This window comes from Shewanella scandinavica (genome assembly GCF_031932065.1).
Classification (GTDB): Bacteria; Pseudomonadota; Gammaproteobacteria; order Enterobacterales; family Shewanellaceae; genus Shewanella; species Shewanella baltica.
Window position 1 is genome coordinate 57,672 of record NZ_JAUOES010000006.1, and the last position, 57,671, is coordinate 115,342.

General features: G+C 47.0%; 52 protein-coding genes (2 of these 52 cut by a window edge). 22 read left to right on the forward strand and 30 right to left on the reverse strand.

What is annotated here, in order from left to right:
• Nucleotides 1-668 carry the 5' portion of an isoaspartyl peptidase/L-asparaginase family protein gene (locus Q4Q50_RS06530; protein WP_311898865.1) on the reverse strand. It extends 364 nt beyond the left edge of the window, so 668 of the gene's 1,032 nt are visible here — the first part of the coding sequence; it begins with the start codon at nt 666-668; its stop codon lies off the left edge, out of view.
• Nucleotides 669-788: 120 nt separating this feature from the next.
• Here Q4Q50_RS06530 and Q4Q50_RS06535 point away from each other — a divergent pair, with 120 nt between their 5' ends.
• Both Q4Q50_RS06535 and tamB read left to right on the forward strand, forming a co-directional pair.
• On the forward strand, nt 789-2,642 hold the full coding sequence (locus Q4Q50_RS06535; protein WP_311898866.1) for an autotransporter assembly complex protein TamA: 1,854 nt from the start codon (nt 789-791) through the stop codon (nt 2,640-2,642).
• Nucleotides 2,639-6,664 carry an autotransporter assembly complex protein TamB gene (gene tamB, locus Q4Q50_RS06540; RefSeq protein WP_311898867.1) on the forward strand — a complete coding sequence of 1,342 codons (4,026 nt, stop codon included), beginning with the start codon at nt 2,639-2,641 and terminating at the stop codon, nt 6,662-6,664. The genes Q4Q50_RS06535 and tamB overlap by 4 nt, the downstream gene beginning before the upstream one ends.
• Nucleotides 6,665-6,813: 149 nt before the next feature.
• Here the strand turns inward: tamB and rplY are convergent, their stop codons facing one another.
• Nucleotides 6,814-7,101, reverse strand: coding sequence for a 50S ribosomal protein L25 (rplY, locus tag Q4Q50_RS06545; protein ID WP_028760163.1), 288 nt, complete (start codon nt 7,099-7,101; stop codon nt 6,814-6,816).
• A gap of 303 nt (nt 7,102-7,404) precedes the next feature.
• Here rplY and Q4Q50_RS06550 point away from each other — a divergent pair, with 303 nt between their 5' ends.
• Complete coding sequence (locus tag Q4Q50_RS06550; RefSeq protein WP_311898868.1) at nt 7,405-7,839, forward strand: hypothetical protein; 435 nt, start codon at nt 7,405-7,407, stop codon at nt 7,837-7,839.
• On the opposite strand, the gene mepK is transcribed toward Q4Q50_RS06550, so the two are convergent.
• The 10 genes from mepK to Q4Q50_RS06600 all read right to left on the reverse strand — a co-directional run bounded on the left by mepK (nt 7,790) and on the right by Q4Q50_RS06600 (nt 19,939).
• Nucleotides 7,790-8,338 carry a peptidoglycan L,D-endopeptidase MepK gene (gene mepK, locus Q4Q50_RS06555; protein ID WP_311898869.1) on the reverse strand — a complete coding sequence of 183 codons (549 nt, stop codon included), beginning with the start codon at nt 8,336-8,338 and terminating at the stop codon, nt 7,790-7,792. The two genes, Q4Q50_RS06550 and mepK, sit on opposite strands and share 50 nt — an antisense overlap.
• A 153-nt stretch (nt 8,339-8,491) precedes the next feature.
• Nucleotides 8,492-10,057 (reverse strand): L,D-transpeptidase family protein, encoded by a 1,566-nt coding sequence (locus Q4Q50_RS06560; RefSeq protein ID WP_311898870.1) that lies wholly within the window; start codon nt 10,055-10,057, stop codon nt 8,492-8,494.
• 220 nt (nt 10,058-10,277) lie between these two features.
• The gene (mdoH, locus tag Q4Q50_RS06565) at nt 10,278-12,461 is read right to left on the reverse strand and encodes a glucans biosynthesis glucosyltransferase MdoH (protein ID WP_311898871.1); all 2,184 of its coding nucleotides are present in this window, start codon (nt 12,459-12,461) and stop codon (nt 10,278-10,280) included.
• A 23-nt stretch (nt 12,462-12,484) separates the two neighbouring features.
• Nucleotides 12,485-14,113 carry a glucan biosynthesis protein G gene (locus tag Q4Q50_RS06570; RefSeq protein WP_220592799.1) on the reverse strand — a complete coding sequence of 543 codons (1,629 nt, stop codon included), beginning with the start codon at nt 14,111-14,113 and terminating at the stop codon, nt 12,485-12,487.
• A 491-nt stretch (nt 14,114-14,604) separates the two neighbouring features.
• Nucleotides 14,605-16,002 carry an ATP-binding protein gene (locus Q4Q50_RS06575; RefSeq protein WP_311898872.1) on the reverse strand — a complete coding sequence of 466 codons (1,398 nt, stop codon included), beginning with the start codon at nt 16,000-16,002 and terminating at the stop codon, nt 14,605-14,607.
• Between the two features lie 83 nt (nt 16,003-16,085).
• A complete protein-coding gene (locus Q4Q50_RS06580) occupies nt 16,086-16,745 on the reverse strand; it encodes a response regulator transcription factor (protein WP_006081389.1) in 660 nt (219 codons plus the stop codon).
• A 34-nt stretch (nt 16,746-16,779) separates the two neighbouring features.
• The gene (locus tag Q4Q50_RS06585; RefSeq protein WP_311898873.1) at nt 16,780-17,688 is read right to left on the reverse strand and encodes an FAD:protein FMN transferase; all 909 of its coding nucleotides are present in this window, start codon (nt 17,686-17,688) and stop codon (nt 16,780-16,782) included.
• Nucleotides 17,689-17,818: 130 nt separating this feature from the next.
• Nucleotides 17,819-19,138, reverse strand: a complete 1,320-nt coding sequence (locus Q4Q50_RS06590) for a DUF3570 domain-containing protein (RefSeq protein WP_107947234.1) — start codon at nt 19,136-19,138, stop codon at nt 17,819-17,821.
• A gap of 111 nt (nt 19,139-19,249) precedes the next feature.
• The gene (locus Q4Q50_RS06595) at nt 19,250-19,468 is read right to left on the reverse strand and encodes a DUF4266 domain-containing protein (RefSeq protein ID WP_006081386.1); all 219 of its coding nucleotides are present in this window, start codon (nt 19,466-19,468) and stop codon (nt 19,250-19,252) included.
• A 3-nt stretch (nt 19,469-19,471) separates the two neighbouring features.
• Entirely contained in the window at nt 19,472-19,939 is a 468-nt protein-coding gene (locus Q4Q50_RS06600) for a TlpA disulfide reductase family protein (protein ID WP_006081385.1), read from the reverse strand.
• Nucleotides 19,940-20,325: 386 nt separating this feature from the next.
• Here Q4Q50_RS06600 and hyaA point away from each other — a divergent pair, with 386 nt between their 5' ends.
• From hyaA to hypA, 11 genes are all read left to right on the forward strand, one after another.
• On the forward strand, nt 20,326-21,462 hold the full coding sequence (hyaA, locus tag Q4Q50_RS06605; protein ID WP_311898874.1) for a nickel-dependent hydrogenase small subunit: 1,137 nt from the start codon (nt 20,326-20,328) through the stop codon (nt 21,460-21,462).
• Nucleotides 21,463-21,465: 3 nt separating this feature from the next.
• On the forward strand, nt 21,466-23,169 hold the full coding sequence (gene hyaB, locus Q4Q50_RS06610) for a nickel-dependent hydrogenase large subunit (RefSeq protein WP_311890789.1): 1,704 nt from the start codon (nt 21,466-21,468) through the stop codon (nt 23,167-23,169).
• 19 nt (nt 23,170-23,188) lie between these two features.
• Entirely contained in the window at nt 23,189-23,863 is a 675-nt protein-coding gene (cybH, locus tag Q4Q50_RS06615) for a Ni/Fe-hydrogenase, b-type cytochrome subunit (RefSeq protein ID WP_006081382.1), read from the forward strand.
• 7 nt (nt 23,864-23,870) lie between these two features.
• Complete coding sequence (locus tag Q4Q50_RS06620) at nt 23,871-24,428, forward strand: HyaD/HybD family hydrogenase maturation endopeptidase (RefSeq protein ID WP_006086407.1); 558 nt, start codon at nt 23,871-23,873, stop codon at nt 24,426-24,428.
• A 3-nt stretch (nt 24,429-24,431) separates the two neighbouring features.
• Nucleotides 24,432-26,342: a NiFe hydrogenase gene (locus Q4Q50_RS06625; RefSeq protein ID WP_311898875.1), complete on the forward strand. Its 1,911-nt coding sequence runs from the start codon at nt 24,432-24,434 to the stop codon at nt 26,340-26,342.
• Nucleotides 26,343-26,436: 94 nt separating this feature from the next.
• On the forward strand, nt 26,437-28,854 hold the full coding sequence (gene hypF / locus Q4Q50_RS06630; RefSeq protein WP_311898933.1) for a carbamoyltransferase HypF: 2,418 nt from the start codon (nt 26,437-26,439) through the stop codon (nt 28,852-28,854).
• A gap of 190 nt (nt 28,855-29,044) precedes the next feature.
• Nucleotides 29,045-29,836, forward strand: coding sequence for a hydrogenase nickel incorporation protein HypB (gene hypB / locus Q4Q50_RS06635; protein ID WP_311890791.1), 792 nt, complete (start codon nt 29,045-29,047; stop codon nt 29,834-29,836).
• Entirely contained in the window at nt 29,836-30,081 is a 246-nt protein-coding gene (locus Q4Q50_RS06640; RefSeq protein ID WP_263205419.1) for a HypC/HybG/HupF family hydrogenase formation chaperone, read from the forward strand. The genes hypB and Q4Q50_RS06640 overlap by 1 nt, the downstream gene beginning before the upstream one ends.
• Nucleotides 30,082-30,143: 62 nt before the next feature.
• Nucleotides 30,144-31,283, forward strand: coding sequence for a hydrogenase formation protein HypD (gene hypD, locus Q4Q50_RS06645; protein ID WP_311890793.1), 1,140 nt, complete (start codon nt 30,144-30,146; stop codon nt 31,281-31,283).
• Nucleotides 31,276-32,292 carry a hydrogenase expression/formation protein HypE gene (hypE, locus tag Q4Q50_RS06650; RefSeq protein WP_311890794.1) on the forward strand — a complete coding sequence of 339 codons (1,017 nt, stop codon included), beginning with the start codon at nt 31,276-31,278 and terminating at the stop codon, nt 32,290-32,292. The genes hypD and hypE overlap by 8 nt, the downstream gene beginning before the upstream one ends.
• A complete protein-coding gene (gene hypA, locus Q4Q50_RS06655; protein ID WP_311890795.1) occupies nt 32,292-32,645 on the forward strand; it encodes a hydrogenase maturation nickel metallochaperone HypA in 354 nt (117 codons plus the stop codon). Before hypE ends, hypA begins: the two co-directional genes overlap by 1 nt.
• Before the next feature lie 157 nt (nt 32,646-32,802).
• On the opposite strand, the gene lpxM is transcribed toward hypA, so the two are convergent.
• The 4 genes from lpxM to pheS all read right to left on the reverse strand — a co-directional run bounded on the left by lpxM (nt 32,803) and on the right by pheS (nt 37,532).
• The gene (lpxM, locus tag Q4Q50_RS06660; protein WP_311890796.1) at nt 32,803-33,741 is read right to left on the reverse strand and encodes a lauroyl-Kdo(2)-lipid IV(A) myristoyltransferase; all 939 of its coding nucleotides are present in this window, start codon (nt 33,739-33,741) and stop codon (nt 32,803-32,805) included.
• Between the two features lie 104 nt (nt 33,742-33,845).
• A complete protein-coding gene (gene ihfA, locus Q4Q50_RS06665; RefSeq protein WP_006081370.1) occupies nt 33,846-34,142 on the reverse strand; it encodes an integration host factor subunit alpha in 297 nt (98 codons plus the stop codon).
• 3 nt (nt 34,143-34,145) lie between these two features.
• Nucleotides 34,146-36,533 carry a phenylalanine--tRNA ligase subunit beta gene (pheT, locus tag Q4Q50_RS06670; RefSeq protein ID WP_311898876.1) on the reverse strand — a complete coding sequence of 796 codons (2,388 nt, stop codon included), beginning with the start codon at nt 36,531-36,533 and terminating at the stop codon, nt 34,146-34,148.
• A 15-nt stretch (nt 36,534-36,548) separates the two neighbouring features.
• Nucleotides 36,549-37,532, reverse strand: coding sequence for a phenylalanine--tRNA ligase subunit alpha (gene pheS / locus Q4Q50_RS06675; RefSeq protein ID WP_006081368.1), 984 nt, complete (start codon nt 37,530-37,532; stop codon nt 36,549-36,551).
• 469 nt (nt 37,533-38,001) lie between these two features.
• Here pheS and Q4Q50_RS06680 point away from each other — a divergent pair, with 469 nt between their 5' ends.
• Nucleotides 38,002-39,522: a methyl-accepting chemotaxis protein gene (locus Q4Q50_RS06680; protein ID WP_311898877.1), complete on the forward strand. Its 1,521-nt coding sequence runs from the start codon at nt 38,002-38,004 to the stop codon at nt 39,520-39,522.
• 213 nt (nt 39,523-39,735) lie between these two features.
• Here the strand turns inward: Q4Q50_RS06680 and Q4Q50_RS06685 are convergent, their stop codons facing one another.
• Genes Q4Q50_RS06685 through Q4Q50_RS06695 form a run of 3 tightly spaced genes read right to left on the reverse strand, consistent with a single transcriptional unit; the run spans nt 39,736 to nt 41,650 of the window.
• The gene (locus Q4Q50_RS06685; protein WP_006081366.1) at nt 39,736-40,176 is read right to left on the reverse strand and encodes a YcgN family cysteine cluster protein; all 441 of its coding nucleotides are present in this window, start codon (nt 40,174-40,176) and stop codon (nt 39,736-39,738) included.
• A gap of 52 nt (nt 40,177-40,228) precedes the next feature.
• A complete protein-coding gene (locus tag Q4Q50_RS06690; RefSeq protein WP_311898878.1) occupies nt 40,229-41,341 on the reverse strand; it encodes a lytic murein transglycosylase in 1,113 nt (370 codons plus the stop codon).
• A gap of 30 nt (nt 41,342-41,371) precedes the next feature.
• The gene (locus Q4Q50_RS06695) at nt 41,372-41,650 is read right to left on the reverse strand and encodes a YcgL domain-containing protein (protein WP_006081364.1); all 279 of its coding nucleotides are present in this window, start codon (nt 41,648-41,650) and stop codon (nt 41,372-41,374) included.
• 123 nt (nt 41,651-41,773) lie between these two features.
• Here Q4Q50_RS06695 and minC point away from each other — a divergent pair, with 123 nt between their 5' ends.
• The 3 genes from minC to minE are packed head-to-tail and all read left to right on the forward strand — an operon-like array spanning nt 41,774 to nt 43,536.
• Nucleotides 41,774-42,439: a septum site-determining protein MinC gene (gene minC, locus Q4Q50_RS06700; RefSeq protein WP_106650327.1), complete on the forward strand. Its 666-nt coding sequence runs from the start codon at nt 41,774-41,776 to the stop codon at nt 42,437-42,439.
• 27 nt (nt 42,440-42,466) lie between these two features.
• Nucleotides 42,467-43,276, forward strand: a complete 810-nt coding sequence (gene minD, locus Q4Q50_RS06705) for a septum site-determining protein MinD (RefSeq protein ID WP_006086391.1) — start codon at nt 42,467-42,469, stop codon at nt 43,274-43,276.
• 2 nt (nt 43,277-43,278) lie between these two features.
• Nucleotides 43,279-43,536: a cell division topological specificity factor MinE gene (minE, locus tag Q4Q50_RS06710; protein WP_028760193.1), complete on the forward strand. Its 258-nt coding sequence runs from the start codon at nt 43,279-43,281 to the stop codon at nt 43,534-43,536.
• A gap of 138 nt (nt 43,537-43,674) precedes the next feature.
• Here the strand turns inward: minE and rnd are convergent, their stop codons facing one another.
• The 7 genes from rnd to tsaB all read right to left on the reverse strand — a co-directional run bounded on the left by rnd (nt 43,675) and on the right by tsaB (nt 50,496).
• A complete protein-coding gene (gene rnd, locus Q4Q50_RS06715; RefSeq protein ID WP_311890800.1) occupies nt 43,675-44,784 on the reverse strand; it encodes a ribonuclease D in 1,110 nt (369 codons plus the stop codon).
• Nucleotides 44,785-44,854: 70 nt separating this feature from the next.
• Complete coding sequence (fadD, locus tag Q4Q50_RS06720) at nt 44,855-46,528, reverse strand: long-chain-fatty-acid--CoA ligase FadD (RefSeq protein ID WP_311898879.1); 1,674 nt, start codon at nt 46,526-46,528, stop codon at nt 44,855-44,857.
• Nucleotides 46,529-46,729: 201 nt separating this feature from the next.
• Nucleotides 46,730-47,596, reverse strand: a complete 867-nt coding sequence (locus Q4Q50_RS06725; protein WP_006086388.1) for an alpha/beta fold hydrolase — start codon at nt 47,594-47,596, stop codon at nt 46,730-46,732.
• Nucleotides 47,597-47,617: 21 nt separating this feature from the next.
• Complete coding sequence (locus Q4Q50_RS06730) at nt 47,618-48,430, reverse strand: class I SAM-dependent methyltransferase (RefSeq protein WP_311890801.1); 813 nt, start codon at nt 48,428-48,430, stop codon at nt 47,618-47,620.
• Nucleotides 48,431-48,640: 210 nt separating this feature from the next.
• A complete protein-coding gene (locus tag Q4Q50_RS06735; RefSeq protein ID WP_006086386.1) occupies nt 48,641-49,369 on the reverse strand; it encodes a M50 family metallopeptidase in 729 nt (242 codons plus the stop codon).
• A complete protein-coding gene (locus Q4Q50_RS06740; RefSeq protein ID WP_063882846.1) occupies nt 49,362-49,676 on the reverse strand; it encodes a hypothetical protein in 315 nt (104 codons plus the stop codon). Before Q4Q50_RS06740 ends, Q4Q50_RS06735 begins: the two co-directional genes overlap by 8 nt.
• A 106-nt stretch (nt 49,677-49,782) precedes the next feature.
• The gene (tsaB, locus tag Q4Q50_RS06745) at nt 49,783-50,496 is read right to left on the reverse strand and encodes a tRNA (adenosine(37)-N6)-threonylcarbamoyltransferase complex dimerization subunit type 1 TsaB (RefSeq protein WP_006081354.1); all 714 of its coding nucleotides are present in this window, start codon (nt 50,494-50,496) and stop codon (nt 49,783-49,785) included.
• 355 nt (nt 50,497-50,851) lie between these two features.
• On the opposite strand from tsaB, the gene hemB reads away from it, so the two are divergent.
• Nucleotides 50,852-51,835 (forward strand): porphobilinogen synthase, encoded by a 984-nt coding sequence (gene hemB / locus Q4Q50_RS06750; RefSeq protein WP_311898880.1) that lies wholly within the window; start codon nt 50,852-50,854, stop codon nt 51,833-51,835.
• 97 nt (nt 51,836-51,932) lie between these two features.
• On the opposite strand, the gene Q4Q50_RS06755 is transcribed toward hemB, so the two are convergent.
• Nucleotides 51,933-52,838, reverse strand: coding sequence for a bifunctional methionine sulfoxide reductase B/A protein (locus Q4Q50_RS06755; RefSeq protein ID WP_259528548.1), 906 nt, complete (start codon nt 52,836-52,838; stop codon nt 51,933-51,935).
• 377 nt (nt 52,839-53,215) lie between these two features.
• Here Q4Q50_RS06755 and Q4Q50_RS06760 point away from each other — a divergent pair, with 377 nt between their 5' ends.
• Both Q4Q50_RS06760 and ylqF read left to right on the forward strand, forming a co-directional pair.
• On the forward strand, nt 53,216-54,055 hold the full coding sequence (locus Q4Q50_RS06760; protein ID WP_113939512.1) for an isopenicillin N synthase family dioxygenase: 840 nt from the start codon (nt 53,216-53,218) through the stop codon (nt 54,053-54,055).
• 150 nt (nt 54,056-54,205) lie between these two features.
• Nucleotides 54,206-55,147, forward strand: coding sequence for a ribosome biogenesis GTPase YlqF (ylqF, locus tag Q4Q50_RS06765; protein WP_311898881.1), 942 nt, complete (start codon nt 54,206-54,208; stop codon nt 55,145-55,147).
• 230 nt (nt 55,148-55,377) lie between these two features.
• Here ylqF and Q4Q50_RS06770 read toward each other — a convergent pair whose 3' ends face one another.
• Nucleotides 55,378-55,860: a low molecular weight protein-tyrosine-phosphatase gene (locus tag Q4Q50_RS06770; protein WP_311898882.1), complete on the reverse strand. Its 483-nt coding sequence runs from the start codon at nt 55,858-55,860 to the stop codon at nt 55,378-55,380.
• Between the two features lie 156 nt (nt 55,861-56,016).
• Entirely contained in the window at nt 56,017-56,946 is a 930-nt protein-coding gene (locus Q4Q50_RS06775) for a DNA ligase (RefSeq protein WP_311898934.1), read from the reverse strand.
• A gap of 279 nt (nt 56,947-57,225) precedes the next feature.
• Here Q4Q50_RS06775 and Q4Q50_RS06780 point away from each other — a divergent pair, with 279 nt between their 5' ends.
• Nucleotides 57,226-57,597, forward strand: a complete 372-nt coding sequence (locus Q4Q50_RS06780) for a diacylglycerol kinase (RefSeq protein WP_006086380.1) — start codon at nt 57,226-57,228, stop codon at nt 57,595-57,597.
• A 10-nt stretch (nt 57,598-57,607) separates the two neighbouring features.
• Here Q4Q50_RS06780 and hdfR read toward each other — a convergent pair whose 3' ends face one another.
• A protein-coding gene (gene hdfR, locus Q4Q50_RS06785) for an HTH-type transcriptional regulator HdfR (RefSeq protein ID WP_311898883.1) crosses the window boundary here: on the reverse strand, nt 57,608-57,671 show its end. 806 nt of this gene lie beyond the right edge of the window; the window shows 64 of its 870 coding nt (coding positions 807-870); its start codon lies off the right edge, out of view; it ends in the stop codon at nt 57,608-57,610.

Here is a 57,671-nt window from a genome sequence, read left to right on the forward strand (position 1 = left end):
CCAGCAGCTAAGTTGCCATTTTTGTCTAAGGCGACGGCGCCTACGGTACCAAATTTGTAATCGAGATCTTTCATCTCAACACCCGCGACTTGCTCTGATTTAGCCGCAACTTGCAGTTTTTGCCGTGCATCGAGTAATTGCTGATAACGCTCGTCAGTATCAAAATGACTGTTTGGCACTAAGCTAAAGCCTTGAGTCAGGGCAAATTCTTCTGCACCTGCGCCCGAGAGCATCACATGCTCAGACTTATTCATCACAGCTAAAGCGAGATCAATGGGATTGGCGATATGGCGCACTCCAGCCACTGCACCAGCATTCATGGTTTTGCCATCCATAATGGACGCATCTAACTCATGCCCACCGTCGTAGGTGTACACCGCGCCTATACCAGCATTGAACAGTGGGCTATTTTCGAGAATATTAATGGCTGTTTGCACCGCGACTAAGCTGTCACCGCCCTCTTCTAACACTTTTGAGCCTTTATCAATCGCTTCCTTTAACTTATCTTTGTAGGTTTGGCGTTGTTCAGGGGTGAGATTAGCCTTAGAAATCGTGCCAGCGCCGCCGTGGATCGCAATCGCGAACGGTTTGTCATTGGCAAAGGTGTTGTGTGACATAAAAAGTAAACCCGAGATAATTAAACTAAAGGTGGCTAATTTTGTTTTCATTCTTTACATCCCCTTAAAAAGTAGCGTCCTTTGTAACCATTTCATCGTGTAATTTCAATCATCTCCTTGCCTGTTGGTTTTATTCTGGCGACAATGATGCCACATCACAGGGACTATAAAGTGCAGCCATTTTTGCAAATCACCTCACATTACTTTCGTTTTTGCTTATTTCTGAGTCTGATTTCAGTCACATCCGTCGCTGCGGCGGCAGATGAATTTATTAAATTATCTGTCACAGGCGTGAATGAAGCTCTGCAACGTAACATAGTTGCGCACTTAGGCACCTTACCCGAATCCGAGGTGCAGCGCCGTGCCTTTCTGTTTAATGTCGATGACAATGTCAGCACAGCCTTAGAATCCATGGGTTACTATCATGGCGAAGTGGAAGAAAAACTGACGGAACATGACAAGGGACCGTGGGAACTAAAACTGGTGATCACTGCCGGCGAGCCAACCATAGTCCAGTGGGTCGATATTAACTTCAGTGGTGAAATGCTCGATGATCGCGCCTTCGATCAATGGCTGGCAAAGGTCAACCTTAAGCCTGGCGATGTGCTCAACCACGGTGTGTATAGCGACGTAAAATCGCAACTGGTCACCTTAGCTCTGGCCAGAGGTTACTTCGATGGCGAATTTACGGAATCACAGATTAAAGTTAACCGCGACATCAATACCGCGCAGGTAAGTTTGCATTTTAACTCTGGCAAACGTTATAAATTTGGCCAAGTCAGCTTCGAAGGCCATACTTTAGAACCTGAAATTTTAGAAAAACTTATTCCCTTTAAAGAAGGCGCCTCCTACTCGACTCGCCGTGTGGGTGCGCTGAATCGCCAGTTATTAGACACGGGCTATTTCGCCAATATTAAAGTGATCCCGCAAATCGACGGTGTCGAAGACAGTCATATTCCGGTGCTGGTCGAATTAACCCCTAAGGCAAGCCACGCTATTGAGCTCGGTTTTGGTGGTGATATTGGTAAGACAGACCAAGCTTTCGACCCAAGGGTGCGCGTCACTTGGCGCACGCCACAAATCAATAAATACGGCCATTCACAGGAAACCAGCCTCGAATGGTCACCGGATAGACCTAAGTTATTAACCACTTATACTATCCCCTTGACACATCCCTTAGATGATCAATTAAAAATCCGCGTCGGTTTACTGCGGGATAAATACGGTGTGACCCAAGTGTATGACGCCGAGAATCGCGATTTTAGTAACACTGGTCAGCTTGAATCGACTAAATACCTTATTGGACTATTGCGCCAACAAAGACTCGAAAATCAGTGGCTAATGAATTATTCACTTGAGGCTATTCGCGAAGAATACACCCAGTCTGATGTCGATTATATGCCGTCGTTTTATCTGGCTGGCATAAACTTTTCGCGAACAACGCGGGGTGATAATTCACTCGATCCTAAGTCTGGTTTCAGGCAGATTTACAGCCTAGATTATGCCGATCCCAATTTAGGCTCAGAAACCCGCTTAGCACGCCTTCAAGCCAAATTTAAATGGATTGATACCTTCTTCGACAATCACAGGATTGTTGCGCGTATCGATTTAGCCGCCAACTTAGCCAACGAGAATGATCTGGCTTCTATCCCGCCTTCGCTGCGCTATTTTGCCGGTGGTGATCAAAGTGTACGGGGTTATGGTTATCAAGAATTGGGTCCCTATTTAGATTATGTCGCAGATGATGGCAAAACCAATCGCGAGGTCATAGGTGGCCGCTATTTAATGGTCGGCAGTTTAGAATATCAATATTATGTAACCCCCACTTGGCGGGTCGGTACCTTTATCGATGCGGGTAACGCCTTCGATAATAATCAATTTGAACCTGTTGTCTCTGTCGGTGGCGGTATCCATTGGATCTCCCCCATCGGCCCAATCAAACTGGATTTAGGGGTTGGATTGAAAGAAACCGATACCATTGAAAGATCATGGCGTATTCACCTGACCATGGGGACTGATCTATGAGCCAGCCCCCAGAGCATAATAAGCCAACAGAGCAAGACGTAATAGACAGCCCTATCACCGAAGTCACTGAAGCCATTGCGAATTCTGTCACCCAATCGGTGTCATTCATTCAAAAACTGTGGCGACAGTTCAAACTCTGGACTCGGATTATCATCTATGTGCCATTAGGGCTTTTAGTGTTAATCGCCCTATTACTCGGCACTGAGTTTGGTTCGCGCATCACAGTAGGCTTAGCCGATCAGTTTGTGCCCGATCTTGATCTCACTTACACCTCAGGCTCCATTAATAAAGACTTAGCCCTGTCCCATGCGTCTTGGTCTATGGCTGGCATCAAGGTGCAACTTGAGGATCTGCATTTACTCTGGCAACCCGCCTGTTTACTACAAAAACGTTTATGTGTGAATGGCTTATCTGCGGCCAAAGTCGATGTGACTATTGATACCTTAGCCCTGTCTGCCGACACAAACGAAACCCCGATAGTGCCGCTCGATGAAGAGCCCAACGAGCTGCAATTACCCTTTGATATTGAGTTAGACTCCGCGGAGCTCAAGGCTGTGAATATCCAAGTGGATGAGATGCAATTTACAGCCAATCGCCTTAACGCAGAGGCAAAGTGGTTTGCCGAAGGCTTGTCGGTTAAGCAGCTTTCCAGTGAAGGATTGTTCGTGCTGCTCCCCACAGCAACCGATGCCGCACAAACGAGCCAAGCAGCGACAACGACGGCTTCTAACGCCGACATAGCCGCGAGTACGACACCCAACGCAGCGGCCAGCACAACAGCCAATGCGACGCCAGATCCATCGGCCAACTCGCCGGCAAAAGACAAGCCAGCAAAAAACAGTAGTGCAGAGTGGGCTCTAGCGCATTTGCCACAAGTGTTTATGCCTTTTCCTGTGACGGTCAATGCCCTCACGCTTGATAACACCACGCTGCAAATCGGCGATCGTAAAGATGTCTTTAGCCATGCCGAGCTGCAAGGTCGTTTCCGCGAATATCAATTGACCTTAGATCATCTCGCCATCAGCCATACAGATGGCAGCGCGGATATCACAGGCAGTTTAACGCTCGATAAAGATTATCCACTCGATTTAGAAGCCAACCTCACCCTTAACCAATTAGCCGAATTACCTGAGCTGACTCACCAAGCACTAGATGTAAAGCTGAGCCAAAGCTTAGGGCAATTGCAGGTGAACGCTGTCGCCAAGGGCGATGCAGACTTCACGCTAGATGGGCAGATAACACTTCGCGAGCCTAACCTGCCCTACAAGGTAAAACTTGAACAGACACGACTGCAGTGGCCGCTAAAAAGCCCTGAATATTCGGTCAGTGATGTGGCACTGGAAAGTTATGGCGATCTCAATCGTCAAGAGGCGAGCCTTAAAGGTGAACTGACGACGCCGTTCCATAAAGTACTCGCCATAGACACTAGCCTTCAGCATCAAGATGCGAAGTTAACCATTAATAATCTTGATGCAACAGGCGCGATTGGTCAGGTCAAGCTCACGGGCGAACTCGATTATCAAAAAGCCATTCGCTGGAACGCCAATCTCTGGCTCAATGACGTCAAACTGCAGGAAGTACAACTTCCACAAACGGATACGGCACAAGCAGCAACCGGTCTACCGGACAGTTTGATTTCAGGAAAATTACGCACTCAAGGCTCATTTGCTGATCCTCGCTGGCAAGTCTCCCTGAACGACACTGAGCTCACGGGCACCCTGCAAGGTTATCCCTTCGATATCACAGGGGATATCAGTGTGAATGATTCCCTGTATGTCAGTTCTAAGGGGCTGAACGCCAAAGTACTGGGCTCGACTCTGGCACTCAAAGGCGAAGCCAACGCCAACTGGGATCTACAGGGTGAGCTACAAGTACCCGACTTCGGTCTTTGGTTGCCTAAGGCCAGCGGCCAATTGCAGGCGCAAATTAATGTCACAGGGGATGAAAAACACCCTCAAGTTGAACTCACCGCCCAACTCGCTGAACTGTTTTATCAAAACATTAAACTGCGAGAATCCAACTTAAAGGCCTATTACAAGCCGCTAGATCAACATGAATTTGCTATCTCGCTGAAATCGAAAGCCTTACAGATTGCGGATCAGAATGTAGATACAGTGACACTCGGGGTGAAAGGCACGATTGACGCTCAAAAGCTGACCCTGAATGCCACGGGCGATCTTGGCCTCGATACCACAGTGAGTAGCCAATACGATGTGAAAAAATCGCGACTACGGCTCGATGTCGAACGTCTAAATCTCAATACCCCCGTTGGCCTATGGCAGCTCGATAACGCCATTAATCTCGCTTGGGATCAAAACAAGAATCAGGGCAGCATCACGCCGTTTTGCCTCATGAACCCGAACAGCCGTATCTGCCTAAACAGCGAGACGACAATCGGCAAAAAAGGCAGCGCGCAGGTGAGCTACTCGGGGAATCCGGGGCAATTACTCGTGCCGATATTGCCAACGAATATGCGCTGGGATGGCCCCGCCTCATTGTTAGCCAATTTTGCTTGGGCAACGGGTCGTAAACCCACAGCCGATGTGAACTTTGATTTTGCCCCCGGCAGTATCATGCTCAAACGGGATAAGAATCGTGAAGTCACCATTAATTACCAACATCTGTCATTGCTGGCGACCTTAGATGCTAAACGGCTTGCAACAGTATTAAATTTTGAATCTGAAGGCGTGGCCAGTTGGCAGAGTGAGATCAACGTCAATGTCACCCCTGACCGCTCGCTCTCTGGTTATGCCAATATCAAGCAAATCAACTTACAACCGCTGGGAGAATTTTTCCCACAACTCAATACGGTACAAGGCTTACTCACCAGTCAGCTTAACTTTGCGGGCAGTCTAGAGGCGCCGGAAGTGTCGGGAAGCATGGCCTTAACGGAGGGCGCCTTAGCCCTGACGGCAAACCCAACACTCATAGACAAAATTGACCTGTCTATGTCGTTCGCGGGTCAACAAGCCCAGCTCAAAGGCCGCTGGATGATGGGTAATGGTTTGGGCAGGGTAAATGGTCAACTGCAATGGCCCCAAGGTCAATTTAGTGGCGAATTAGCCCTCGAAGGCGATAAGCTCGCCGTGATCCAACCGCCACTGGCTATCCTCGATGTTTCACCCGATATCAATTTAAGCTTCAATAGTAAGCAACTGGCAGTAAAAGGAAAAATTGCCGTCCCTTCTGGTAATATTAAAATTGTGCCATTAGCAGAAGGCGGTATCGCCACCTCAGAAGACGTGGTCTTTGACGATTCCATTGCCGCTATGCAACCTAAAACCAGCCCCTATGCCGTCGTGGCCGATCTGAATATCAGTGTAGGCAACGAGCTCAGGATTGATGGCATGGGCCTCAAGGGTAAGCTGCAAGGAACCTTAAAGCTGCAACAACAAGCGTTCCGCCCACCTTTGCTCTTCGGTAATATCAAGGTCAATCAGGGCAGTTACAAATTTATGGGCCAAACCCTGAAAATCCGTACCGGCGAAGTGCAGTTTGTGGGGCCAACGTCAGTGCCAAACTTAAATATTGAGGCAATACGCGAGATTAAGAGTGAAGACTTAGTCGCAGGTGTGCGCGTTACTGGCACTCCCGCCCGCCCTGTGGTGACCCTGTTCTCTAACCCCGCTAAAGAGCAGGCTGAAATCTTGTCTTACATTATTAAAGGCAGTGGTTTTAACAGTGCCAACAATGAGCAAAATAACTCGTTGATGATGGGCGCGGCCTTAGGTTTAGGCTCGCAGGTGGGCGGCGGCGCAATAAATAATATAGGTAATACCGCGACCGGATTAATAGAAGAGTTTGGTTTCTCTAACGTGCAACTCGACACCAACGATGAAGGCCGTGTGGCGATCAGTGGCTTTATCGGCGAGAACTTGATGGTGAAATACGGGGTAGGCGTGTTTAACCCTGGCTATGAGATGACGGTCAGATATTACCTGCTCTCACAGCTTTATCTCGAAACCGTATCGGGTACTTTAGGGCAATCTCTTGATATCTATTACAACTTTAATATCAAGTAGCAAGATTAAGACTCGGGTGGAGTGTCGATACACTCTGCCTATCTATGATAAGTCTTTGGCAACAATAAAATGAGTCACGCCGATCCATCAGATAAAAATCAGCCACAAAAAAAGCGCCCTTAGGCGCTTTTTTGCTTCAGTTACGACAATTAAGCGTAAACGAAGTCAACATGTTCAATGATTGGCTTGAACACGTGGCGTTGCATAGCTTGTGCGCGTACACCCACTTCTTTACCATCAACAACGATAGTCAGAGTTGAAGTGTAGAAATCAGCGTTAGCTTGAATGTTGATGATATCTTTGTGATCAAAAACAATAGAAACTGGCTCTTTGCCTTGGCCATAAATAACAGCAGGAACTTTACCAGCATGGCGTAGGCGGCGGCTCGAACCTTTCCCTATTTCAGTGCGGGTTTGTGCTTGGATAGTGTAAGACATGTGTTTCTCACTTAAATTTAGAGTAAAAAGTTGCCGACATTTTCGACCAATGACGGCTCATATAAAGCGCGCGAATACTAACATAGATACCCAAGGCACACAAGAATCCTACACCCCACCAATTTTTAAGCCGCGGCGTTAGTAAAAAAGGTAGCTATTTATCAAATTGAAGAACTTGTATCTTGACTGTTACAGCTGAGAAAAGGCTTTGATCTCAAACAAAAAACACGCGATCTAGATCACACTGGGAAATTAAGAAGCCTGATAAGCTCGGGCAAATTTCGATAACTGCTGTGTCAAAAAATGCGTCATGCACTATATCAGTTACAACAAGAAAACAGACTTTCATGCCAACTGGCCCGTGAACTTATCTCACTTATCGAAACCGTTCCTTACCAGCAAAATACCCTCGAATTAAAATTCTTAGAATTGCTCGCTTGTGCGCAACAGAAAAACCGCAGCTTAATATTACTCATGCAGGTCATTGAGTCGGTCGACATTGAGTTACAAAGGCAAAGGCAGTATCAATTCTCACAACATTTGAGTTTATTGATTTGTGATTGGCAACAACACAGAGAAATGAACAAACTTAACCAGCAATTTATCCCGCTGCTGAGGCATTACCTGACAGAGTCTCAAACCCTAGAGCAAAGATTCTATCAACGAGTCCAACAACAAATCATTCAAGCTACCAATGTCGTACTGGCCCACAATCGACATGCACAAAGCCAGAGCTAGGATAGTAACCCACGCCTCCCAGTTTTAAGGATAAAGCCGCGTCTCTGAGGGTTTTAAGCTTAACGTTTGGGATCGCAATATCCATAGCCATACCGCGCATGTGATAACTCTTTTTTGCCACGCCGCCACTGTTGCTCGCTAGCATGGCATTGGTTTTGGGTGAACGGTAACCAGAAATCACATGGATTTCATCGTCGACATTCAACGTCATTTTAAGTGAATAGAGTAAATCGAATAAACGTTTATCCATGGGCGCTGCCACATTCTGACGGTGATCGCGCAATAAATGGCTGAAATCGTCTAATACCTTACTTTGATAATGACCATCAACCCAGTAACTGCCATCGTCGCGTTCACCGGTATGGCGATTAAACAAACTTAACTCACGGCTCCCTTTGGTTGAACGACTGGCTACTGCTTTTGAGGGAATAAAAGAACATAATGCCACACCACTTAGGCCTAACAATAACTGCCTACGGGCAGGACATATCAAAGTCACATGATCACCTTTTGCATGCTTTTTGGTCACTAATCAAGCAAATTATACTGAATAGGCCCTAAGATCAAGTTTTGCCAACCCTATTCTGTCCACGATTTTAAAATGCTCTGCGAGTTCAATTTGTTATCTTACTCTGCTTTATCGTGCAAAATCTTAATTGAGATCTAAAACCGTGGCAGGCACGGCATTCGTCAACTCAGCTTCTAAATGGTAAATGTCATTACGGTATTGCTCTTGCCCACTGTCATCTAGCCACGCAGTCCAATACACCAGATGCACTGGCAGCTTTTGAGAAAGTGAAAACCACTGGGGCTGCGTTACATCTGGGGCTAATTTGTCCCATAAACGCTTATCTTTGACTAAATGTTCCTTAAACCATTGAGCTAATTCAGTGACTTTTTCAATCCGAATACAGCCTGATGATAGTGCCCTATCATCCTTATTAAAGAGACTTGGCTCAGAAGTGCCATGCAAATAAACACTAAAACTGTTATCAAAGTGGAACTTATATTTGCCTAATGCATTCTTCACCCCTGGGCGTTGCACTAGCTGATAGGGAAACGAAGTGCTAGCTAAAGCCTGCCATTCTTCTGGCATGTGTTGCACCAATTGACCGTTATAGTCATACACATCAAATTGGCGTTCATTAAGATAATGACCATTTCGCCGAATCTGCGGCAGGATATCTCGGCGTAAAATGCTGCTCGGCACTCGCCAACTGGGATTGAGGACCACGCTGGAAATCTGGCTATCCAGCAGCGGGGTTTGCCGAGAAGGTTTGCCCACAATCACTTTGGAATTGAGCACTGTGGTGCCATTATCGACTAAGAACATCTCAAAGGCGGGCACGTTAATCAGCAAGTAGCTTGGCTCCAACTTACGTTCAAACACTCGTTGCCGAATAGTATTTTTAGCCAATAAGACAGCCCTCGCCTTTGGCGATTGATTCAGCCAATACAAGCTCTGCTTACCAATCACCCCGTCCTGTTTTAACCCATGCCTTTGTTGGAAACGCTTAACACCAACCACCAATTCTTCGCTATAGACAAGGTTCGTCGTTGGCTCAATGGCTAAGTCACCCAAGCGCCACAAACGTTTAGCTATGGTATCAAGGAGTGGATGACTCATTCCGACCGTTAACTTTTCATCCAGCACTAAGGTTTCCCAGGGATCAGTCGCATCCAATTGCACTAAATGGGCGACTTGTTTTAGCACCCTTTGATATTGAGCATCCGTTGGAATAACGCTTAATACTGTGTCTACGGGTGCGCCGTTATTGCACTGTGCAAAGGTCTTGATATAACGCCAGTAGCCCGTCACATCAGCTTGAACCCGCGCCACATCGGCCGCTGATAAGGTATTTGGTGATAATGTTAATTCGCGATAATGCAGACCAAAAATAGGATTAACGCCCGCAAGATCCAGCAGCAACACCTGCGGCACTAATGCCGTCAGTGGCAAGACTGCATCGGGCTCATCGACTTTACTCTCTGTGCTTGGTTGCACACTGTTTAGCTGCAGCATGTCTTGCTGTGCCCCAATGCTGGGATTCGATGAAATGGCTTGAGTATCATCGGTAGCCATTGCCACTGACGTGATAGGAAAACAGACAATAACGCTCAGCACTAACAGTCCCAAACAGCGACTCATGGGCATACGTTTAATTTGCGATGCGCGTACAAACGGTGAGAAATACTGGATGATCTTGTGCAATACCATAAATACTCCCTTCGCTATTTAAGGTCAGCTGAAAACCAGCGATCATGTCAGTCATGTAATACGACTATTCCATGGGGATCAGTGAATTACTAGGGGAAAACTGCAGATTATGAAAAGAAAAAATGCCACTGAGGTCGTCAGTGGCATTTTCATTATCATAACCAACTTCATTTATGAGCAAATGCTGCGCTAATGATGGTTGGCTATGTGTTGATATTTGTTAGCAAAAAGACACCAGATCTTCTTCAACAAACTGCTCGGGTAATTTCTGCAAGCTACGTAACATCAAAGGATTCGCTAATACCATCGCCATTTCTTGGCGATTCAATACAGCTAATGCGCTCTGTTGGCAACGAGCCTCATGCACTTTCACATGCACTATCGCTTCCATCGCTTCAATCGGAGTCCCCGCAGCGCGCAAAGGCTGTTTATCTACAATAGCCAAATGCAATTCCATCAACTCAGGGTCTTTAAGCACCTGTGCTAATGTCCAAGGCTCAGCAATGTGTTCTTGGTAAGCGGCACGCGCTTCCTGTGCTTGCAAGCAAATCTTTGCAGGATTACGCTCTTCAGGTGTCGCAAGAATACCCGCACGCTTGAACACTTCGCCGATTTTAACAGAACCCGTCCAAGCTGAAATAGGCACGGCAATCCAGAGTCCAATCAACGCCGGACTCATCCAAGCTAACAAAGTCAAAGAATCCAAAATCGCCGCATAACCTAACATCACACCCGCCAGCATATGCCAGCGGTGACGATAGATTAGCGTCATCCAAGGCATACTGCCGTCATCACGACGTTGCGGCGACCAGCCACTGTCACGGCCCATCAGAATAGACATCACGGCACCACAATGGATAAACATCATGATAGGTGCAATCAGCGCTGAGAGTATGACCTCAAAAATAACACTGAATATTGCTTTAATCCGGCCACCCACACTGCGAGCAAACTCGCCATCTTTAAGCAGTAACAAGACGCCGAATATTTTAGGACCGAACAAGACACCCATAGTAATGTAGAACAATCTCAATGCCCTATCCGAGTCCATGATGGGCCAAGTGGGGAACAGTGAAAATTGATCGGTGAAATATTCAGGTCGAATAAAGTGCGCCTGCAGGGCTAACATCAAACCGGTCAAAATCAACATCAACCAGAAAGGTGATGATAAATAGGCCATGATACCCGTCAGTAAATGCAAACGGCTCACCCAGTGCAAACCTTTGGTCGGCAAAATACGCGAATGCTGCAAGTTACCTTGGCACCAGCGGCGATCACGCACGGCTAAGTCGATAATCGACGGTGGACATTCTTCGTATGAACCTGGTAAGTCATAGGCAATGACCACACTCCAGCCCGCACGGCGGATCAGCGCAGCTTCAACAAAGTCATGGCTCATGATATGGCCACCAAAAGGTGGCTTACCCTTAAGGTTGGGTAATCCGGCCGCGGTCATAAAGGCTTCGGTGCGGATAATGGCGTTGTGGCCCCAGAAGTTACCTTCTTTTTGTACCCACCAGCCTAACCCGGTACCAATTACCGGACCATAAATACGCGCCGCAAATTGCTGTAAACGGGCCATTAAAGTGGTGCCATTGATCAACGACGGAATCGTTTGGATCAAACCCGCATCAGGATCGGCCTGCATGCGCTGAGCTAAGCCAGTGATGGTTGAAGACTCCATCAAACTGTCGGCATCAAGCACTAACAAGTGATCATAGCGCGACCCCCAACGACGGCAAAAATCGGCTACGTTACCCGCTTTACGGGCGACGTTTTTACGACGGCGACGGTAATACACCCGCGAATGCTTATGGGTTTCTTGACGTAACACCAGAAACGCCTGCTCTTCAAGTAAGGCGATATCGGGATCTGTGGTATCACTTAAGATAAACCAATCAAAAGCATGACCATGACCCGTTTGCGACAAGGTTTCTGCCATCACAGAAACCGCAGAGAATACCCTATCAGGGGATTCGTTGTAGGTCGGCATTAAAATCGCGGTGCGCGTATGCAGCTCAGTCACTTGCAGATCTTTTGCCCGCGGTTTGCGCAGCAAAATTAAAAAACCCGCAATACCACTACAAAACGCTAAGGCGATCCAACAAAAGTTGACCGCAAATAACGCCAACACGAGATATTCTAGCGGCGTAATGCCACCGATACTAAATACCGCACCCATTTCATAAATAGCAAATAAAGACAGTAATAAAGCACCGCCAACCACTAAGAAGCGGCGTGAAGCACGCGAACGTACTCCATTCGCCACTGTACTACGGCGAGGGAATCCCTCTGGCATCTTACTTAAATTTTGGGGTTCCATAGCGCCAGGCCGTTCATTTGGCATAGCACTACCACCCACGAGGACTTCCGTCTCGAGTACCGAGTTTTCGGATACAGTCATATCATGTTGCTCCGTCATGAACCTTACAGCGTCCAGCGATAGAGCCAGGTTTCAACCTGACGAGGAGTTGGGAACTTGAGTTCAGCGCGCAGTTCGATAAGTTCTTTATCTTCTGGCTCTAATTCAAAAGCTAAGCGATAGCCATTATTGGCTGCATTACGGGCAATCACCACATTGGTAACCACACCACCAGACGCTTCTACTTTAGCGACTGGCATTTCATCTGTCATCGGACCTTCAATTTGATAGTCGACCACAAATAAACGTCTTGGTGTTGCTTTAGCAATATCGGCACGGCCACTGGCAGAGCGAGACACATGCACAGCACCGACTTTAGCCGCGGGTTCTTCACCCCAGCTCATGCGGTAGGCAAAGTGGAATTCACTGCCCGCAGGAATAGGCTGACGAGGTTTCCAGTAGCTGACGATGTTGTCATGAATTTCAGACTCTGTCGGAATTTCAGTCAACACCACAGAACCTTGGCCCCAGTTGCCCACAGGCTCAATCCACAGACTTGGGCGACGTTCATAATGTGCTTCTAAATCTTGGTAAGACGCATAATCACGCTCGCGTTGGATCAAACCAAAACCCTGTGGTGAGTTGTCAGAAAACGCACTGACCTGTAATTGACGTGGGTTAGCCAATGGACGCCATAAATGCTCACCACGACCGTTTAACATCAATAGACCGTCAGAATCATGCACTTCAGGTCTAAAGTCATCGGTATCATGACGACCATTGAGTGAATGCAGGAACATGCTTGTGCTTGGGGCTAAACCCACTTTGCTCAGCTCAACTCGCGGAAACAGCGTCGCTTCAACGTCAATCAAAGTGTTATCACCAGGACGGACAGAGAAAGTATAAGCACCCGCCACACTTGGGCTATCTAGCAAGGCATGCACAACAATCAAGTTGCTGTCATTGTATGGACGTTCAACCCAAAAAGCGCGAAATATTGGGAATTCTTCTCCTTCGGCATCGGCAGTTTTTAACGCTAAACCACGTGAAGATAAACCATAGGCGTTACCTTTACCTAAAGCACGGAAATAACTCGCACCTTGGAACACCATAAGTTCGTCAAACACACCGTTGGTATTCAGCTGGTTATGAATGCGAAAACCTGAATAACCAATGTCGTCATTGGGTAATGCTTGGGTAATCACTTCACCCGCAGTGAAATACTTAGGCTCATAGGCCAAGTGCGTTGCGTTCTGACCTTCCACAATCGCAATTTCGATCAAATCTTGGAAATAGAAGCCACGGTGGAACATTTGCATTTGAAAAGGCACGCCCTGATCACGCCAAATAGACGCAGTCGGGTTAAAACGAATGTCACGGTATTCATCATATGACAATTTAGCCAGGCCGGCCGGTAACGGGTCTTTAAGGGCCACATACGGTTTCGCTGCCAAACGTTTTGCAATCTTCACCACAGTATCGCTATCGAAAGCGCCTGTCTTAGTGAATCTCACTTGATTTTTTGTAGCGGGCTGAGAAATCACTTTCGGCGGAGTTACCACAGGAACTGTCTCGGCGGGTTTTGTCTCTTCAGCGTACGCGACACCAGACAGGGCGACAACAGCGCCTAGCGTCAGTGAACAAATGAGTGACGAATAAGGTTTGGACGATGGGCAACGCAACAAGCTAACCATAGATAGGTAACCTAAAAAATAAACTAAGAAATCAATGTTTTTTATGTATACAGTGAATTTTTTTCACCCTCGCTTAGGGGCGAAAAAAAACAGTTGCTTACATATCGCGAAAGATATCAGAAGGAGAAAAAAACTCATAAATAAAGATGCAGTTAACCCCTTCTACACAATACTATTTGAGAATAAGTTTATACCTAAAAGGAATATAAAAATAACATTATCATGCATATTTCTGCTTTCACAGTTACAAAAGCAGGTTAAGTGATCCAAATGCTACATTTTTGAAAGTAAAATGAGACTTTTTAAAGTCTCAACTTAGTGTGGATGATCTTAGATGAAAAAACACAATTAGCGAACCAATCTGTTGGTAAACCTAAGAATTTTTTCTAAAATAGCAGACAAACGCACAATTACACTCACCCAAATGTATCAAAACCACTGAGGTGATGTCACTTAAACTGCAGATCTATTTTAAGATGTTAACTTCTGAACTATTGCGGCAAAAAAAGAGTCACAGATAATCCGCCCTGCTCCCTTGGCGCTATCACTAAACGGCCTTGGTGCAATTCAATGATGTGATGGCAGATAGACAAACCTAAACCCGCACCTATGCCTTCATTTTCATTCACACGATAAAAACGCTCTGTGGCATTAGCAATCTGCTCTTCTGTCATGCCTTGGCCACGATCCGCAATACAGATACTAATCTCATCACCCAGTGAATGGGCCGACACTGAGATTTCTGATTCCTGCGGGCTGTATTTGCAGGCATTTTCGATAATATTTTTTAGCACCAGCAGCAGATAGAACCGATCGCAAGTCACGGTCAGCTGGGGCGCGATATCGATATTCCATTCATAATCGGTGATTTGTGGCATCAATTGATTAAGCGCATCTTCAACCATAGGCAAGATAGCGTGGGATGACACATTGAGCTCATTTATCGAATCCACTCTCGCTAACACGAGTAACTGTTCAACGGTATGACTCATGTGCACCACGCCGGCATCAATCGCGGCTAGATGAAATTTCTGCTGTGGATCATCGTCAATCAGGCTCTCTAAACCGTGTTGATGTAATTTAATCACAGATAATGGTGTTTTAAGTTCATGGGCGGCATCGGCGCTAAAACGGCGTTCACGGGCAATGAATCTAGCTATGCTATTGATATATAAGTTTAATGCACGGCGAACGGGTACGAGCTCTTTCGGTAGTGACATAGTCAGCGGCGTGAGATCGTTCGGCGCCCGCCCAATCAACTCCCTTTCGAAGGTTTTTAATGGCCGGAACAATAGATAAAACAATAGGCTAACGATAAGTAGTGTCAAAGGCAGCACAATCAAGGGCACGATAACCGCGTTGTGCATGATTTGCGATACGAGCTCTTGGCGCACTTCATCCTGCTGAGCGGTGACAATCCAAACATGATTTTTAACCGAGAAAAAACTGAACACATGCCAGAGTTCACCTTCGAACACTTTCTTGTGATAACCCTGCACGAATCGGGTGATAGGTTGATGGCCAATATTGTCCGACAGCACTAAGGCTTCGCCCGCCTCACTCCAAATTTGAAACGCCAATTTATGCTCATAGGCGAGTTTTAGGGCATCGGCTTTTTCGGCAAAGGAACTGATCTGGCTATCGGGAACGTGGAGCACTTGCGGTCTCGCGGTACTCTGGGGCGTCGCACCGGGCTCAGTGTGATAAAACAGCTCCAGCATTTTCGCGGTTTGCAGCATTTGCGCATCGAAGAGTTCTTCTATTTGATGCTTAGAATCCCGAGTACTCAACCAGCTAGAGACAGCAACGGACACTGAAATACCTGACAAAATCAATAATGTCAGTACCAAACGCAGTGAATACACATCCAGCCCCTTTAATCGAATCACTTTAGTTTCCTAACGTTTACCCTCAGCTAATCACTGAGGTATCAATACCCACAAACGTGAGTATTGTCACTTAATTCAGCGAATTAATTTATTTCAATCAAGGTATAGCCGATTCCACGCACGGTTTTAATCAGCTCATTGGCGAGCTTTTTACGCAAATGATGAATGTGTACTTCAATCGAGTTGCTGCCGACTTCATCCCAACCATAGGTTAACTGTTCCAGTTGGCTGCGCGTCAATACGCGCCCAGCTGATTGTGCGAGTTCAAGCAATAATTGGAATTCACGCCGTGAAAGCAGCACATTTTGATCGCGAAAGGTCACTTCACGGGTATTTAAATCAATACACAGCGCGCCAATAATCAAACTGTTGTGATCGAGCCCGTACTGGCGTCTGACAATGGCGCGAATGCGCGCGGCCAATTCACGCACATCAAAAGGTTTACCGAGATAATCATCGGCGCCCATGTCTAAGCATTCGAGCTTAGTGTCAAAATCAGTATTGGCGGTCAGGACTATTGTAGGAATTGACACTCCCTGCTGACGCCAAGCTTTAAGTAACTCTTTACCGTTACCGTCGGGTAAACCCAGATCGAGCACTATGGCACTGAAGCTTTCATTTTTAACACCCTGTAATGCTTGCTGATAACTATTAAGGTGATCAACCTGCATGCCCAGCTTTGCCAAACTCAAGCAAATCCCTTGGGCCAATAACTCATTGTCTTCAACCAACATAATACGCATTCAATGTCCTTAACAGAGCCTTTTAAAAGAACCCTTAACGGAAAATACTAAACTTAACATCTTGTTGCTGTAAAAATGCTTCCGCATCTTGGCCCTGTAGCATGGCCATAGTCGCCAGCATTCCCGCGGTCACGCAATTTGGCCCTAACACAGTCACGGAGCGCGGCGCATGGACGACAGGGTAGCCAGTGCGTGGATCGACAATATGGCCGTAACGCTTTCCATCGACTTCAAAAAATCGCCGTGTATCGCCGCTGGTCGCTAATGCGCCCTGGCTAATAGCCAGTACACTGGCCGCGTGATCGAGATGGCGAGGATCTTCAATGCCCACCTGCCATGGGTTCACTTTGGACACAGGACAGGCGATATCGCCGCCAAAATTCACTAACACAGGAATATCTGGATAACATTCAGCCAACTCATAGGCGACTCTATCAACCGCATATTCCTTAGCTACGCCACCAAAATCCAATTTCATGCCCGTTGGCATCTCAATATGGCGCGAATCAAACTCGATACGCTCAAACCCCACTAAGGCTTTCGCGGCAAGTATGCGGGCATGTTCGGGCAATTGGGCTTTGGGATCAAAGCGCCACAGTTCCATTAACGGCCCTGCAGAGATATCAAATAATCCATCACTAAGCTGAAAACATTGTTTGGCAAAAGCCAATAACTGCCAGGTTTCTTCATCAATAAGCTGCTTATGACCATAGGCATGGTTTAATTGCCACAGACAGTTCTGCGCAATAAAGCGACTGTACTTATGTTCAATACGCAGCGCCTCAGTGACGGCCATATCCAACATATCGTCGGCAATATCAAGTTGATCACATGCAATGAGTATTTCACAGGGACTCGCCATGGCCCTAAATTCGCCCACATAACCCCAATCACGGCGTTGCAGCGAATAAAGTGCGGTTTTTAGGGATGATGTCGACATCATAAATCACCTCTTTACATGGCACCCCACTGGAATTCAGCTTAAATAAGCTCAGGGGTAAATTGAGTATGGGTAGCTAAGCTACCCATACAGTTTAACGCCTTGCTATCTGAGTCAGTAGCATTATTTCGTATTAAAAAGAATAACTAAACTGTGCTGTTATTGCCTTCTGCGTCGGGAACAGATCAAAGTTTTGCAACTCTCCTGGGATAGTCGTACCGTTATTTTTCGGATCCTGTTGGTAATACTCTAAGCGATACGACATCTCATGACCGCCCGATAATCTATGACCAAATTTAATCCCTATCGTATAAGCCGACATATCACCGATACGATAGTCGGCACTGGCAAACTCGGGCAGTGGCGTATCTGCCATCAAGAAAGGTTGATAGAAGTTAGCCGCCGTTTGTTGGTAATAACGTAGATGCAATTGACCGTAAAAATTGCCCGTAAAGTAATAACGGTAATGGGTTTCTAAGGTGTGCGATGTGAGATCCCAATCATCAGTATTATAACGATAGGAAAAATCCACCACGCCCGCATCCAACGCGCCTTTAGTCATCACATAGAAGCTATGCTTCAAGCGAGCATCGGGGCGGCTTTCATACAAGAGATCCTGAGTAATGCCATTATTATCCACCACACTGAGCACTTTGTAGGGATCGGTTAAATAGCCATTGACACTCGATAAGCCGTAATTGGCCTGCAACAACCAGCGCTGACTGAGCACTTGGGTGATGCCTAACATCACATCGGCGGTTTGCTTGTTATCACTGCCACTTTGACGAGTCGCATCAAATGCGGTGCGGTAGGCGGCTTCACTGGCGAAGTTATCGCGAACCGCCATGGAGGATAAATCCACCGGACGTCCACCGACAGGATCGACCACATCGAAGCTGTAAGCTGTGCCTAAAAATAACGTAGTGTTGTCTTTGTTGAAACCGCGCTCAATACTGGCATTGAGCCCCATTGACATATAATCGAATTCTTTTGAACCATAGACCCCAGCGTTGACTTTCCAGTCTGAATTAAGCGCTTGGGCCCAATTAACGCTGCCTTGAACGCGGGTATCGTGGAACGTGTCATCGAGCGGTGTATCGCCCGCTGCCACACTGTATTGGCCATTGCCCGAAGGACGAGTAAAGGTTTGGCTGGTACTTTGAGCCACAGCGCCCGAAGCCGAGGCACCGGTTAAGCTATCGACCACCAGTTTGAGATCCAGCATGCTATCATCGCCAAAGGCTTTTTGTGCTGTACCTATGGCTTCAACGGCCTGTACTCTATCCTGCTCACCGTAATACATTAAAGCAGCATCGACCTTCCAGTCGTCTGCTTTTTTAGATAATTCAGTCGCGTGGCCACTGGTGGCAAACAATCCACAACTGGCTAAGGCTAACGCACCCGCAATCTGTTTCGATTGTCTTGCATTTATTTGATTCTTTTTTTGGGTCATAGCTGACAACACCTGTAGGTCACTTTCATCTATTCAATACCGCGGGATTTCGCCCCAGAGCTCATCACATCTATTCGTTACATCTAAGGGCAACTAACACCAACGGAGAGTTTAGTTACAGCCACATCCACCACCGGCAAAGGCACGACCGCCGCTACTGCCTTCTTTACTAAAATAAATATGGTCATCGAGCGCCAGATCGAGCTTTTCACTGTCGAGCGCCATATCAGCACGTGCCAACTGGCCTTTCTCCCACGGCTGCACCCCTAAATTTGAACAACCACTCAAACCTATAATGAGTGTGACTGCGACTAATGCGGGTTTAAGCATAAATTACTCCTTCAGTAAACTGACGAGCTCTTGCTCGTATTCAGCGGCTTTATCGGCATAAAAACCAACATGATGCTGCACTAACTGACCTTGGCGATTGAACATGAAACTGCTCGGCATACCCAGCAAATCGAAGCTGCGCGCGACATCACCTTCTGGATTGAAACGCACTGAAAAATTGGCGGGGACTTGTTTTAAGAATTCTTGGGCTAACTCGTTATCTGTATCTAGGTTGATTGCCACGACGGCCAAACCTTGATCTTGATACTTTTTTTGGATCTCATTCATCCACGGAAAGGATTTACGGCAAGGCCCACACCATGAGGCCCAAAAATCGACATAGACGACTTTGCCTTTAAACTCACTCAGGGAAACAGCTTGGTTCTGCGCGTTAAACACTTGATGATCCAACGACGGCGCGGCTTGTACGCCAGCAGCCATTAAACTGAGTAACAACAATATTTTCTTCATAGAATATTCCGCGTTAACGATTACCTTTGAATCTATTAACTGAATCTTAAGGTTTTCTTAAACAAGCTGATATTAGTCCAATTAAGCCGTATGCACAGACTCCCCCACTTAAGGTCGGCATTTTCAACAGCGCAACCTTAAATAACATGAGCGCCGATAAAGTGACCGATTTCATCCAAAATGGCAAATATGAGACATTTTGTCCCATTAGAAAAAGTGAAATTAGATCTGCGTCATGTTAATTAAATGTCAAATTCAGTTCTATCACATCTCTTGAAAATTCTTGATATACATCAAGAATCTTTACACTCCAACGGCCTAAACTGACCCTGTCAATTATGTAAACCCTTACCAATTTACATTTAAATAACAAAAAAGGTTGACCCATGGACACACATGCAGCCCTATATGAACAGGGAAAGGCGCGCTTAGATGCGTTACGCCAATTCGCTCCCCGTCAACAACAATCGCTGATTGAAAAAATGCAACAGCACGGCATTAGTCGCCGTGATTTTATGAAGTGGAGTGCCATGGTGACGAGCATGCTCGCATTGCCGCTCCCTTTTAGTAACTTAGTAGCCGAAGCTGCCGAATTAGCCGACCGTGTACCCTTAATCTGGTTACACATGGCCGAATGTACTGGCTGCTCAGAATCCTTAATTCGTACCGATACCCCCAATCTAGATTCGCTGATTTTTGATCATATATCCTTGGAATATCACGAAACCTTAATGGCTGCTGCGGGTTGGCAAGCCGAAGAAAACCTCGAAAATGCACTCGAAACCTACAAGGGCCGCTATTTACTGGCCGTTGAAGGGGCGATTCCGACCGCCAATAACGGCAGCTTCCTCACTGTGGGCTGTAAAGGTCACACAGGATTAGAAATCATCAAACATGCTGCAGAAGGCGCCGCCGCGATTATCTCTGTCGGCACCTGTGCGGCGTTTGGTGGCGTGCAAGCTGCCTATCCAAACCCAACGGGGGCGAAAGGCGTGCACGAAGTGGTCAGTAAACCCATCATTAACTTAGGCGGTTGCCCACCGAGCGAAAAGAACATAGTCGGCACTTTGATGTACTTCATCATGTTCGGAAAATTACCTGCGCTGGATATGTTTAATAGACCTAAATGGGCTTACGGCGCACGGGTACACGATAACTGTGAACGCCGCGGCCGCTTCGATGCTGGTGAATTCGTTGAAGAATTTGGCGATCACGGTGCGAAAGAAGGTTACTGCCTTTATAAAGTCGGTTGTAAAGGTCCTTACACCTACAACAACTGCCCAACCGAGCGCTTTAACCATCACACTAGCTGGCCAGTACTCGCTGGACACGGTTGTATGGGTTGCTCAGAACCTAACTTCTGGGACGATATGGCTGACTTTGAAAAACCCCTTGGCCGTCAACTCCTCCATGGATTGGATGCGACCGCAGATACTATTGGTGCGGTGATTTTAGGCGCGACAGTGGTGGGCATTGGAGCCCATGCCGTTGCCAGTATTTTTGCCAAACCGCTGGAGGAATAACCCATGAGCAAGCGCGTTGTTATTGACCCTATCACACGTATCGAGGGTCACTTACGTATCGAAGTCGAAGTTGATGAAAATAACGTCATCAACAAGGCTTGGTCATCCTCCACACTTTGGCGCGGTATTGAAGTCATTCTCAAAGGCCGCACGCCTATGGATGTTGGCCTTATTGTGCAACGTATCTGTGGCGTATGTACCTATTCCCACTACCGCTGCGGTACTGAAGCGGTTGAAAATGCGTTAGGAATTCAAATTCCATTGAACGCGAGATACTTACGTTCATTAATGCAAACCTCTTTATACATGCACGACCATATTGTGCATTTCTACCATCTACACGGTCTTGATTGGGTGGATGTGGTGTCTGCACTGAGCGCCGATCCTGCTAAAGCGGCACAAGTTGCCCTGAAATACACAGACCATCCCATAGCGGCGGGTGAAGGTGATTTAAGAGCCGTGCAAGAAAGAGTTAAAGGCTTTGTCGAAACAGGAAAATTAGGTCCATTTGCCAACGCTTATTGGGGCAATGGCACCTATAAGTTTACTCCAGAGCAAAACCTTATCGCACTTTCTCACTACCTTAAAGCGCTTGAAGTACAACGTGTTGCGGCGGAAATGCTGGCCATCTTTGGCGGTAAATCTCCACATCCACAATCCGTTGTTGTTGGTGGTGTGACGTCGGTGCGTGACATGTTAAGCCCTGCTCGCCTGCAGGAATGGAAGCAAAAACATGCGACCGTGACTGACTTTATCCTGCGTGCTTATCAAGCGGATATCGTGATGGCGGCCGAAGCCTTTGGTACTGAGCCAAGCGTGCTGGGTGGCGTGAATGTGAAAAACTTCATGGCGACCGATGACTTTGTGTTAGCCAATGGCGAATACATGTTCAATCAAGGCGTGATCATGAATGGCGACCTTGCCGGTGTCAGCGATGTAAACCCAGATCTGATTGCTGAAGACGTTAGCCATGCTTGGTATAGCGCCGATGCGCCGCAGCATCCCTATGACGGTACAACGATTCCTAATTACACTGGTTTTGTTGAACGCGATACCGTCTACGGCAAGCTGCCAACGCTGGATGGTGATGGCAAATACTCTTGGGTGAAATCACCCCGTTATCAAGGTGAACCCGTCGAAGTGGGCCCATTAGCCTGCCTATTGGTGAGCTATGCCCGTGGTAACAAGGTGGTTGTGGATTCGGTCAATGCCCTGCTTGCTCGCACTGGCTTACCCGTTGCCGCCCTATTTACCACTTTAGGTCGCACCGCAGCCCGTATGTTACAGACAGTTATCGTCGCCCAAGAAGGATTAAAAACCTTCGATGCGCTGCTGACGAATATCCAGTCTGATGAATCAACCTATGTGAAACCCAATATCGACCCGAGCAAAGAGTACATAGGTCACGCCATGATTGAGGCGCCACGCGGCATGTTAAGCCATTGGATCCGCATCAAAAATGGAGTGATAGAGAACTATCAAGCCGTAGTACCGACGACCTGGAACGCAGGACCTGTGGATGCCAACGGAAAAATGGGTCCCTATGAAGCCTCTTTAATTGGCTTGAAACTGGAAGATCCTACTAAGCCCCTTGAGGTGATACGTATTATTCACTCATTTGACCCTTGCATGGCGTGTTCTGTACACGTGATGGATTTTAAAGGTCAGGCATTGAGCGAGTTCCGTGTCAGCCCCAATGGTCAATAATCGAGGGAGGGAACGCAAAATGAACCATTCTGCAACCCGCATTCGGACACTGGTTTTTAGTCCGGCAATACGGATTTTCCACTGGCTCAGGGCACTGTCTATTTTAGTGTTGGTGATCACCGGATTCTATATTGCTTGGCCGTTTCTTGTGGCGCCTGAAAGTACGGATGTGCTCGTACAAGGCTGGATCCGCTTCGCTCATTTGATCTGCGGTTTTGTATTGACCGCGATCACCTTAGTCCGCTTCTACCTGTATTTTTTCAGTCGAAGCGACATTGAGCGGCGCTCATTTCGCGATGTCATGAGCGTAAAAAGCTGGATCACTCAGTTGAAATCTTACTTATGGATGGGGCACTTACATAAAGCGGGTGTCTATGGACCGCTGCAATTTGTGACTTATGTAGCAATCTCACTGGTCGCTCTTGTGATATGTATAACGGGTCTGGTGTTGTACGCCAATGTGTATCACCAAGGTTTAGGTGGGATGCTTTGGGGCAGCGCCGCTTGGATTACGGCACAAATGGGTGGGCTGGCACAGGTTAGGATTTTCCATCACTACTTAACTTGGGCATTTGTTATCTTTGTGGTTATCCACGTCTATATGGCGGTTTGGTCAGGGATACGCTTCAAACATAACTCAGTTGACTCGATTGTCTCTGGCTATGACTACCCAAAGCCAGACTCACACCACTAGGAGTCCAATGAAGATATTGCTACTCGGTATTGGCAATGTCCTGTACGCCGATGAAGGCATCGGCGTACATTTTGTCAATTATATAGCTGATAATTATCAGTTTACCCATGAGTCTCACCAGCTGAAGCTGCTCGATGGCGGCACCTTGGCTCAGGGACTCATTCCCATTATTTGCCAATATGATTATTTAATCGTGGTCGATACTGTCAATGCCAATGGCGTAGAAGCGGGCGAGGTCTACTTCTTCGATTTTGATAAGGCTCCGAAGGAAATCGACTGGCAAGGCAGCGCCCATGAAGTCGAAATGCTGCAAACCCTCAATATGATGGAAATGGTTGGCGACAGACCTAAGACCTTTGTGCTGGGCGTCACCCCAACCGTGCTCGAACCTATGGTGCTGGGTTTGACCCCTAAAGTCGCCGCCGCAGTGCCGTTAATGGAATCAAGCTTGTTATCCCACTTAGCCTCCCTTGGGTTCACTGCGACGCGTATTGCCGATCACAGTATCGACTCGCTGATCCCTGACTCTTATAAACGCGGCGTTACTACTGGTGAAAGTATATAGAAAATGAAAAACATCAGATTTGATTTTACCTGTTCACGTCAGGTGCCTTTGTACGCGCATTTATGTAATCAATACCTAAATTACGATGCGCTGAACATCAGCATAGGCTGTGATGGGCAACAGGACTTTGGTCAGCACAGTTACTTTATTGAAGCCCAGGGCGAGCAGACTCAACTCGAGCAACTGGCCGATGCCATTGCCGCGGACTTTTTGATTTCCGCTTGGTTGATTGACTCCGGCATTAAGGTCATCGACGAGCCCCAAGGCGGCAAAACCTTACTGCCCTACTCACAGTCTGGATCAAGTCCTGCCATCGCGCCTTTTTGCCAGCAATGTTATCCGCTGATTGGCGATAATCAGTCGGCGAAGTTTGGCGCGCTAGATTTAGCCTGCCCTTGCTGCAAGGGCGAAACACAATTAACACCAGCGCAAAAAGCCTTAACCTTGTCAGATATAAAAGCCATGGCACAGGGGCTGCTGACACAAGGCCCACTGACATTAGCGGCCGCCGATGATCTACAACTCAGCCTGACACCGTTTGCTCTGCCCTTAGGCGAGCGGCCACAACTGTTAATCTGTAATCCCAATACGCTAAACGCCCATTTCTGCCTGAATGATGCGCAGGTGCTCGCGCTTTCCAGTATTGAAAAGCCGCTTATCTGCGCCAGACCCACGCAAGAGCACGACAAACTCAGTGCGCCGCTGTACGACATTTGTTTTGCCTACAGCCGGGTGATTTTAGTACTCGCCGAAGTGTTGCGGCAAAAAGGGATCGATTGGGTTTATATCCAAGGTAAGCATAATAGGCCGAAACTCGCGTGGGTCGATGGCGCTTGGGCGCAACTTGCTAGCAAAGATTTAGGCTCAACGCAGGCTCAAACCAAGCACTTTATCGCCCCAGAACCCTTAAGGGAAAAAGTCAGCCTTCACGGTTATCAAGCCCAATGGCAAGCAGCGAAACGGTCACGTTCCCATCAAGGCGAACTGAGTGTGGCGGTATTAGCTCAATCGAGTGAAGCGACTCACACTGCTAACACCTTTGCCGCTAATACAGGTGCCGCTAATGGTGAAATTGAGCATGCTGGCACGTCACACGCTAGCGATACCGAAAATCATACCATCGCGGACGCAGCGTTATTCAGTGCCTTACTTAACGGTAAATTTACCAGCCACAGACAGGCAAAAAATGCCGCGGTCATTTACTTAAGCCATACCCACGCCAGTCAAATTGTCACCTGTGATAACAAGGGCGACACTGAACTCTTCTTTGCCTTGCCCGAGCTGCCCGATAACGGTTACGAAATTTTCCATCAACTGGACAGCAGCCCACAAAAAGCCGTGGCACAGAAGTTTAAAAGCCTGTTCCCCGACGATTATTTAAAACTCCTAAGCCTAAAGCTTCACGGCAGACGGGACAACTTGCAAAGTTTGTGGGCGATCGCCGCCATTTTAATTGGCCTCAATCCCCAAGAAGAAACGCAAAGCCAAGAAAGACTCAGCGATGCACTGATGGCCGCCGCCATGCGTTACCACGGCGCCAATGCCCCACGTATCGATTATCCACTGACCAAAGGTGAAGCCCACCGCAGCCTGAATTGGTGTAAAACCTTAGGCACAGTCTTGAGTTTTCGTATCGCAGGTAATGACGACCCGAGTCAACTCGCCTTTGCGATGCAAGACTCGCTGGCGGACTATCTTTCTAACTGGATCGAGCATATCGATTTAAATATCGGCGTGCACAATGTTGCCTTAGCGGGCAATGAATTAACGAATGAAACCCTGTGTAAACGCATCAGTTTACGCTTAGGCAAAAACTTCCCCTTAGTGATCAATCGTAGTCTAGATTTAGACGGCGATAACTTAGCCGTTGGCGCACTTTACGTTAAGCAGCGCCAACTGAATACCCATGATTAGGAGGCCAAAAGTTAAGTCACAACGCATGCAGCCACATAGACATAATAGTCGCCACAAAAAGCACAGTGATCTGCAGATAAAGCGCAGGCTGGCATTGGAATACCTTGTCCACAAGGGTGCCGCGCTAAAGCGTTGTCAGCTGCACATCACTGGCATAGTGCAAGGGGTGGGATTTCGCCCCTTTGTCTATCGTTATGCCCTTGAGTGTCAACTGACAGGTACTGTGCTCAACAATGCCAAGGGCGTGACCATTGAGCTGCAAGGCACGGAAGAAAACCTCACGCAATTTATCACAACGCTCAATACCACCCCACCGCCACTGGCCCGTATCGACAATATAATCCAAACACCGCTGCCGATTTTGCTAAGCGAAACCACATTTGAAATTATAAAAAGCGACAGCCATGAGGAAGATGACCCAAGTTCACCGATAGGTGCGCAGGTGGCGGTATCTGCGGATAAAAGTACCTGCCAAGATTGCTTGAACGACATGCATAATCCTGATGATCGCCACTTTGGCTATGCTTTTACCAACTGCACAAATTGCGGCCCAAGATACACCATAATCAATGCCTTACCCTACGATAGACACAATACCGCCATGGCCGATTTTGACATGTGCCCCGAGTGCGCCAAAGCATATCAAAACCCACTCGATCGCCGCTATCATGCTCAGCCAGTCAGTTGCCCAGTCTGCGGCCCCAGACTCAGTTTAAAAACACCCCAAGGGGAATACATCATTCCCAATACCTCTAATTTCAGCACACCTGAATTGAATACGGATTTGGCGGTACTAAAAGCGGCGGCTGACAGATTACACCAAGGGCAGATTCTGGCAATTAAGGGACTGGGCGGATTTCACTTAATCTGTGATGCCCGTAACGACAAAGCAGTCAACAAACTCCGGCTGCGAAAACAGCGCCAAGCCAAGCCGCTAGCTGTGATGATGGCGGATATCCAGATGGCGCAGCACTATGTCACAGGGACGGATGCTGAGTGGCAAGTACTGAGTTCGCAGGAGCGGCCCATAGTGCTAATGAGCAGCCGCGCCGAACATGATCTAAGCCCAGCGGTTGCCCCCAATCTGAATAAACTCGGGGTATTTTTGCCCTACACACCACTGCATCATTTACTGTTAGGTCTCTTCAAAGGGCCATTGGTTGCGACCAGCGCTAATGTGTCCGGAGAACCTATCATCACAAATTGTGATGAACTTATTCGCCACTTAAGCCATGTTGCGGATGCGATAGTCGATCATAATCGGCCGATTATTAATGGTTGTGATGACAGTGTGGTGCAGGTGATTCAGCCCCACATGGATTCGCCTGCAGAGGTGCAAGTACTGCGTCTCGCCCGTGGTTATGCGCCGTTAAGTTTTCCCTTAGAGATACCGCTGTCCCAATCAATTTTGGCCGTGGGTGCACAACAAAAAAATGCTATCGCCTTAGGCTTTGGCAATAATGTGTTTTTAAGTCCCCATATTGGCGACTTGTTCAGTGTCAGCGCCGAGCAGTATTTTGAGCGCACCTTAGCGACCTTCGCGCGGTTGTATCATTTTGCGCCCAATCTCATTGTTCGCGATAAACACCCAGATTATGCCCCATCGCGCTGGGCTGAAATGCACTCAAACTCGAGCACAGAACTGCGCAATAGCAGCCAAAGCCAATGTTTAACGGTACAACATCACCATGCCCATGTGCTCAGCGTAATGGCAGTTAATCAATATCGAGAGCCTGTATTGGGCTTTAGTTTTGATGGCACTGGGCTTGGCGACGATGGCAGTTTATGGGGCGGTGAAGTGTTATTAACCACGCTGGATAAAACGCAGCGACTGGCCCATTTTGAGCCCATAGCGCTACTGGGCGGCGAACAAGCAATTAAGCAACCCGTGCGGTTATTACTGGCATTATTATTCGAGCAAATGAGCCTCGATGCTGTACTCACATTGCAATTACCTATATTAAACAACATGCGCCCAAACACTCTGACTAACTTACATAAGATCTGGCAGAACGGCAGCGCGATAAAAACCTCCTCTGTCGGGCGACTGTTCGATGCCCTCGCCTGCGCCTTAGGCTTAATCGAAACAACACTGTTTGAAGGCCAAGCGGGCATGGCGATAGAAGCCGCGGCCAATCGCGCCGATGCATTAGCCCTTGAAGTCATTTCGCTTAACTTACCTCTTGACACCGACCAGTGGCGAAGCAGTGACATGTTCAAGCAAATTGTTGAATTGATTACAGCACAACCGCTAACAGACAATAGATGCTATGCCATCGCCCGCGCCTTTTTACACACATTAGGCGATGCTATCTGCGACTATGCCGCCCAGTATCAACACCTCCCAACCGTGCTCTGCGGCGGCGTATTCCAAAATAAATACCTATTGGAATACTGCCTGAGCAAGCTCAGCGCCCAAGGCAATAAAGTGTTATCCAGTCAACAGATACCCATCAATGATGGCGGCATCGCCCTAGGCCAACTTTGGTATGGCATTCATCAGAGTCAATAACCTTACTTATTTGATAACCCCTGATGTTCGCTCGCCATTTTTATCCCCATAAACCTGACGAACATCAAAGATCTGCAGTGCAATTTGTATCACACTCAACATTAGCGTAACCAAATTAACGATCCGTATATCAGCATTCACAATTCGTCAGGCAAAGTCCTCGCACTATGCCGATTCAAGGAGAGGTAAAATGTGTAAAGACTGCGGCTGCTCCCTTACCCGCCACGACCATGATCATCTAGGCGCGCATGCCCATAGCCATGAGCATAATCATTCACATACTCATGAGCATAGCCATCAAGAGTTACACACCAATCCTCAGTTAAACGATAAAAAAACCTTGTCAGTCATCCACAAAATTTTAGATAAAAATGATGTCGAAGCAGGTCATAACCGCGCCCACTTTGAGGCACATAACATTACTGCCTTCAACATCATGAGTAGCCCGGGCAGCGGTAAAACGACCCTTTTAGAAAATCTCAAAGAATACACCAAGCTCAACTATGCGGTGATTGAAGGCGACTTAGAAACCTCCCGCGATGCAGACCGCTTAATCGCGAAAGGCATTAAGGCCTATCAAATTCAAACGGGCAGTGCCTGTCACCTCGACGCGTTTATGGTGCACGGTGCCCTGCATCATCTGCCACTTGAAGGGCTGGATATTTGTTTCGTTGAAAACGTCGGTAATCTTGTCTGCCCAGCCAGTTATGACGTAGGTACACACAAAAATATCGTGCTGCTATCAGTGCCTGAAGGCGATGATAAGATTGAGAAATATCCCGTGATGTTCCGCCGCGCCGATGTTGTGTTTATCACTAAGTGCGATCTACTGCCCTATTTTGATTTCAAGATGGACGAAGCCAGAGCGCAGCTTAAAAAACTCAATCCAGCAACTCAAATTATTGAAGTCTCTATTAAAGACGGCGACTCCATGCAGGCAGTAGCCGCTTGGCTTAAAGACAACATTCAAGGTGCACAATAATGTGCTTATCCATACCTTCCCAAGTGGTGGCGGTCGATATTGAGCGCCAGAGCGTTACAGTCGACACCTTAGGCGTGCGCCGCGATGTCAGCAGTCATTTAATGAATGAGCCACTGGAAATTGGCGACTATGTACTTATCCATATTGGTTTTGTGATGAACAAAATTGATAAGGAAGATGCGCAGCAAAGCATTGATCTATACGAAGAAATCGTCACTAAGCTTGAAAATGAAGCCATACACTGACCATCAGCAGTGCAGGATTAAGTCGCAAGGCGCACCCCTATCGAGTGTACCGAGGAAAGAGCATGCTTGAACTAAAACACCTCTATCAAGGCTTTCGCGATCCCCAAACGATTGCCAATTTAGCGCGGGATATTCAGTTAACCGCTAAATTAGTTAAGCAACCAATCAATATCATGGAAGTCTGTGGCGGTCATACTCACACTATTATGAAATACGGCTTACTGGATTTACTGCCTGATAATATTGAGTTTATCCACGGTCCAGGTTGTCCTGTGTGCATTATGCCGAAAGAGCGCATTGACCAAGCGGCGGCGCTGGCCTCCCAAGAAAATGTCATCTTAGTCACGCTAGGCGATATGATCCGTGTGCCCGGCTCTAAGGGTTCCTTAGCCAGCTTTAGGGCGAAAGGCTGCGATATTCGACCGATTTATGATCCTTTAGATACGCTCAAAATTGCCCGCGACAATCCCGATAAAACCGTAGTGTTCTTTGCCATCGGCTTTGAAACCTCAACCCCAATGACGGCGATTTTATTGCAGCTGGCCGAGCACGAAAAACTCGAAAATCTGTTATTCCATATCAATCATGTATTAGTGCCCCCCGCTATTGATGCCGTGATGCACGACCCGAAAGCCAGAGTGAATGCCTTTATTGGCCCCGCCCATGTGAGCGTGATCAGCGGCGCCAAAATCTATCGCAGCACAGTCGAAAACTATGGCACGCCCGTGGTTGTCGCAGGATTTGAACCCGTTGATGTGATGGAGTCGATTTTACGGATTGTGCGCCAAAAAGCCGCGGGCAAAGCGGAGCTCGATATCCAATACAGCCGCGCGGTATCGGAAGACGGTAACCTCACGGCGCAGGCCAAAGTGAATCAATTCTTCAATGTCAGACCACAATTTCGCTGGCGCGGCCTCGGTCCTATCCCCAATTCAGCCCCGCAGCTCAAACCCGAATATGCCCACAGGGACGCCGAACTGCGCTTTAAAGACTGCTTACCCGTGAAGGAAATTGACGATCATAAAGCCTGCCAGTGTGGCGATATTCTTCGCGGGCTTGCTAAACCAAAGGACTGTAAAGTTTTTGGCCGCGGCTGCAATCCAGAAACGCCCTTAGGCAGCTGCATGGTCAGCTCCGAAGGTGCATGTAACGCCTATTACCGCTATCAAGGTATCGATATCAAGGAGCCACATCATGGCTGATACGCTAAAAGATAAATCCATTCAACTCAGCCACGGCGGTGGCGGCAAAGAAATGAATAAACTGATCCGTGATCTTTTTTTTGCCGAGTTTGATAATCCAATCCTTCGTTGCGAAGAAGACGCTGCCAAACTCGATTTGCACGGCGCCAACGCCTTTACCACTGACTCTTTTACCGTTTCACCTTTGTTTTTTGCCGGCGGCGATATCGGCAAACTCGCCATCGCAGGCACAGTCAACGATCTCGCTATGATGGGCGCAGAGCCTCAATATCTGAGCTGTAGCGTGATCATCGAAGAAGGCTTTTCTATCAATGATTTAACGGCTATTGTCCGCAGCATGGCAAAAGAGCTCAAACAAAGTGGCGCGCGGATTGTCTGCGGCGACACTAAAGTCGTACCCAAGGGCTGCGCCGATGGTTTATTTATTAATACCTCAGGCATTGGTCGCATCTTGCGTCCGAATATCTCAGCGGCAAACATTGCAGTGGGCGATGCCATTATTGTTTCCCGTGATATTGGTTGCCACGGCGCAGCGATTTTAATGGCGCGTGAAGGACTCACGCTCGAATCAGCATTACAAAGTGACTGCGCCACGCTCTGGCCGATAGTCGAGCAATTGATTGCCGCCAATATTCCCATTCATGCGATGCGAGATGCGACTCGCGGCGGCTTATCGGCAGTGCTCAATGAATGGGCCGTCGCCTCCAATGTCGGCATCACAGTGAATGAGGCCAGTATTCCCGTCAGCGATGAAGTCAAAGGTCTGTGCGAACTCTATGGTTTCGAAGCCATGGATCTTGCCAACGAAGGTACTTTCATCCTCGCCGTCCCCAACGACATCGCTTTAGGTGCGCTCGAAATCATGCAACGCTTTGGCCACTGTGAGCATGCAGCGATAATCGGCACTGTGAGTGATGAACTCGTAGGGAAAGTCGTGCTAAGAACGCCTTGGAATACCAAGCGTTATCTCGATCTTCCCCAGGGTGAACTGCTGCCAAGGATTTGCTGATGCACGAATATTCAATTGTGAGTGCCTTGATTGAGCAATGCGAGCAGCACGCGCTGGCTAATCATGCCTATAAAATCACCCGAGTGGATATCAAACTAGGCGTCATGAGCGGAGTTGAACCTAGCCTGCTACAAACGGCCTTCGATACGTTTAAGCTCGATGGGATTTGCAAAGAAGCCCTACTCAATATGCAAATTCAGCCGCTAGTGATACTTTGCCAAGACTGCCAGACTGAATCCGTACTGAGTGAGCGCACGGTCATCTGCCCTGCGTGTCAAAGCTATCGCACCCGCGTACTCGATGGTGAAGATATGCTACTGATGCAACTTGAGATGGAACAAGATGAAGATTAAATCCTTCATTTGTAATCTGCATTGTTAACAACAGCAGAGTCGATAAAGATTTCAATCAATAAAGAGTCCTATCAGCAAGAATATTCCTCAAAAAAATGGCTTTGAGCAATCAGCGCTCAAAGCCATTTTAAACCACACTACTTTCAGTCACGCTACATCAGCTGTAGATAGAAGCTTCACCCTCTGGGCGCGTTTTGAGCACCCGCAGAAACCACATATACTGCTCTGGATAAGCTAAGATAACTTGCTCGACCACTTTGTTCAGTGCCAACGCCTCGTTTTCTTTGCCTACCATGTCTTCAGGCGCAACGGCCGTCATCACAGTAAGATCAAACTGACGTGTAGCTTGGTTGTAGCCAATCTTTACTGGCAACACTTGGGCATTCCCCGCCTGCGCTAAACGCCCAACGACAGGCAGCGTTGCTTTCACTGTGCCTAAAAAAGGTGCAAACACGCTTTGTTCAGGACCTAAGTCTTCATCGGGGAGATAAAAGAAACTGTTACCGCGCTTAAGCTCAGCCAATAGCGCCCTAATGCCCGCCTCGCGCATATACACATGGCCACCACAGCTGCTGCGCACACGATTACTAAACCAATTGAATAAGCCATTTTTATGGGCTTTGGCCATAGTCACCATAGGCAACTCAAGGTTAAGGCGTAAGCCGGCATAATCGATTGGCCACACATGAGGCATGATAAAAATGATCGGTTGGCCCGCGGCCTGCGCTTTCGTCACATGCTCAAAGCCGATTAAATTGACTCGACGACGTAAATGCGCCTTTGAGCGCACCAGCAATTCGCCCTGAGCTAACAAGACCAAAACGAAGTTTTGTACGTTCTCGCGGATTAACGCTTCAATCTCGGCGGCAGATTGTTCAGGAAAGCACGCCCTTAAGTTGGCTCTGGCAACACTAATGGGCTTTTTGGCAATCGGCATCACTATTTTTGCCAATAATCTTGCTATGGGATCACGTAGCCATGCGGGCATGAGTCCGAAAATCACTAATAGACCAATCGCCAACCAAGTGGCCCAGTATCTAGGGTGTAATAAGGCGAGTTTAAAACGACGGTCAAAATGTTTGGGCTGTCTTGACAAAGAATTCACCTCAGACAGTGGATAGAAATAATGGAGATATTGCACGAAAAAATAAACAGGAAAGCCACTCTCTAAGGAGTGGCTTTCCCATCAAACAAACGAAATTACTTACCCGTGTTTGCTGCTTCTACACGAGTTTTCAGCTTTTGGCCGGGACGGAAAGTCACGACACGACGAGCAGAAATTGGGATATCTTCGCCTGTTTTTGGGTTCCTTCCCGGTCTTTGATTCTTGTCCCTAAGGTCAAAGTTGCCAAAGCCAGATAACTTGACCTGCTCACCACTTTCAAGTGCGCCCCGAATCTCTTCAAAGAACGACTCAACCATCTCTTTGGCGACACGTTTGTTCATTCCGAGTGTTTCAAAAAGATGTTCTGCCATTTCGGCTTTGGTAAGTGCCATACTTTAATCCCTCAACGATGCGTTGAACTCGGACTTAAGGGCAGAAACGACTGAACCAACGGTCTCAGCAATCTCTTTTTCCTCAAGCGTACGAGTAGTGTCTTGTAATGTAAGTGCTATCGCCAGGCTCTTCTTGCCAGGTTCAACACCTTTACCTAAGTATACATCGAACAAGTTTATGCCAACCAACTGATTTTCGCCAACTTTTCTTATCAATTTCATTACATCACCTGCAGATACACTCTCATCTACTACGACGGCGATGTCACGACGATTAGCTGGAAACTTAGATACAGCTTGGGCTAGCGGCAAACTGGTATGCAATAAAGCATCCAATTCCAACTCAAAAACGATGGTTTTACCATTGAGTCCAAAAGGCTTCTCCAAACTAGGATGGATTGCACCTATATGACCGATCACTCGATCATTTCTCAATATTTCAGCACATTGCCCCGGATGGAGAGCAGAATGCGTCGCTCCTCTAAAGCTAAATTCTGATGCGGAAACTGTCAAGCCGATAATTGCTTCTAAATCACCTTTAAGGTCGAAAAAATCAACAGTTTTCGATTCCATAGCCCAATGTTCATCATTTTGGAGCCCAGTAATGACACAAGCGAGCATTGCTTGCTGTCTTACACCGGATTCTGCATTGATATCAGGAACAAAGCGCAGGCCAGTTTCAAAAAGTCTCACGCGACTCTGTTGACGACTTTGGTTATAGCCAACTGCGGCCAATAAACCGGTGAACATTGACAGGCGCATGGCCGACATTTCACTGGAAATTGGGTTTGGTAACACCATAGCGTCTAAACCAGGATGAACCAGATTTTGCAGTTTTGGATCGACAAAGCTGTAGGTTACCGCTTCTTGGAAGCCACGAGCGACCAATAAGGCACGCACGCGTTTTAAGCTTAAGTCAGATTCTTTATGATCTGACATACGCAGCGCGGCAACGGGTGCGATATTCGGGATATTGTTATAACCGTAAATACGCGCCACTTCTTCAATCAAATCTTCTTCAATCGCCATATCGAAACGATAAGTCGCAGTGGTGACCTGCCAGCTATCTTGGTCCACAACCACACTAAAGCCGAGACGTTGTAGAATTTCGACCACATCTGTGTCTGGTACATGGTGACCTAAAATTCGATCTAACTTGCTGCGACGTAAAACGATTTGTGCAGGTTTGGGTAAATCAGCCTCTGATTTAGCTTCCACCACAGGGCCTGCTTCACCGCCACAGATATCCAGCACTAAACGGGTCGCACGGTCGATAACCTTGTGTTGCATCTCAGGGTCAACACCACGCTCAAAGCGGTGTGATGAGTCTGTATGCAAACCTAAACGACGTGACTTACCCATAATGGCAAGAGGCGCGAAGAACGCACATTCAAGCAGTATGTCTTGGGTCGTGTCGCTCACGCCTGAATATTCGCCGCCAAACACGCCTGCAAGGGCTAATGGACGCGCATCATCGGCGATCACTAAGGTATCGCTTGGGATGGTCACTTCGCTGCCATCAAGCAAGGTGATTTTCTCTTCGCCAGTGCCTAAACGCACTTGGATATCGCCCGTTAACTTGGCAAGATCGAAAGCGTGCATAGGTTGACCGAATTCAATCAACACAAAGTTAGTGATATCAACGATAGGATCGATAGAGCGAATACCGCTACGGCGCAGTTTTTCCTGCATCCATAATGGCGTAGGCGCTTTAACATTAACGTTTTTAACCACACGGCCTAAGTAACGTGGACAAGCGGCTGGCGCCTTAACGTTAATAGTAACTTTGGCATCTGTCGTTGGCGTAACGGCTTGCCACTGTGGCTCAACCACAGCTTGGCGGTTTAACACGCCTACTTCACGGGCAAGACCTGCCATGCCTAAGCAATCGGCACGGTTAGCCGTTAAATCTACATCGATAACGGCATCATTAAGTTGCAGATAATCGCGGATGTCAGTGCCAAGTGGCGCGTCCAATGGCAATTCGATAATGCCATCGCTTTCGACGTTAATGCCAAGCTCGCTGTACGAGCACAACATGCCTTCTGATGGCATGCCACGCAGCTTAGCTTTCTTGATTTTGAAATCGCCAGGTAATACAGCGCCAACCATAGCCACGGCCACTTTAAGACCCTGACGGCAGTTTGGTGCACCGCAGACGATATCGATAAGTTCGCTACCACCAACGTTGATTTTGGTCACGCGCAGTTTATCGGCATCGGGATGCTGACCACACTCAACCACTTCACCAATCACGACACCGCTAAAATCGGCTGCTACGGCTTCAACGTCATCGACTTCGAGACCGGCCATAGTGATCTGGTGGGATAATGCTTCACGGCTGACTGAAGGGTTTACCCATTCACGAAGCCAAGATTCGCTAAATTTCATGCTATTACAGCTCCGTTATTTAAATTGCTTCAGGAAACGTAGGTCGTTTTCGAAAAACGCACGTAAATCGTTTACGCCGTAACGCAACATAGTTAAGCGCTCGACACCCATACCAAAAGCAAAACCAGAGTATTTTTCTGGATCTATGCCAACGCTGCGCAGCACATTCGGATGTACCATACCGCAGCCAAGCACTTCTAGCCATTTACCATTTTTGCCCATCACGTCAACTTCCGCTGAAGGTTCAGTGAATGGGAAGTAAGATGGACGGAAACGCACTTGCAGATCTTCTTCGAAGAAGTTACGCAGGAAGTCATGCAAAATGCCCTTCAATTCGGCAAAGTTCACATGCTCATCAACCAACAGCCCTTCCACTTGGTGGAACATTGGCGTGTGCGTTTGATCGTAATCGTTACGATAAACACGACCCGGTGAAATAATGCGTAATGGTGGCTTTTCAGTTTCCATAGTACGGATTTGCACGCCAGAAGTTTGGGTACGCAACATCAGTTTAGGATTGAAATAAAAGGTATCATGATCAGCACGCGCTGGGTGGTGCTCAGAGATATTCAACGCATCGAAATTGTGGAAATCATCTTCAATTTCAGGGCCCTGCTTTACCGAGAACCCTAATTCCCCGAAAAAGGTTTCGATACGTTCAATGGTACGTGTCACTGGATGCAAGCCACCAATCTCTTGGGTGCGGCCTGGCAAAGTCACATCAATCTTTTCAGCGATTAATTTGGCTTCCAGTTCCGAACTCTTCAGACCATCGATGCGCTCAGTTAATTTTTGTTGAATCGCCTGTTTAGCATCATTGACCGCTTGGCCAAAGGCTGGCTTTTCTTCAGGGCTTAAGCTACCCATCATTTTCATCATGTCGGTGATCTTACCTTTCTTACCAAGGTAATCGACACGGATATCATCCAGTGCTTTTAGATCACTGGCCTGGTCAATAATGACTAAGGCTTGTTCTACGATCTCAGTTAACTGCTGCATTTTCTCTTCCACTGCATAGTCGCGCTTGATAAACAAGTGCTATGGGCGCCAAACTTTCAGGCTATTTGGGTGCTCAGGTTATCGGGCGTTAATGCCAGACGCTTTGCTAGCTATAACGAAATAAAAGGATAGAAATTTTACGCGAGCGAGCGGCATATTACTAGGGCTTATTGGGGGTTTTTATCATGCAAATTCATGTGTTACCCCAGTTCAGAGCCTGAGTTTTGCTCAAGGTGAAATCCAAACCTCAATTGTGACCGAAACAAGTTCCCTATTCAGCCACTAGCAGCATTTGTAACTAAACTGTAAACTAATGCCTGTACCCTGCCAAAATTGCAGCAAACAACACAATAACGACTGCAATTAGACTACATTAGCGATATAAATCATTACAAAACAGAAAACTATCAAGTCTATGGCAAACTGACCGATATACATTCGGTTCACAGCCCATTTTATCGAGGCACTCATGAAAGAAGTAAAGTTTCGCTGGATAGATCAATATCTTATCCATATGACCTTAAAAACTAAATTCGCTATTCTCTCTATCGTTCCCATGCTAATGATTGTTGGACTGGCGATTTTTCTTGATAACCAATCCCAGCAAACCTTAGTGCAAGGACAGCTCAACGGCCTGCAAAATGCGTCACAACAAATAAACCAAGTCACAGGCACCTTATATAACAAACTACCAGAGCAAGAACGCCAAGCTATCCTTAGCCAGCTAAGCCGTGAAATTAAAGGAAATGTAAGCATTATTTCGGTGAATGAAGCCGACAGCAAAGCGCAATCCTTAGCTCGCAGCGGTGGCGGTATTGATGATAGCGGTAAGCAACCTCGAGCTGTGAGTCGCGTTAACGATCAAAACCTGATCACGATTATTCCCTTAGACAGCACAGAAATTGATGCCTTGCTCGCCAAAGATAACCTGCTGGTTTACGGCCTGATGGCGGCGCTTCTGTTCGTGTTGTTTTTATTTAGTTACTACATTTCGACCTTCGTGGGCGGCGCACTTTATACCACAGTGATGGCATTAAAACGGGCCGCATCGGGTGACTTAACCGGACGTTTAAACTTCTTCGAGGTAAAGGACGAATTCAGTATCTTAGCCATCAGTATCGATGCCTTAGTGGAGCGTCAGCATCTGTTAGTGAAACAAATCGCCGAGTCGACAACGAAAATCCGCGAGGTAGTGTCCTCGTTTCGTAGTACAGCGCAGCAAGGTCAATCCTTGGCGGTGAACCAGAGACAACATTTGGACTCCCTAGCAACGGCGATGGAAGAAATGACCGCCGCAGTGAAGGAAGTCGCCCGCAATGCCGAACAATCCTCAGCCGAAACCCAAGAAGCCAATCAACAGGTTAGCGCGGGCGGGAAAGATATTGAAACCACAGTCAAAGCTATTGACGTGTTATCGGATGAGATCTCCGCGGCCTCAAATGCGGTGGGTGTACTCAATGACAACGCCAGTAAAATTGATGAAGTGGTGTCAACTATTAATGCGATTTCCCAGCAAACCAACCTACTGGCCCTCAACGCGGCGATTGAAGCGGCACGCGCCGGTGAACAAGGTCGTGGCTTTGCCGTGGTGGCCGATGAGGTACGTACTTTAGCGGGGAGAACTCAGGCCGCAACGGTTGAAATCAAAACCATGATCGAATCACTTCAATCGGGTACTCGCAATCTGACACAAGTGATGTCGCGTACTGTGAATCAAGCCAATGAAGGTAAACAACACGTACTGCAAACGGGTAAAGACTTAGAGTTTATCGCCCACCACAGCAACAAAGTGTTTGAAATGAGTGTGCTAATTGCGACCTCGGCCGAAGAGCAATCGGCAGTGGCCAATGAGATTGCGACTAACTTAATGGAAATCCGCAACCAGTCCCACGATGTGGAGCAATCGGCGAACCAGTCGGTTTCAGGTTGTGATGAGCTGCAAGCAACAGCTGGGCAACTTGATCAGTTGATGGTGGGATTAAAAATCTAGTCGAGCATCATTTGATGGAATTTAAATTCACTTAACACCCAAAATGCACAAGGGAGCGATAATCGCTCCCTTGTTGTTTTTTCATTCTGACGGTAACGGTCCAATCAACTACTGTTTTTTCAATCAACTAGTCGTTTCAATCAACCAGCAACGTTTCAATCATTAACTCACTTTTCAATCTACTAAGCTAAGGCAAAAATTAATCCACGTCTGTTAATCCACATCTTTGAGTGGCCATAGCACGATATGATCTTCAATATCCTTCACGCGTCTTTCATCGACTACTTTACCTTGGATCGACATGCCCGCTAAATGCATCGCTTCTTTAGAGCCAGTCAGCAGCGGATGCCAGCTCGGTAGCTCACGTCCTGCCGCTAAGCGGCGATATGCGCAGCTGTCGGGAAGCCAAGTTAACTCATGGATATTATCAATCGTGATCACAGTACATTGTGGTACGTGGGTGAAACGGTCACTGTAATGCTGACAGCCCGCCGTTTGATGATCGAGCAAAAGGCAGGCCGCATTGGTGTAATACAAGTCTTCGGTTTCATCATCTATCAACTTGTTTAAACAACATTTACCACAACCGTCACACAGGGATTCCCACTCGGTTGCGCTCATCTGCGCTAATGTTTTGCTCTGCCAAAATGCCATGATTAACTGTATCTTCTCAATAAAAAGCCCGCTGAATGCGGGCTATTTTACACTAGTTTATCGGCGGATACTTTATTCTCTCGGACAGATGCGCGACAGAAATCCCGAAATAATCGGTATTCTGCCAGTGCATTAAGGCGCGGTAATTGCCATAAACGAGGTATTTTCGACCGGTAACACCATCGGGCATGATTAGCGAGGCGTTGATGTCTTCGCGGGACGGCAAATCGGTATGATCAAACTTGCGAATACCGAGAGTTTGCCACTGGGCTAAGGACTGGGGTTTATCTAATCCAGCGACTGCCAAATCAAGCGTTGCAGGCACTTGTACTTGTCGGCCCCAAGTATCATCGCCGTTCCAACCGAGTTGCTGTAGCAAATACGCCGCGGAGGCAAACGCATCTTGTGTGTTGTGCCAAATGTCTTTCTTACCGTCTCCATCGCCGTCCTGCCCATAGGCAAGATAATCCGTAGGCATCAGCTGCGTTTGCCCCATGGCGCCATTCCAACGACTTTTAAGATCTTGAAAACCGATATGATCTTTATCCATTATGCTGAGCGCTGCCATAAACTCTTTTTTGAAGAAAGCTTCGCGCTCGCCGCCAAAGGCCAGTGACGCCGTCACAGATAGCACAGGATAATCGCCAGAAGCTTCACCAAAGTCGGAGGCAAGCCCCCAGAGTGCGACTAAGAAGCGTGGCTGAACAGAGTATTGGCTGGCGATGGCGTTGAGTTGTTGTTCATGCTCTTTAAACAGCACCCGTGCGGTGTCAACTTTCCACTCGGGCACAGTGTCGGCGAGATAAGTATCGAGGTTGTGAGTTTTTTCAGTCTGGGGGCTGTCTGTTACTCGGGCTTTTTTGAAGAGTTTGATCTGGGGAAAGGCTAAATCTAAGGTCGCTTGGCTGATACCCTGAAGATGGGCTTCTTGCTTTAGCTGAATTAAATAATCACTAAAGCTGATTTTCTCATCCGGCTGCTGCGCCATGGCTGGCAAACTGCACGCACTCAGCCAAATGATGAAACAGACAAATGCCCTGATGGGAGCGAAGATATATGCGGCGAGTCGATAATGCTTATTCTGATAAACCCCAAAGTGACAAACCTTAACTGGGTAAGCATTGATTTGATAAGCTTGGGTTCGATAAGCACGGTATCGATGCATATACCTTCCTGTTATTTTTATGCTATTGGCTTAATCTTTGATCCCAAGACTGAGCTTATGCTCTGCCAATAAATTCACCTGAGGTGGTGGAATTTGTAAATAAAAGCCGTTTTCTTCCATCGCAGCTCTTACCTTTTGAATATCTGCCATGCCTAACGCGTCACGTTTCGCAATAGGAAACACCATCACCAGCTTTGGCACGCCGAACATTTCCATCAAAGGCGCTGGAACATCATCAAAACAATCTCTTTTCTTCACAAATAAATAAGTATCAGCCTTTCGGCTACTTTTATAAACGGCACATAGCATAAGAGTACAAATATCCAATAGTTCAAACTTGCCAGTCAATGGGGCACACTATAACATGGTCGCCTAGTAATTTAATTGTAAAATCAGCGAACCGACTGATGATTTCTGGAGAATAGTGCCGGGATGTCAAAACCTAGCTTAGAGTTAAAAGGCGCTTCTTTTACTCTTTCAGTGCTTCATATTAATAGCAGCGATTTACAAGCTGTCATGACTGAATTAGACAGTAAGTTGGCACAAGCCCCACAGTTTTTTCTGGGTGCTCCTTTAGTTGTCAATCTGAGTGCGATCCAGCACGACAGCTTAAATTTAAGTGCGTTAAAGGATCTGTTGATCTCACGTCAATTAGTGATTGTTGGCATAACAGGCGCGACAACCGTACTCAGTAAACAGGCCAAAGACTTAGGTCTTGCCATAGTTAAAGCCGGAAAACAGAGCAGTACGCCACCGCCAGCACCTCGCCAAACTAAAATAGTGAAGCAAAATATTCGTTCAGGCCAACAAGTCTACGCAAAAAATGGTGATTTAATCATATTTGGTGCGGTAGGCAATGGCGCAGAAGTCATCGCAGATGGTAGCATTCATATCTATGGCGCATTACGAGGGAAAGCCATGGCAGGCGCGGCGGGCGATACCAGCGCCGTCATCATAGCCCACTCTCTGGAGGCCGAACTCGTTTCAATAGCAGGGCAATATTGGCTCGCTGAAAATCTACAACAACATAGCTCAGATAAAAGCGGCTGCATTCGCCTAAACGGTGAGTCGCTTATGGTTGAATCATTGCCCCTCTAAATGGCAGAACAAAGGATAGAGAGAAACATGGCACAAATTATTGTTGTCACTTCAGGTAAAGGCGGCGTAGGTAAAACCACATCGAGTGCTGCAATTGCGACCGGTCTTGCCATGCAAGGACACAAGACAGTCGTTATTGATTTCGATATAGGTTTACGAAACTTAGACTTGATCATGGGTTGCGAGCGTCGTGTTGTTTATGACTTCGTTAATGTGATCAATGGTGAAGCCAATTTAAATCAAGCGCTGATCAAAGATAAACGCTGCGATAAGTTATTCGTTTTACCCGCTTCACAGACCCGTGATAAAGATGCGCTGACCAAAGAAGGCGTTGGCCGTGTTCTAGACGATTTAGCCAAAGACTTTGAGTTTATTCTGTGTGATTCACCTGCGGGGATTGAGCAAGGCGCTATGATGGCACTGTATTTTGCCGATATCGCCATTGTGACCACGAACCCAGAAGTCAGTTCAGTACGCGACTCAGACCGTATTTTAGGGATGCTGCAGAGCAAATCACGCCGCGCCGAGCTAAACCTTGAGCCAATCAAAGAATACTTACTGCTGACTCGCTATTCACCGAGCCGTGTAAAATCGGGCGAAATGTTGAGTGTTGATGATGTTCAAGAAATTCTGGCCATTGAATTACTGGGCGTGATCCCTGAATCACAATCGGTACTCAAAGCCTCTAACTCAGGCGTGCCTGTGATTATCGATCAAGAAAGTGATGCAGGTTTAGCCTACAGTGACACAGTTGCACGTTTACTGGGCGAAGATGTCCCAGTACGCTTTATTACGGAAGAAAAGAAAGGTTTCTTACAACGGATATTTGGTAGCTAATTATGTCTTTACTCGACTATTTCAAAAGCAAGAAAAAGCCTAGCACTGCGGTAATGGCTAAAGAGCGCCTACAGATCATTGTGGCTCATCAACGTGGACAAAGGGACACTCCCGATTATTTCCCACAGATGAAACAAGAGATCATTGCCGTTATTCGCAAATATGTGCCGATTTCTGATGATCAAGTTTCTGTGCAGTTAGATCAAAACGACGCGAACCTGTCGGTACTCGAACTTAACGTCACATTGCCTGACAGATAAGTCGATTACGCAAAAAGCGTCATCTTCTGAAGAAGATGACGCTTTTTGTTGGCTGTTTTTCGGCTATCGATAAGTTTCAAATACTGCGCATAAAGTACAAGACTTCACGCGCAAGATTTAAATACTAGATTAAAAGCCTTAGACCTCAAGCTTAGCTAGGGACTCAGCGGCAATCTCGCCTCGCCATCCGCATAACACCGCGGGTAAATCCCCTTGTTGCTTATCCCAACGCCATTGCAAAAACTCATGGATATGACGTTTAGAGCCGAGCATTTCCTGTGGCACATCATGCTGTTCGCACAACTCAACTAAGCAGCTTTTTATCGCCTTAAAGGCCGATTTGTAACCCGACTTCAACGCCAGCACATCCACTAACTCGGGTAAATTGACCAAATCAGCGGTTTGTAGCACACGTAATAGATCTTTACCGTGAATGCGTTTTTCCTGTTCGGTCAAGTCATTGAGCTTAAACAAGTCAGCCGAAGTTTTAGGTTGCTTCTTCGCTAATGCAATAAGACCATGATCTTTGATCACAAAACCTAAGGCTAAATCACGCACTAAGGCTTTTTCAAGACGCCACTTAGCAAGCACTTTAAGGTAAGCCAATTGGATTTCGGTCAGTTGGAAAGCATTTTTCACTTTCAAATAAGCCGTGTCGAGATCAGGATCGGCAAGCCTGCCCTGAGTCATCCTTTCCCCTTCCTCATATAACCAAGCTAAACGGCCTTGGGCGCTGAGTTTCGCTTCAAGTTGAGGATAGAGCTGATACAAGTACAAGACGTCATTCGCGGCGTAACTTAACTGTGCTTCCGTTAACGGGCGGCGGATCCAATCGGTACGCGACTCGCCTTTATCAATCACTTCACCCAGGCAAGTTTCTACTAACTTGGCATAACCCACACCGTGGCCCATACCACACAAAGAGGCGGCAATTTGGCTATCAAACAAAGGCGTAGGCTGACATTTGCCATAGTGGGCAAACACTTCTAAGTCTTCACTGCAGGAATGCACTAGCTTAACGATATTCGGGTCCGATAACAGCGCCCAAAACTGGGCTAAATCAGGTAAAGCCACAGGATCAATCAAAGCTAAGGTTTTACCATCATAGGCTTGGATCAAACCTAGCTTGGCATAATAAGTACGAGTACGAACAAACTCGGTATCTAACACGAGTATCTTACTCTGTTTATATTGGGCAACGAGGGCATTAAGGCTTGCTTCATCACTCACATATTGAAACGCTGACAAATTCTTCTCCAGATCCTGTGGGTCAATCACAGTCCATAAAAACAAAAGCCGGCAAATGCCGGCTTCAATCTTACGCGCGCTTAGCTTCGTCTCTAAGCTCTCGTCGCAAGATCTTACCCACGTTGGTTTTAGGTAACTCGTCCCTAAATTCTACCAGCTTCGGTACTTTATATCCCGTTAAATGAATACGGCAGTGCTTAATGATGTCTTCAGCGGTTAAAGATTTATCTTTTGCCACCACAAATACCTTCACTAACTCACCACTGGCGTCGTTTGGTACACCAACAGCGGCCACTTCAATCACTTTAGGATGCAGTGCGACCACTTCTTCGACTTCATTGGGGAATACGTTAAAGCCTGAAACTAAGATCATGTCTTTCTTACGATCGACAATATAGAAGAACCCTTTCTCATCCATGTAACCAATATCGCCCGTGGCTAACCAGCCGTCGGTATCAATCACTTTGGCAGTTTCTTCAGGACGTTGCCAATAGCCTTTCATTACCTGAGGACCTTTACCGAACAGTTCACCGGTTTCGCCTTGGGCTAATACCTTGCCGTTATCGTCACGGATTTGAATGAGCGTCGAAGGTGCAGGGAAACCAATTGAACCGTTGTAACCATCTAAATTATATGGGCAACAGGTTAATAAAGGTGAGGCTTCAGTCAGACCATAACCTTCGAGTAAACGGGTCTTAGTGATAGCTTGCCATTTATCCGCGACGGCTTTTTGTACCGCCATGCCGCCACCGATAGACAGTTTCAAGCGTGAAAAATCCAACTGGGAAAATTCATCACTGTTCACTAACGCGTTAAACAAGGTGTTTACCCCAGTCAATGCAGTGAAAGGATACTTTTTCAACTCGGCAACAAATCCTGGGATATCACGAGGATTGGTGATAAGTAAGTTCTGGCTGCCTTTGTGCAAAAACAGCAGGCAATTCACGGTCAACGCGAAGATGTGATACAGCGGCAAAGCCGTTACAACAAACTCGCTGCCATCGTTTAAGGCGGGCGAATAAGCGCCATCGGCCTGCAATACGTTGGCGACAATATTGCCATGGGTCAACATAGCGCCTTTAGACACCCCAGTTGTGCCGCCTGTATATTGCAAAAACGCTAAATCGTCGTTAGTGACGTCAGGCTTGATGTATTGCATGCGACGACCGGTTGATAAGGTATCGCGCATCGATAGGGCGTGGGGTAAGTCGTATTTAGGGACGAGCTTCTTAATGTACTTCACCACAAAGTTCACTAAGGTGCGTTTTGGCGCACTTAATTGGTCTCCTAAACTGGTGATAATGACGCTTTCAACGGGCGTTTGTTCGACAACTTCTTCTAAGGTGCGGGCGAAGTTTGACACTACAACTATGGCTTTGGCGCCCGAGTCAATCAACTGATGTTTTAGTTCGCGCGGGGTATATAGCGGGTTAACGTTAACGACCACCATACCGGCACGTAAAACCCCAAACAGTGCAATCGGGTATTGCAACAGGTTTGGCATCATCAAGGCGACGCGATCGCCCTTTTCAAGCTTTAATTCATTTTGTAGATACGCGGCGAATGCACGGCTGCGTTCTTCCAATTTACGATAGGTTAGCGTGGCACCCATGTTAATAAATGCAGGTTGGTCTTCATACTTAGCCACCGCTGTTTCGAACATATCAACAAGCGATGAGTACTGCTCCACATTAATTTCAGCAGGCACATCTTTTGGCAAATGATTAATCCAAGGCTGATCCACTACTCTCTCCTAAATCCCCACAACTGCGGAAACAATATCCATACAAGCGTCAAGACTCGATAAATACCGAGTTAAAATACCGGCTTACATTTTATAGTTATTGATTGACTCGTCATAAATCATACGAGCGTTTTAATTTTGATCATCATCACATAAAAAAAACAAAAAACCTAGCGTCTTTTTTAGGGCGGCAAAGGCAGCCTATTTAACGAATTCGCGGATCAAGCGGGCAACGCCTTCAGCATTGTCCATATGCACATGATGATCGCCCTCGATTATATGTTCAGACAAATGTTTGAACCAGGTTCGCGCCTTAGGTATGGCGGTCTGCAACTGGCTAAATCCCTGTTTGCCACACACTAATAAGGTTTCAATATTGATGTCCTGCATCAAGGCATCAACTTGAGCAAAAGTTAACCGTTGGGGTGAATCTAATCTCAATCGAGGATCACTGCGCCAACCTATGCCCTCACCTTCGGGTTGCATATTACGCTCGAGCAACAGACGACACCAAGGTTCGGCAAGTCCTGTTAAATGTGCCCTCGCCCGCACTGCGGTCTCTATGCTGTCGTAAATTTTTGCCTGCCCATGTTTCTGGGTTAAATACTTCTCGTGTTGATAGAAGCTTTTCCTTAGTCGTGCTTTCGCTTGCGTTGGCGATTCTGATAAGGGACTTAACGCTTCAATCAATACCAGCTTGTTGACCTTTTCAGGGAAGGTCGCCGTATATGCAGAGGCAATAATGCCACCGAGCGAATGCCCCACCATGGCCACAGGCTTTTGCGGTAATGCCGTTAATAGCGCATCCAAATCATACAAGTAATCAATCCAATGCAGCGGGTAATGCCCCGGCCGGTGCGCCGAAAAGCCATGTCCAGGCCAATCAATCGCGAGCACTTGATAATCGAGTAAATGCGCAGCTAAGGGTTCAAAACTGTTGGCATTATCTAACCAGCCATGTAAGGCCAGCAGTAAAGGTTTATCCTTCGCCCCCCATAATCGGCCTGCGACCTTAATATGAGGTAATACAAATTCGATTTGATTTTGGGGGGCGAGAGATTGCCACATAATGCCTCTGATGTCAGGTGATTAAGATGATTTTTTGACAAATTTGAGTGTCATACGATCACTTTCACCGATCGCTTGGTATTTTTCCTTATCCGTGTCACCCAAAGCAAAAGATGGCGGTAGCGTCCAAACACCTTTGGCATAATCCTTAGTATCTTTGGGGTTCGCATTGATTTCGGCGCTTTCAACTAAGGTGAAACCGGCTTTTTTGGCTAAAGCAACCATGGCCGCTTGGTCCATATAGCCAGTGCTAAAATTCATCCCTTCGTTGGCTCTATGCTCCACCACACCAAAGACACCGCCGTCTTTCAATACTTTATATGACGCGGCAAACACATTCTCTAACTGATCACTCGATGCCCAGTTATGAAGATTACGGAATGTTAATACCAGATCGGCACTGCCATCGGCGCCTAAATCCATCTTTTGTGGAGGATCGAAGGTAACAATCTTTGCATTGCCCATGACGTCTTTATTGGCCGTCATCCACGCAGCATACTTAGTACCAGCGTTGGCGCGATAGCGATTTCCGGGTGTATCCGTCGCGGGAGCGGTTTCGAAACTGGCGGCGATATATTGGCCTTCTTTGGCTAAATAAGGCCCTAATATTTCGCTATACCAACCATTACCTGGCCAGAGTTCAATCACAGTTTGTGTTGGGGTAATGCCAAAAAAACTTAAGGTTTCAGCGGGATGACGATAAACGTCACGGCTGGCATTTTTAGCCTGACGAAAATCGCTTTTTAAGACTTTATCTAAACTTTCATCGGCGTAGGTAACACTCGAACATAAACCAGCAAGCAGTAGACTGGCAACTAAGGTGACTTTTTTCATTGTAATTCTCCATGGATACCGAAGGCATAAGCTAGCAGCCAATGGCCAAAAATCCAAGGAATAGAAGTCGTAAAACCTAGGTTTGAGTGACATAAGTGGTTATGGCTCAAAGTGATGAGTCAATTCACCTTTAGCTAAACCAATAAAGCGCAAAGCGGAAAAAAGCCAGAGGAAACACAATACGCCTGAGGTATTAAATGACCTTGATGATTAGCGACTCGCAGCGTTATCCACACGGCGCCACGCAAAATACAAGGCGCAGGCACTGGTTAATAACCAAAGTCCCACCCAAATCCACGCGGGGATCCAAGAACGTTCGGCCAACATCACCGCATCACCTTGGCCATCAAGCCCGAGCAACACAGTTGGACTTGCCAGCGCATTAAGCATGATCATCAAACCGATAATACGCAAAAACTGGGTCAACATTTTGTTTTGACTGAGTTTAAGCGGTAACAACAAAATAATAGTGAGTACGGCTAGAATCGCCAGCGTGAGAATATCTCTGCCCCAAAGCAAGCCGCTTAGCACCACTAAAGCGCCCAGCAAGGCAAAGCTCACGCGGATCCCCTTTGGCCAAGTCGCGAGCAAGTAGATTAAATATCCCCAACAGGCCGCGCCAAAATACCCAGCAAAGCCAATCAACATAGGCGAACCGCCTTGGCTAAAACAAAAGCCTGCGCCGTTCGGAAACAATTGAATATGGCTGACCACGCCCGAGCTTAATATCGTCGCAATGCCGTGGGACAATTCATGGAAATAGCTTTCAAGCCATTTAAACGGCACGCTTAAATAGGGAATGCGAGTGATGAGTAACGCCACCACCAGCTCGATAATAAACAAGCCTCGGCTTGGCACACCGCTGGCGGCTAAACCTGTTAATTTAGAAGAGGAAAATCGCGAGGTAGAACGGGGAGGCTTTTGTTGATGTTCAAGCATACAAGTCCACGCCAACCATTTGCTGAATTTCATCGCGTTTGGCGGCATGTTGGGTTTGTAAATATTGGGCAATCGCCCCCTGATGACCACGCGTATCTTGTTCATACTCGAGGTGGGCGCCGAGCCTTGACTGTAAATTGCCCGCTGCGTTTTTACCTTTAGGCTGTGTTTCTAAACTGAGGGCTTCGACAGCATCTTGCTCAATCACTGGGCGTGACGATTCAGGTGCGGTTAGCCCCTGAGCGATAGCGGGTCTATTACTCGCTACAGCATTCGTCAAACTCATTTGATTCACATTCACTTGCATCAAGAAGCCTTAAGTTTGCACTATTCATCGTTAAGCCATTCATCGTAAAGAATGCTTAGCATTAATTGCCTGAGATTCTATCGCAGATACTCAGGCAAAGAACAGCTTATTCACGACCGGGTAACTTTTTCCATGTGACTGTATCACGTAAATATACAGGTTCAAGCTCATCGACCGAAGTTGTCAGCCCTGCTTTGATACCTGTCTCAGCCAATATCAGCATAGCCCTTGCATCGGGATATTTCACGGCGTCGAGAGCTAAAATCCCTTTGCCGAGTGCCAGTAAATCCGGATACGCATCAAAACCGGTGCCGCAAGCCACAATGGGCGCTTCAGTATCAAGCTGAAGTTGTACGTTGGCAGGCGCACTGACCACTTCTTTACCGACTAATGTCGCAATACCATCGACGGCCACAAACTGCCCCCAATACACTTCACCCATGCGCGCATCAATGGCACACAGCACTTGCTCGGCTTGATGCTCGCTAATGGCCATTTGTGCCATTGCCGCTAAAGTTGAAATACCAATCACAGGCAAATCTAACCCCAGTGCCAGACCTTGGGTCATGCTAGTGCAGATACGGATCCCCGTAAAACTGCCAGGACCTCGACCATAGGCAATCGCCGCCACTTTATCTAAGCTAATGCCCGCTTGCTTGAGCACTGAATCGACCATAGGCAACAGACGCTGGCTGTGTTCACGCGGCGCATCGGCAAGTTCAGCATAAATCTGACCTTGATATTGCAGCGCAGCTGAGCAGGATTCGGTACAAGTGTCTAAGGCAAGAATACAAGCAGAGTGTTCGTGTGTTATTGTCATTTCAAAACCGGATTAGCGGGCAAGATTTCGCATCAAGTTGACCATTTCGGTATTGTGCGAATATGCCATGAGTAAACTGGCGCAAATAATAACATCAAATGCCCGAAAACAAAGGGCTAAGCAAGCAAGTCAGCTAAAATAGCGCCCGCATGATATCCAGTAGCAAATCAGGACTTGATGGATTTATGTGATCTAAGTCAATGATCGATAAACTCATTAAGGAATACCGCCAGCTTGGGGAAACTTTTTCAACTTTGCTTGTCAGAGCAGACAAGTCTGGATTGAATTCATTCATTCCTTGCCATTCCTTTACTATTGTACGATTGCACTAACCCGCCTTCGATAAGGATATTTCATGTTAAACACGCCTCCATTGCGTCGCCTAAGACGCTTACGTAGTTCAGAAGCGATGCGCGATCTGTTGCGCGAAACCCATGTTTCGTTAAGCGATCTCATCCATCCCCTGTTCATTGAAGAGCACATCACCCACGCAGTGCCTATCTCCACGCTACCAGGTATCAGCCGTTTACCAGAGAGTGCACTGGCGGATGAAGTGCGCGAACTTTACGCCCTCGGGATCCGTTATGTAATGCCCTTTGGGATTTCGCACACTAAGGATGATAAAGGCAGCGACACGTGGGATGACAATGGCTTGCTCGCCCGCATGGTGCGCACCATTAAAGCCGCCGTGCCAGAGATGATGGTGATCCCCGACATTTGTTTTTGTGAATACACAGATCACGGCCATTGCGGCGTGGTGCACAATAATGAAGTCTGCAACGATCTCACCGTCGAAAATTTAGTTAAGCAATCAGTCACTGCCGCTAAAGCGGGCGCCGACATGCTAGCGCCATCGGCCATGATGGACGGTCAAGTGAAAGCCATTCGCCAAGGGCTTGATGCCGCAGGTTTTGAGCATGTGGCGATTCTGGCCCACTCGGCAAAATTCGCCTCTTCCTTCTACGGTCCTTTCAGAGCGGCGGTCGATTGTGAACTCAGTGGTAACCGCAAAGGATATCAGCTTGATTATGCCAACGGTCGCCAAGCCCTGTTAGAAGCCTCATTAGATGAAGCCGAAGGCGCCGATATCCTAATGGTTAAACCCGGTACGCCCTACTTGGATGTGTTAAGCCGTTTAAGACAAGAAACCCACTTGCCACTCGCCGCCTATCAAGTCGGCGGCGAATATGCGGGCATCAAGTTTGCCGCCCTTGCAGGTGCGTTGGATGAGCGTGCAGTGGTGAAAGAAACGTTTATCGGCTTAAAGCGTGCGGGAGCGGATTTGATTGTCAGCTATTACACCAAACAATACGCCCAGTGGTTAGCCGAGAGTAGATAGTTACCTCGGTAACTACCGTTGCGGACATTAAAAAATCTATAAAAAACGCCACCGTTATCGGTGGCGTTTTTATATTTAACATCCTGCGCTTAATTGCTTAAGCTTTTTGCAATCGTGCAAACAAGGCTTTCACTTTTTCGACTTTAGGGCGCACCACCATCTGACAATAAGGCTGCTCACCGTGTAAAGCAAAGTAATCATTGTGATAATTTTCAGCGGGATAAAATGTCTCAAATGCTGACACTTGGGTCACTACTGGCGCATCAAAAACCTTAGCCGCCGCTAACTGAGTCAACATAGCAGTGGTTTGCTCAATCTGCTCAGCATTATGGGCAAACACCACTGAGCGATATTGTGGCCCCTTATCATTGCCTTGACGATTGAGCGTAGTCGGATCATGACTCTCAAAAAAGACCTGCAACAGCGTCGTAAAATCAATTTCCTCTGGATTAAACTCGATATGCACAACCTCTGCATGGCCAGTTTGGCCCGAGCAAACCGATTTATAATCGGCATCATGGGCATCACCTCCGGCGTAGCCAGAAGTCACGTTCACCACGCCTTTTAGGCTTTTAAAAATCGCCTCGACGCACCAAAAACATCCGGCGCCAAAAGTTGCAAAGCTGTTCGATGCTGGTTCAACAGCACCATCCATCCCTTTAAAAACCATAGAAACGGAGTTAACACAGTGACGAATATTATTGGGTGTTAACATCTCACCTTCAAAAACATGGCCTAAATGGCCACCACACTGGCTACAGACAATTTCGGTTCTGCGGCCATCGGCGTCAACATGGCGCGATACAGCGCCAGCAATTTCATCATCGAAGGCTGGCCAACCACAATGGGCATTAAACTTATGCTCAGAGCGGTACAAGGGCGCATGGCATTTTTTGCATAAATACAAACCCTTGGCATCATGATCATAATACTCACCACTAAAGGGGCGTTCAGTGCCTTTTTCTTCGATAACATAGCGTTCAAAATCGGTCAGTTTGTTCATATTAATGCCCTTTCGACTCACGTCGTTGTCTATTTTGATACTCTTCATTCAGTTGATTAAGGAGATGATCCATAAAAAGCCAACATAAGACCCACTCCAAGCAAGATTTCTTGCGCTCGGCTTCAAAATGCGGCCGACATCAATCCATAACAACAAATCCAATAGCCCATACTAACGGGTTTAACGGCTAAAATCTTGCCACTTAAGTCAGTCCTAATCTATGCGTTTAAATCATTGCTCATTAAGCGACAGCATAAGTGACGGAAAATACAGCAGTTGCTCTCACTCACCCTCGCTGAGTATTTGCACCCGCTCCAGCGCACGGCTACACTTGCTGCGGGTCAAATTACAACTAAATATAACAAGTAGAAACCAAAATGAAATTAGAAACCATTGATTACCGCGCTGAAAACAGTGCCCAGCAATTCGTTGAATCACTTCGGGAAACTGGCTTTGGTGTTTTATCTAATCATCCGATTGATAAGCGCTTAGTTGAAGACATCTACACCGAGTGGCAAGCCTTTTTTAATTCAGAAGCCAAAAACGACTATATGTTTAAAAAAGAAACCCACGACGGTTTCTTCCCTGCGTCGATTTCTGAAACCGCCAAAGGCAACACAGTCAAAGACATTAAAGAGTACTACCACGTGTACCCTTGGGGCCGTATCCCAGATTCACTGCGGGCCAATATTCTCGCCTATTACGATAAAGCCAACGCACTGGCTGCAGAACTATTAGAGTGGATCGAAACATACTCACCAGAAGACGTAAAAGCCAAGTTTTCGATGCCATTGCCAGAAATGATCGCCAACAGCCAAAAAACCTTGCTGCGCATTCTGCATTACCCGCCGATGACGGGCAGTGAAGAAATGGGCGCCATTCGCGCCGCGGCACATGAAGATATCAACCTTATCACAGTATTACCTGCTGCCAATGAGCCTGGATTGCAAGTGAAAGCCAAAGATGGCACTTGGTTAGATGTTCCCAGCGATTTTGGCAACATTATTATCAATATCGGTGACATGTTACAGGAAGCCTCTGGCGGCTATTTCCCATCGACGTCACACCGCGTCATCAATCCTGAAGGTACGGATAAAACCAAGTCGCGGATCTCTTTGCCGTTATTTTTACATCCAAACCCTGCTGTAGTGCTATCGGATCGCTATACCGCTGACAGCTATCTGATGGAAAGATTGCGCGAACTCGGGGTGATCTAAGCCTTAATTCAGCCTATTAATCCAAGCAACAATCGCAAGAGACAGTCAAGGATTAAGCTATTAAAGCGCCTTAGGGCGCTTTTTTTATGACATTCGCCACCTTCAAGGTAGAATAGCCGTTCTTTAAGTTATTTAGGACAAGGCGTTATCATGGCAATTCAGTGGTATCCGGGGCATATGCACAAGGCACGCAAGGAGATTGAAGAGGCAATGCCTCAGGTCGATCTTGTTATCGAAGTGCTGGACGCGCGTATTCCCTACAGTAGCGAAAACCCCATGGTGGCTCAGCTTCGAGGCGACAAACCTTGTATCAAACTGCTCAATAAATCTGATCTGGCCGATCCAGAGATCACCGCACAATGGATTGAATACTTAGAGCGTGAACAAGGCGTCAAAGCCACGGCGATCACGACACTGCAAGCGGCAATGGTGAAAAAAATCCCTGATCTCTGCCGTAAGCTAGTACCAAGTCGCGATAAAACCGAAAAAGACATTCGCACTATGATCATGGGGATACCCAATGTTGGGAAATCTACCATCATCAATACCTTAGCTGGCCGTGTTATCGCCAAAACTGGTAACGAACCTGCGGTAACCAAAACCCAGCAACGGATCAATTTACGTAACGGTATCGTGCTGTCGGACACCCCGGGTATTTTATGGCCCAAAGTGGATAACGAAGCGAGCAGCTATCGCCTTGCCGTCACTGGAGCGATTAAAGATACGGCGATGGAATATGAAGATGTGGCCCTGTTCGCCGCCAAGTATTTCTTAACCGCTTATCCAAAAGAGATTTGTGAGCGCTATAACTTAAGTGAATTACCCAAGGATGATGTTGCACTTCTCGAGGAAATAGGCCGTAAACGTGGTGCGCTGCGTCCCGGTGGTCGCATCGATATGCACAAGGCATCTGAGTTATTGCTGCATGAATACCGCTCAGGCAAAATCGGCCTCCTCTCGTTAGAAACGCCTGCGATGGCCGAGCTTGAGAAGATTGAAGTCGCCCGCATCATGGCGGAGAAGGAAGCAATAAAAGAAGCCAAACTCGCAGCAGAAAGATTGAAGCGTTCTGGTAAGCGCCATAACGACTAACTGATTACGCGTAGTCATCACGCTTAGTCATCACGGCAAGTTATCTTACTATCTCTGCAAGCATTGAAAATAACGCTTAGAGTGTATTTAAGATAAGACGCTAATGGCGTTGATATTCAAGCTTAGTAAGCTAATTCATCAAGCTTAATATTTAAGCCAGCATATTGAATATGCTGGCTTTTTATTTTCATAAACGAAGATGTCGTGTTAACAAACACTGTCACGCGCAACTACTTTTGCGCACCAGAGGTCAACCTATCAAGCAAGGCATCCAAACTCTGCTCTAATAAATCCAACACCAGTTCAAAGCCCTGCTCGCCACCATAGTAAGGGTCCGGCACTTCCGTGACTTGCGTATTCGCATAAGAGAGCATTAACTGTAACTTGTACTGATACTCAAGCGGACAACGACTACGCAAATCCGCTAAATTGGCATTATCCGCCGCCAAAATTAAATCAAAATGTTCAAAGTCTGCATCCACAACCTGCCGAGCCCGCATTCCATCGAAACTAAAACCCCGCTTTTCCCCCACCGCCATAGCACGGCGGTCAGGCGTATCCCCTTGGTGATAACCAATAGTACCCGCAGAGTCCACCTCAATATTGAGCCTACGCTGCGCAACCTTAAAGCGGCACACAGCTTCTGCCGTCGGTGAGCGACAAATATTACCTAGACACACCATCAAGATGCGTTGCACTCTCGCCTCTTTCATTTCATTCAATCCTTCAACAGTCAAAGCTTATCCATCGTCATGATTAAGTGATTAAATGTGGTTTGTGCCTGACTTGTCAAATCAAAGTCAAACCAAAGTGAAATAAATCCTACCAAAACAAGTGCTTAAAGTAAGCTTCGTTAACCATACACGCCCCTATTGTTGACTGTCGATCTTATCTATATCGACTCGTACCCGCAGGAAACTGGCAAATCTGGGTAAGCCATTTACAGTAAGACCCAGATATTTATAGGTGATGATTGCACCCACAGCGGGAGGATGTTGGCGCTCTGCGAGATTAAAACCTGTGCCTATGTTGAAAATCCGGCCGTCTGGGGTTTGCACTCTTATTGCACCCATTTGCCTTGCAAATTGACCTCTCCCTTGTATATGGCCGATCACTGTCGCTTCAGCATCATAATAGGGTTTTAATTTCATCAAATTAGGATTGCGGCCACTGACATACATAGCGGAACTGCGATGTAGCATTAATCCTTCAGCGCCTTTAGCAACTAAGCTATCAAGTTTTTGATACAGAGCTTCAAGACTGTCCACTTGGAACTGCGCTATAACTTCAAGATAATGCGATTTATCGCTTAATTCGGTCAACGCAAATTGATAGCGATGCTGAAAGTCGCCACCCGCCTTAGGGACATCGAACACCATAAATCGCACTTTGCGCCAGTCATCATCCTTGACTGAGGTTTGTCGAACTATACTCGACATAGCCTCAAACTGGCCTCGCCCAAGCCATAACTCACCATCGAGGGGATAATTCGGGAAATTCGCGATAAACCATGTCGGAGCAGCAATAAGATTACCTTGCCGGGTCAATAGTGCCTGACCATTCCAGTAACCTCGCACCCCGTCGAGTTTTTCGCTAATCAAAAAGTCCTGAATATGAATCTCTTGCTGGGCATCAAACTCAGTTGCCAACTGTATTGAAGGTGGTGATGTTTTTGCATAGGTCACAGGAGCGAAACAACAGAAAATGAGCAGACTGAGTAAGAACAGACGTTGTTTGAAAAAACGAAAGCGGATAAAACGATGAAATGTTAAATCTTGTAACGGGCTGATATGAGTCATTCCCTTGCTCACTCTGGCAATATATCCTTCATCAAGCTTAGAACGCATAGCTCAAGTTGCACTAAAAAACCGTCGAAAGTCACTAAGCGCCTAAGTTAACAACGAATGTTGATGACGATTTTACTCAGTTAATTGTTTATGCGCTTTTCATCTCGGGCTATACTGCGGCCAAATTTATTGACTCAGTCAAATGTTAAAATCCACAACAGTTGGTTTTATCAAGCCTGTTTGAATGAGCAACACCTCAGCGCGTTGTCGCTAATGTCTATTGGAAACACTATGAAACCAGCCAACAATCACGGTATTAAACGCATTTTCAGAGCGACAGGATTTTCGATGAAGGGCTTAAAGGCCGCTTGGGTCCACGAAGCCGCTTTTAGACAGGAATTAATGTTGGCTATCGTCATGTTACCCGTGGCTTTATGGGTTGATATCAGCACGATTGAACGTTTGTTGCTGATTTTTACACTGTTTATCGTGTTGATTGTTGAGCTTTTAAACTCGGCGATTGAAGCTGTGGTCGATCGTGTTGGCAGTGAAATTCACCCACTAAGTGGCCAAGCCAAGGACATCGCCTCGGCCGCCGTATTTATGAGTCTTGCACTGTGTGGATTAACTTGGCTGGTTGTACTCGCGCCACTGGTGTTTTAACACCGACGTTTTAGATAGTCGTATGAGCAAACACTGAGCCATCGTCCCTTAAAAAGTCGATGGCTTGTTTGATC

Excerpts from the sequence above, each read along its gene's own strand:
- pheS (WP_006081368.1), bottom strand. The coding sequence starts at position 37,532 with ATGCAGCAGTTAACTGAGATCGTAGAACAAGCCTTAGTCATTATTGAC.
- pheT (WP_311898876.1), bottom strand. The coding sequence starts at position 36,533 with ATGAAATTTAGCGAATCTTGGCTTCGTGAATGGGTAAACCCTTCAGTC.
- Q4Q50_RS06725 (WP_006086388.1), bottom strand. The coding sequence starts at position 47,596 with ATGTGGCAATCTCTCGCCCCCCAAAATCAAATCGAATTTGTATTACCT.
- Q4Q50_RS06550 (WP_311898868.1), top strand. The coding sequence starts at position 7,405 with ATGCGTCATGCACTATATCAGTTACAACAAGAAAACAGACTTTCATGC.
- tamB (WP_311898867.1), top strand. The coding sequence starts at position 2,639 with ATGAGCCAGCCCCCAGAGCATAATAAGCCAACAGAGCAAGACGTAATA.
- Q4Q50_RS06590 (WP_107947234.1), bottom strand. The coding sequence starts at position 19,138 with ATGACCCAAAAAAAGAATCAAATAAATGCAAGACAATCGAAACAGATT.
- Q4Q50_RS06780 (WP_006086380.1), top strand. The coding sequence starts at position 57,226 with ATGAAACCAGCCAACAATCACGGTATTAAACGCATTTTCAGAGCGACA.
- Q4Q50_RS06760 (WP_113939512.1), top strand. The coding sequence starts at position 53,216 with ATGAAATTAGAAACCATTGATTACCGCGCTGAAAACAGTGCCCAGCAA.
- Q4Q50_RS06600 (WP_006081385.1), bottom strand. The coding sequence starts at position 19,939 with ATGAAGAAAATATTGTTGTTACTCAGTTTAATGGCTGCTGGCGTACAA.
- mdoH (WP_311898871.1), bottom strand. The coding sequence starts at position 12,461 with ATGACTGTATCCGAAAACTCGGTACTCGAGACGGAAGTCCTCGTGGGT.
- hyaA (WP_311898874.1), top strand. The coding sequence starts at position 20,326 with ATGGACACACATGCAGCCCTATATGAACAGGGAAAGGCGCGCTTAGAT.
- tsaB (WP_006081354.1), bottom strand. The coding sequence starts at position 50,496 with ATGACAATAACACACGAACACTCTGCTTGTATTCTTGCCTTAGACACT.
- Q4Q50_RS06730 (WP_311890801.1), bottom strand. The coding sequence starts at position 48,430 with ATGAAAAAAGTCACCTTAGTTGCCAGTCTACTGCTTGCTGGTTTATGT.
- Q4Q50_RS06585 (WP_311898873.1), bottom strand. The coding sequence starts at position 17,688 with ATGATGTCGACATCATCCCTAAAAACCGCACTTTATTCGCTGCAACGC.
- Q4Q50_RS06580 (WP_006081389.1), bottom strand. The coding sequence starts at position 16,745 with ATGCGTATTATGTTGGTTGAAGACAATGAGTTATTGGCCCAAGGGATT.
- Q4Q50_RS06685 (WP_006081366.1), bottom strand. The coding sequence starts at position 40,176 with ATGGCATTTTGGCAGAGCAAAACATTAGCGCAGATGAGCGCAACCGAG.
- rplY (WP_028760163.1), bottom strand. The coding sequence starts at position 7,101 with ATGTCTTACACTATCCAAGCACAAACCCGCACTGAAATAGGGAAAGGT.
- Q4Q50_RS06740 (WP_063882846.1), bottom strand. The coding sequence starts at position 49,676 with ATGCAAGTGAATGTGAATCAAATGAGTTTGACGAATGCTGTAGCGAGT.
- minD (WP_006086391.1), top strand. The coding sequence starts at position 42,467 with ATGGCACAAATTATTGTTGTCACTTCAGGTAAAGGCGGCGTAGGTAAA.
- cybH (WP_006081382.1), top strand. The coding sequence starts at position 23,189 with ATGAACCATTCTGCAACCCGCATTCGGACACTGGTTTTTAGTCCGGCA.
- hemB (WP_311898880.1), top strand. The coding sequence starts at position 50,852 with ATGTTAAACACGCCTCCATTGCGTCGCCTAAGACGCTTACGTAGTTCA.
- ihfA (WP_006081370.1), bottom strand. The coding sequence starts at position 34,142 with ATGGCACTTACCAAAGCCGAAATGGCAGAACATCTTTTTGAAACACTC.
- Q4Q50_RS06570 (WP_220592799.1), bottom strand. The coding sequence starts at position 14,113 with ATGGTTAGCTTGTTGCGTTGCCCATCGTCCAAACCTTATTCGTCACTC.
- minC (WP_106650327.1), top strand. The coding sequence starts at position 41,774 with ATGTCAAAACCTAGCTTAGAGTTAAAAGGCGCTTCTTTTACTCTTTCA.
- Q4Q50_RS06770 (WP_311898882.1), bottom strand. The coding sequence starts at position 55,860 with ATGAAAGAGGCGAGAGTGCAACGCATCTTGATGGTGTGTCTAGGTAAT.
- hypD (WP_311890793.1), top strand. The coding sequence starts at position 30,144 with ATGCTTGAACTAAAACACCTCTATCAAGGCTTTCGCGATCCCCAAACG.
- Q4Q50_RS06560 (WP_311898870.1), bottom strand. The coding sequence starts at position 10,057 with ATGGTATTGCACAAGATCATCCAGTATTTCTCACCGTTTGTACGCGCA.
- hyaB (WP_311890789.1), top strand. The coding sequence starts at position 21,466 with ATGAGCAAGCGCGTTGTTATTGACCCTATCACACGTATCGAGGGTCAC.
- Q4Q50_RS06640 (WP_263205419.1), top strand. The coding sequence starts at position 29,836 with ATGTGCTTATCCATACCTTCCCAAGTGGTGGCGGTCGATATTGAGCGC.
- Q4Q50_RS06680 (WP_311898877.1), top strand. The coding sequence starts at position 38,002 with ATGAAAGAAGTAAAGTTTCGCTGGATAGATCAATATCTTATCCATATG.
- Q4Q50_RS06735 (WP_006086386.1), bottom strand. The coding sequence starts at position 49,369 with ATGCTTGAACATCAACAAAAGCCTCCCCGTTCTACCTCGCGATTTTCC.
- Q4Q50_RS06695 (WP_006081364.1), bottom strand. The coding sequence starts at position 41,650 with ATGCTATGTGCCGTTTATAAAAGTAGCCGAAAGGCTGATACTTATTTA.
- ylqF (WP_311898881.1), top strand. The coding sequence starts at position 54,206 with ATGGCAATTCAGTGGTATCCGGGGCATATGCACAAGGCACGCAAGGAG.
- Q4Q50_RS06690 (WP_311898878.1), bottom strand. The coding sequence starts at position 41,341 with ATGCATCGATACCGTGCTTATCGAACCCAAGCTTATCAAATCAATGCT.
- Q4Q50_RS06595 (WP_006081386.1), bottom strand. The coding sequence starts at position 19,468 with ATGCTTAAACCCGCATTAGTCGCAGTCACACTCATTATAGGTTTGAGT.
- hypB (WP_311890791.1), top strand. The coding sequence starts at position 29,045 with ATGTGTAAAGACTGCGGCTGCTCCCTTACCCGCCACGACCATGATCAT.
- minE (WP_028760193.1), top strand. The coding sequence starts at position 43,279 with ATGTCTTTACTCGACTATTTCAAAAGCAAGAAAAAGCCTAGCACTGCG.
- Q4Q50_RS06620 (WP_006086407.1), top strand. The coding sequence starts at position 23,871 with ATGAAGATATTGCTACTCGGTATTGGCAATGTCCTGTACGCCGATGAA.
- Q4Q50_RS06755 (WP_259528548.1), bottom strand. The coding sequence starts at position 52,838 with ATGAACAAACTGACCGATTTTGAACGCTATGTTATCGAAGAAAAAGGC.
- Q4Q50_RS06625 (WP_311898875.1), top strand. The coding sequence starts at position 24,432 with ATGAAAAACATCAGATTTGATTTTACCTGTTCACGTCAGGTGCCTTTG.
- Q4Q50_RS06775 (WP_311898934.1), bottom strand. The coding sequence starts at position 56,946 with ATGACTCATATCAGCCCGTTACAAGATTTAACATTTCATCGTTTTATC.
- hypA (WP_311890795.1), top strand. The coding sequence starts at position 32,292 with ATGCACGAATATTCAATTGTGAGTGCCTTGATTGAGCAATGCGAGCAG.
- hypE (WP_311890794.1), top strand. The coding sequence starts at position 31,276 with ATGGCTGATACGCTAAAAGATAAATCCATTCAACTCAGCCACGGCGGT.